The organism is Paenibacillus sp. J31R122 (assembly GCF_056269185.1).
In genome coordinates this window covers 1-57,671 of the sequence record NZ_JBWDNM010000004.1, presented here as the reverse complement: position 1 = coordinate 57,671, position 57,671 = coordinate 1, and the positions used below count along the sequence as shown (strand labels likewise).

Genomic DNA, 57,671 nt, shown 5'->3' with positions numbered 1-57,671 from the left:
ATTCAATTGCGACTGCAAATTTGTCTTATACACTTTGCCGACCATGCTTTGCTGCATATCCGACTCAGGATTATTCGGATCGACTGATGCCTGAACTTCCGACCAAGCCGAGGTTGTTTTCATACCTCCAATAAATGATACGCTGCCTGGCGCGCCTAGTGTCCGGTAGATCACGTCAAATCCATTTGTTCCCGAATCGCTCTTATCGAAAGTAATCGGCTCGTATACATAATAATTGCCCGGAGCAATAAATACGTAAATATCTCCAGTCATTTCTTCGTTAATTAAGCGAACGGCATCCCTAGCCGCTTGTAACGTAGCGAATGGATGGTCGTAAGACCCGTCATTTGAATCACTGCCTGATGCCGACACAAAGAACTCTGCCTGTATTCTATTGGTGGAAACGCTTTCTGAAGCATTCGCACTATTTCCCATGGTTGAGAATAGGCATATTAACATGCACAGTACCACGAAAGCATTTAATTGCTTTTTACGCATTAACTGTCCCTCCCAATTTTCATTAATCATCTGCTGTTATTTTCATGCTCTAAACATATGAATTGATTCATCCTTTCGAAAAAAAATAAGGGGAAGCCCTTGCACCTTCCCCCCATTCGTAGTTAGCCTAGTATCAATCTAGCAATAGCTGCAAGATCCTCGATGTCTATTTTTTTGTCACCGTTCATATCCGCTTTTTCATACATAGCCCAGTCCGGATCATCAACAGAATTCTTTCCATAACCAGCTGCGACGAGCGCGAGATCACCGATGCTGAATTTACCGTCTCCATTCAAGTCGCCAGCTGCCGCTACATTCACGGAAGCTGTAAAGACTTGCAACGCTGCCTGTAATTTGGAGATCGCTTGATCCACTTGTTCCTGAGTAGCTTCGCTTTGACCCGCTACTGCCTTGGCGCTATCAATTGCCGCTTGCAATAGTGCTTTCGTACCTACTGGATACTGACCGATTCCAGTTCCTTCTACCGCTGCATCATGTGATGCTTGTGTGCTAGTAATCAGCGTTTGCAATGCCGCTTTATCCACGACAATAATTTGAATTGTGAACGCGGAACCATTGCTCACAGCTGTTTCGATTCCGCCAGCACCCGCAACAGCTACGTCGGTTAAGAAGATGGAGCTCGTTACGTTTTGGCCAGCCTCTTTGGCTTTGAAGTTCAGTTTCAATACAGGAGCCGTCTGCTTTATAGCACTTCCAGTTCCCGAACTTGCCAACAGAACACGGATCTCGCCTTCCTCTTCTTTCTGTCCGACGATCGAAAATCCACTTTGCAAGGCATCGACGGACAGGAGTTCTACTTGAGCCGGGTCATAATGAATTGTTTGATCCAGCGCATACACATGTTCTGCAACATTGCTGAGCGTGTAGGTCACATCAAAGGATTCACCTGCAATGACGCTTGTGGCTCCGGTAGCCGTTAGGGTGTAGTCAGTTGTTACAGGTGCTGCTTCCACGATAACTTTTTGCAAAACATTACCCGGATAACCTTCAACATTAGCAACCGCAATGATTGTACCTGCATTTGCATACAGGGATGGATCGAACTCAGCAAATGTTAACGCCAAATCCTTAGATTCATTTGTAAATTGAGCACTAATCGTTTCTGCCAGTACAGGCGCAGTCCCTGCAACGGTAGTAACATCCGTGAGCTCACTGATCGACTCAAGTCCCGCAACGTTTACCGTTGTGCTTACTTTTCCGTTCAATCCGACCAGCCTTCCTGTCACTGTAATCGTGCCAGTAGCATTCTTTAAAGATGCTGTACTCACGCGATCCCATTGGATATCCACCGTTTGATTCGTACCGTCTCCGAACGTTACTTCGGTTGTCGTCGGCAATACAGGAGCTGTTCCAAGCTCGGTAGTTACCGGCGCAATCGCCGCGATCGAAGAAATTGTGTACGTTTTATCAATATAAATGGTATAGTCCTTACTGCCCGCTGATGTGATTTCTGAAATGACCAGCTTGTTTCTTCCATTGTTTAGTTCTGGAAGCGCTACTGCAGTTGTGTAGTCAGAGAAGTTTGCTGTAATATCTACGTCGTTGAACGTTATCACCTGCTCTACACCCGCCAATACTGGTTCCGGTTTAATGAAAGTAACCGGTTGAGCATTATCACTGACAATTGCACCGTAGGTAGTATAATTCGGATTATAAGTTCCCAACAACGATACATTCCCCAGATTGAAGTCTGAACCATAATTTACAAACGTCGGATTAGAAATAATCTTTATATCATCTAGTAAAACAGTAGAGTTAATTCCTCCAAATGCAACACCTCCAGTAGAGTACGACCCGTCATTAACCGATAATATTTGGGTTCCATCTACAACAAATCCGACTTTACCGCCATACGTCTGAATTTGGAAATCATGCCACTCCGTTGCAACAAATCCAGCTGGCACCGCAACCCTTCCTAGCGAGACGTCACTTGTTGGAGTGTGCTTACTAACTTCAAAATATGGTGTTCCAGCAGGAAAACCGGTTACTCCGCCTTTATTTCTGCGGTAGATCACCTGATAGGCTGGCGGGTTTGGTTCTTTTCCATTTGTGTTGATATAAATTGTGAAATTATCATAGGCTTGATTTAATATGTTAGTGGAACCCCAGCCAACGAATTTCCACTTCATATTGACAATATAGTTGTTCCAATCGGCACTCGTTTGATAATAACTTTGCCCATCTCCGATCACGGTTTGCATAACTTTATTACTTGGATCTGCGGGATCGGCAACAACGCTCAAAACGGGAGCAATTCCGCCCTTAAGACTAAAACTAGGCACAACGCCGTCTTCAAAATTGAGATCTAGTCGTGTTTTGTTCTCGTTGGAGGTATCGTAATCAGGTACAGTCTGTATTGGAATTGGACCTAGCGCAGGTGCCGGCGCTCCCCCATAAACATAAACCTGATCAAACCAGCTTGCGCCTGTACCATTAGGAGAACCTAATTGCAAATATTCTAGTGGGGAAGCAGTTGCGTCCTGATACACCTGCACATCATCGATGTACATCGTTACACCTGTTCCCGTGTAATCCCATTTCAATTCGTGCCAGCCATTAGAACGCTTTACCGCTGTGGCTTGCTCTACTCCATCAACATTTAATACATAGTTATTAAAGTTTGCGCTGCCTGAATTTGCGTTTACTCCAATACCTCTACTCTTTTCTCCGTCATCCGCTCTTGCCATAGTATAAAAGTTTTTCATGTTAAAAGGTCTGCCCGAATCGTAACCGGTTGGATTAATAGCAAACGGGTCATACATTTTAATTGATACTACTTTATTTAAAGCTTGCGGAAACTCTCGATATAGTACAGGCTTTCCGGATCCGGAACTATCGATCATCAGAGAACGACTATCCTGCATTGGTGTGCCTGCCATATAGAGCGAAGTCGTTTTTGGAAGCTTATTTTGGTAGCTCCATTTTGCCATATCAATTTCCTTGTCCTCAAAGCTGTCTTCAAAGTAAATATCTGTTGGCTTATTGACAGCAGGCAATGACGTTTTATATTCTGCTGGATAATCAACAGTGACACCGATTTTATCGAATTCCATCTTAGAAGGATCGAATGTAGGATCTTGATCGTATGCTGGCCCATAATTTAAGTTTGTGTTGTCTGAAATAAGCGCTTTATCACCATAAGCAGCTTGGAAATATGAACCGCCCTCAAAATTAAGGTTCTGTGAATTAGTAGACATCACATTTTTAAAGCTTAGTCCGTTTGCGCCCATGTCTGTATTGATGTTGTTAGGTGTAAGGTTTGTCATCGTAGGATTCGAAGCGGTTTGATCTATAATAACTTGTTCAAAATAATTGCGTTTAAAGTTAGGTTCAGGATCTTTCCCCATATAAATCCAACCGACAAAGAGTGTGCCATCATCTCCGCCGTCTTGTTGGCAATCATGTACATACACATATTCAAAACGATTGTTATGAATATATAAATCATTGTAACGGTTTAAATATTTGTCGCCAAAACCACCCACATTGTTCGGATTTCTCGCATAACCTGCTTGCAGAAGCAATCCTCTACGAGGGCTGTTGTAAATCTCGACATGTTTTACAGTGTTTCTGCCTGCATTGTTCATTGAAATACCTGCTGAACAAAGCACCAATTCACCCACATCATGAATAATCGTGTTTTCGATCAGATTATCTCTCGAGTAGCCTTCTCCATTGATGCCTCCATTAATAGGGTCACCAGGATATCCACCCTCAATTTGAATACCATCGTGACCGACATGCTCAATTAAACTATCACGAATAGTAATATTGTGGTTTGCTAAATATAATGAAATGCCATTCATGCCTCCGTTTTTTATGTGAGAGCGTTCAATATTTATATACGAGGCATAGTTCATTTTAATTATGCCGACCTGAAATTGCGGACGGTCTACACTTTCGGAATAAGATGGATTGGTTGAATTCATAGCTTCCGGCGGATATTTTCCCATACCCGTACCTGTATCGCCCCAGTTCCAATAAGGTGAATACCAATCAGGAAAATTGGTATCCGCGAACTTGATTCCGTTAAACTGAATGTTATGTACTGTATTATCCTTATCATTTCCTTTGAAAAGAACGATTGTCTCTACTTTAGGTATAATGACATCCAATTGTGTAATATCGCCTGTTGGATAATAATAAAGATAGCCTGTTTTTTTGTTATAGTAAAATTCGCCAGGCTGGTCAAGAAATCCTAAGTTTCCTTGAACAAAGAAAGAACTACGGTCCCCAACCGTAAAGCGGGGTCTGTTAAATTCAGGTTTTGCTGGGTCAGTTTTAAAAGTAAACTTGCCTGTGGTATAACCACTAAGCATAAGTGTATTGCTTTCCCAGTGTCGATCTCCGCCGTAATCATCTGTATAAACCTGCGCGTCAAAGTCACCGCGCGCCATTGCGTTAATCATTCCGTTTCTTGTGTTAGCATCCAGAATAGAGTCATTAAAAGTCATGGATGTAACGTTTGAGCCACCTGCCCCGCCACCAGTTGTTTTGTAATAGTCACTAAATGAGCTAGGAAATTTGGGACGTTTATTTAAGTTTGGCGAACGCGCCATAGTCTGTCTTGAATCATTCACATAAAGCGTATTAAAGTTTTTGCTTGGATAATCTCCTGTGCCAACAAACGTTTTATAAACCATACTCGAAATACTGTCTGGTAAATCTCCATCCGGGTTTGTAGTTGGATCAGCTGTACCGTTAACTAAGGTCCATGAGTTAGGGTCCACCTTTTCTCCGCCAATAAAATTAACAGTACCCAGTCCATCCATTTCACGATAAATAATGTTATGATCATTTGTTCCAGAATCCGCAACACCAAATTCTACTGTGTTCGTAATGTAGTAATCACCGGCTGCAAAAAAAACATAAATATCACCTGTCATATTACTGTTAATTTTTGCAACAGCATTACGAGCGCCATCTAAAGTAGCAAGCGGCTGTTCATAGGTTCCTGGGTTTTCGTCATTCCCTGTGGGTGATACAAAGATTTGTGCCTGAATATTGCCATGCTGTACGGTTTCGGCCCTCACATTGGCTACCGATATTCCAAACATTGTTAAAGTCATAGACGCCGCGAGAACGATACTCAGTAATCTCTTGAGCATGAAAACACCTTTCCTCTCATTTTTATTATTAATAGGATTTATTGTCCGATTACCCGTTCACACCACCTCCTTCATATCGAACAACTGTTTGATTTATGGCCGGCGCAGTTACTGGAAATTTTAATTTCTCATTGTTTTCAATAATAGCTTCAATAAAGTATTCGAAATCTTCATCTGATTCCGGCAATATGGAAACTTGATAAACACCGCGGTTGACATGAGTGCATGTTGCTTTTTGAAAATCCTCTTGTCCAAGATGTCTCCAATAAACTGTTGCGTCTGCTGGACTTGTTACATTACAAATAATGATCACTTTCAGTTGGAGCATCTCACCAACTCCAATGCTCGTGCGAACTGTTGGAACGACCAATCGTGATTTACCCGAAAAAACATTAGGCGGCAGTGCATCTTCTGGAAGCGGCTTGCCGAGTAAATCCTCAAGCTCCTTACCAAGTTTATGAAGCTGAGTCTGCATGGTCTGTTGCTGAATATTGGCAAAGGTTCCCATTTCACCGGGTGTAGATATGGTTGCTAGCAAATAACCGTTTAATTCCGAATACTGAGCTTCTAGTTGTTTGTAAATCGGTAATAGCTGAGCGTTAGCAATCATTTGTTTATGATCAATGGAGGTATCCGCATGAAGTCCTCCTAGCACCCTTTCATATAGTCCTAACGTACAGCCAATCTGGGCAGCAGCGCGTACAAACCGGAATTGATTGAGCCAATAATCGTATCGGTCCAGATGCCCAGCACCTTGAATACGACTGCGTAAAGCTTCTAATTTTTCTATAAAATCATACTGAGCAGATACGTCATCCCATGGTGCTCGATTCACTTCGATCGTACTGCCCGGACCTGATACCCAATTGATTGGACGTGGTAGATTACCATCTATTTCAGTAAAAATAGAAGCTGCATCTGCCGCCATTTCTGGACCAAATTGAGCTGTTGTCCAATCTTCATAAAAATCTGCAATGGGCAAGTCGCGATCTCTGACTTTAAGCTCTGGCAGATCCGCTTCATATGAACCAACTGCTGGTCCTCCGCAATTGATAAATCGCGAGTAAGCAAAGCCCTCAAACTGATTAATATCGTCGGTCTTCCCTACAACCTCTATCGCACTTAAACAAGCTTCGCCGTTATGACTTCTAAACGTTAAATCAAGCACTCCATCCGATACTTTTACTTCTTCGATCGAACGTTCCCAAGGCCTATTAATGCCAGCCCCAGCAAAGATGTCGAGTTGAAAAAGTCTTGCCCCTACACCGCTATTCGTGTATACATCAAAAACTCGTTTGCCTGGTTCTTTCATTTCCCACTCTTTGAATTTCAGCGTCAATTTATAGGTGCCGTTGGGTATTTGCAAACGGTATCCTTTCATTCCTATTCGAACGGTATCATAGATTTCATCTGAACAATTTAACATTGTTTCTAATTGTTTGGATTGCCCCCCTGTACATCCTTCAGAACTATAGTCCGTTTCCACTTGTTTTCCGAAGTCGGGATTCCAGCTTGCTTGCTCCCAGCCTGCAGCTGCAAGAGCAGCAAAGGTTGGATCAATCACTTTGGTTCTCCAATGGATGCCCATTAATCCTTCGCAGCCATAAGATAGCGCATCTGCGGCATCACGACGCATCCGACCTGCCCACAATTGCGGCAAATTCATAGCAGGATCGTCTTCCACCCAAGGAATTGCCCACGTTGGACGTTCTTTAATCACTTGAAAGCTTGGCTCCACGAAATCAAGTCCGAGATTTCGATTAATGCAGCTGAAAGGCACAGATTTAGGAAGATGGCGATCAAACAATGTCCGATCCGCTTGGGGGCCAAGTACCCAGCCGCTTGTTGCAACCTGAATAGCAGGATTTACTTTTTCTGCGGCTTGGATCGCCAGTTGGATATCTGTTAATGTCGCTTGCGTTTGTTCTGTTGAATTGCCACCCCATGTCCAATGCTCTGGTGTCCATAACCAAAAATAATCAAGCGGGTGAACACGTTTGATTCGTGTAAAAATCCCCTCGTAAAGCTGCTGAACTGTCGCTTGTTCCTGAGCGTTCAATCCTTTCTCTAGTAAATGAGATTTAACTTCTTCTGGTATAGTAAGAGGTCCTTCCATTCCTAAACATGTGGTAATGTTATATTCCTTCGCATAATCGAAAATGTTTTTTAATACGCGTCCGAAACGATTGAAAAGTTCATTACTTGCTTCCATATCTTTTGGCCAAGGAGCCATACCTTGCATGTAATCCGCACCATAGTCGTCTCTCTCGAACAACTGATCGCCACCATTGGTAAAGCTGCTCGTTGTTTGCGCCGCATAACCCCATGCTCCGTTAATAGTCGTATAATGCCTAGATTGATAACTGTACGTTACGTCGCCATTTCCCTTCACATCTTCTGCAAGTCCGATCCAGGTTGTTGGCTCCGCACTAGCATATAGATTTGTTCGCGGTCTCTCCGGATACGTATGCAGTCCAATAAAATTCATACGCAGCTTCGTCAGTTGGGAAAGTACGCTTTTATAATCATCTTCACTCCACCAATCCGGTCCTTCCGGGAAATCATGGAAAGGAAGAATACCCCGTAAACGAAATAAAGGAGAGCTCGTTTCATCAAGGTTTGGCAAATAAAAAGGAATTTTTTGGTCAGGCACGATATCACCATGAAGGGAAAACCGGATTCCATAATGCTCAGCTAAACGATACGCGGCAAAAAGCAATCCTCCATCTCGTCCACCAGTTACGGTAACCCATTCCCCATTAGCGATTGATAGCGTTTTCAATTCATAGCTCTGTTCACGCACTGTTTGCTCTTTTTGCTCTCGTTGCTCATTTACCACAATAGAATCCCTAATCAGTCTACTATCCGGATATCCGATAATAATTCCATTCGCACCATCTGGAACGAAATCCTCCGAAAGGATAGGTAAAAGGGTGGAAGTTCGCAAATAAATGTACCTGCGTATTTCCTTTGCCGCAAATTTTTCATGCTTGGAAGCGTTGCGCGAGTAAATAATTAGATTTTGTTTAATCATGAATCGTCACTCCAATGTTGTGCGTTGTTGATCTGTATATTATGAAATAAGTTTACTTCGCGATAGTCTCACCAACAATGGCTGAAATTTGTTTATTGTGTCTGTAATTGATCGTTATGTATTTATTGTAGCTGATTCATTTTCCAGTGCTGATTACGAATATCTGTAGGTGTATGATTGGTCCATTTCTTAATCGTGCGTGCAAAATGATAGGAAGTTTTGAAGCCGCATTGATAGGCCACTTCTGTGATAGTCAACCCGGTATGGACTAATAAATCCACGCCTTGTTTGACACGATACTGCCATAAATAATGTATTGGAGTCATTTTCATATGCTTGTTAAACAATCTAATTAAATGCTCCTCTGTAACATTCGCTGCTTTTGAAAGATCGGATAGACTAATGTTGTCGCTATATTGTCTTTGAACGAAATTTTTAGCTAAGTAAACCGCAGGGTGTTCATCTTGACCTTTCTCATGTTTGCATGCTTCAGCTGCATACAAATAAAAGGCAGTTAAACCAAGCGCACGAAGCAGCATTACATTTTCCCATGCGGACTTATGTTTAAGAGGTATCATCTGATTAACCAGCCGGTTCATTTCTTCAGATACTGGAATAGAAAAAGGCAGTTGCTTAAAAGCATTTTCAATCTCCGTCGAGCCTTGCTCCACTTCTATAGTTATCCATCGATGCCAAGTTTCTTTCTCTCTAGCAAATTCGAATCTCTCCCGATGACCAGGCTTCAGAAGTACAACATGGCCAGGTTGAACAATATGTAATACTTCATCTATCCATAAATGAAGAGATCCCGAATCTAATATGAAAAGCTGCCAATCCCGCTGAACACGTGGTCCGAATTGACTGCCTGGTGAATATACAATGGTGCCCGGTGATGCTTTCAAAATACGAAAAGCAGGAAAAGCGGATTCCATTTCATTTTTCATATGTCTTATTCCCCCTTCCAACCATGGTTACCACAATTGATTCAGCAGAATTAAAAAAAAGGGGAGGCACTGGACCTCCCCCCATCCGTTGTTAACCTAGTATCAATCTAGCAATCTCTGCTAGATCAACAATGTCAATTTTAAAGTCACCGTTCATATCCGCTTTTTCATACATAGCCCAGTCCGGATCATCAACAGAATTCTTTCCATAACCAGCTGCGACGAGTGCGAGATCACCGATGCTGAATTTACCGTCTCCATTCAAGTCACCAGGAGCCGCTATATTCACGGATGCTGTAAAGGCTTGTAACGCTGCCTGCAATTGAGCAATCGCTTGATCCACTTGCTCCTGAGTAGCTCCGCCTTGAACCGCTACTGCCTTGGCAAGATCAATTGCCGCTTGCAATATCGCTTTCGTACCTACTGGATACTGACCGATTCCAGTTCCTTCTACCGCTGCATCATGTGATGCTTGCGCACTTGTAATCAGCGTTTGCAATGCCGCTTTATCCACGACAATAATTTGAATCGTGTACGCGGTACCATTGCTCACCGTCGTTTCGATTCCGCCAGCACCCGCAACAGCTACGTCGGTTAAGAAGATGGAGCTCGTTACGTTTTGGCTAGCCGCTTTGGCCTTGAAGTTCAGTTTCAATACTGGAGCCGTGTGCTTTATTGCACTTCCAGACCCAGCACTTGCCATCAGAATTCGAAGCTCACCTTCTCCAGCTTTCTGTCCAACAATCGAAAACCCACTTTGCAGCGCATCGACTGAAAGGAATTCGACTTGACTTGGGTCATAATGGATCGTTTGATCCAGCGCATACACGTGTTCTGCAACATTGCTGAGCGTATAGGTCACATCAAAGGACTCGCCTGCAATGACGCTGTCGTCTCCCGAAGCAATTAAGCTGTAGCTAGCAGTTTCGACATTTGCTGTAACAGTTATTATTGCTTTAGCTCTCGCTGTTGTTCCTTCAACTGTGCCTGCAACAGAGAACACGCCCTTGTTCGCCACCATGTCCGGTGTAATAGAATCCCAGGCAACGTCAATCATACCGGTAGTCCCATCGTTGTATACAGCCTCCACCTGTGCAGGCAATGCTGGGATTTCACCTTGCTTCGTGTCCACAGTGACCGATTTGTAGTCTACGATTGTTTTCACAAATGGCTTCTGCGCTTCGAACGCCTCAAACTCCATCAGTCCGGGATTGTTAGCGATCTTCGTGATCGTTAGCTTCACCCAACTGGTTGTGATTGGCGTTTCAAAATCCACTATATTATCTCCACTAGCTTTCAGTCCTGACAACTCTCTTGATCCGCCTTCCCATTCGAGTTTGGCATTCGTAAACACGTCAAGTGGCGAATTTTCCCGTTCCACGAGATTGATGCTGCCGAGCGTAACTTCCTGATCGAACGTCAGCTTGATCCATGGGTTGCCCAGACTACCTAGGCTAGCCCATGGCGTCGTCCGATTCCCGTCTATCGCATTTCGCTCCGTATAGGAAGTAGTGTTATAAGCTGAGCTCGCCGTCACGGTCGAAGTCGATGCGATATTACTTCCCGCTACTTTAATTGACACTGGATGGCTTGCAACGGTCACCCCATCTAAAATAGCATTTACCGTAACTGTTGCTTGAAAACCGTTGCGAACATCGTCTGTCACGATGATCGTATTACTGCCTTCCACAACAGCAAGTCTGCTGTCGCTAAATTGATATGCCACAGTAGCCCTCGACAAATCTGCTTGTTCACCATTACTCAGCAAGCCTTCTAATGTAGCAACGATGGGTTCATTAGGCTTTATTGTCGTTTTATTTAGGCTAACGTTAACTTTGTCCAAATAGGCCGCTTCATAGAGTTTTCCTTGCGCATCAACAAATAAATATGAAACTTGATTGATAGAACGTCCGCCTATTGTGACCTTGATGTTCAATTTGGCCATCCCCTGTGAGACAGCAGTCAGTAGGTTGGAATTACCTACCGCAATGACATCCGGATTAGCGCTTGTTACCGTGATCTCGGCGTCATTCATATCCATCAGTTCACCCAAACCCGTATAGGCCTGAATGTCAAATTTACCAGCAGCTGCATCAATCGGCTTATACACATAGTTGAAGTTGTCGAACAAATGGGACTTGTCAGTTCCATTTATAGCCACTTCGAGCAAATCAATCGTTGAACCATTCGATCCACCGTTGAAGACGAGTCTCACATACTGCGCTTCGGCGATTAACGGATAGGAGTTGTAGAATCCGAAGTAAGCGCCGCCCGTCGGGCCGTTAACTGTGCCGGCATCCTTCCATTCCATGCCGTCAATGCTCGTTTGAAATTTGATTGTTTTAGGCGTGTTGATATAACTTTGCTCTAATGAATTAAAATTGATAGTTACATTGGCAATGTCAGACTTTGCCGGCAGCTTGTATTGAATCCACGCCTGTTCACCCGCTGGCACCGACCACTTGGATTGATCAACATGAATGCCATCAATGGCTTTACCATCAACCAGATGAACGACTGCAGCTTGCTCGTGACTAGCCGTCACTTCAGCAGTCTTTGCAAGGTTTTGGTGCGGTAACAGGTCCAAAAACACTCTATTCGTCGTGAATTTTTTGCCGTCCAGCGTTACATCGGCCCAAACGACTCCTCGTGTAGGTTGTTCTACATAAGGCGTTAAGATTTCATCTGAATTAAACGTAAACGTATTTACTTCTTGGATCGCAACAGGCGTATATTTATCGCCCGCTTTCAGATCGATAATTCCGCCATGCCATTGAATCTGTGCTGCGTTAAGCCCGATAGGTCCACCTTTCGACGATCTGCCTTCGATTTGATAACGAAGCCCTTCTAATGTGCCGTGCTCGCCATAGGCTTCTTTTCCGTTAATGTTTAAAGTCGCACCTATCATCGTTTCGCCACTATAAATTTTGCCGTCTTTTACCGTTACTTTTAACGCACCTTGTTTGGTTACCCCATCGTAAGTACCACTTACCGTGATGGTCGTTGTTCCGTTCGATACCGGTGTCACAATACCGCTGCTGTTAACCGTCGCAATTCCAGTATCCGCGCTGATGTACTCGATACCGATAAGCTTAGTTTTAAGCGCAGGGAAGGTCATATATCCTTCGGCATTGATTTGTAGCGATGCCGGTGTCAACTGCTGACCTGTCGTGACAATATCAGTAAGCGTATATTTCCGAACAGTACTGTCCGTTTCGATCTTAATAATCGTATCGATCGAATCCTCTTGAACGTTAGCAAGATTGATTGTCAAGCTGTCTCCGTTCTGCTCAAATGATTCAACTGCTTTGTCTTCATTTAACCATGTTACCTTTGTCACATGATCTTTAACTGGACTAATAGTTAACACCTTGTTAGCAATCGCACCAAATCCTTTTTTGCTATCAGGGCCTTTCATAATATGCAGGTAGATATTGTTGTCCCGATAGGTTGCATACCCCCATTGCGGGCCTGTCGTGCTGTTCGGGAAAGCAAACTTCTCGTAGTTTCCTTTTCCGTCATCTACGTAGCCATAGCCCGACAAGAAATAGGGCATTGTGCCGGTGGTAGACTCGTGTCTTTCCGGCTTGCCTACGGGCGCGAACCAGCTTGCAAGCCCTTCTCGAACATCGATAAACTCTTGAAGGGATTTAGGGTATCTTGTTACAACATCCTCCGGAGAATCCCAGTTCGTTCCACGGCTCATTATTGGCATTTGGTCATTGTTGTCCACATAGCCTCTGCCGACATTCATGATCATTTCTTTAGCGACCTGACGATAATCATCACGTTTCGCATAGTATGGCGTATAGTTGTTCTTGGTGTGAACGGACTTCCATGGCTCCATAGTAGTGCGTTTCACAAGATGATTGCCTCCTGTGTTTGCATAAATATGGCTTGCTTCGGCAGTTCTTAAATCCGGATCACCGTACTCTGCACCCCATGCATTCGAGTTGATAATGATTTCATTGCTATAATTGCGCACCATGCTGTACATTACGTCATAATTGGAATTAGGCATGGCTTGGGGACCATCAAAGTAAAGGTATATCGGATCATAGCGCAAAATAAGATCCTCAACATTTTGCACAAACACATCTGTAGACCTATGCTGTAGACCTCCACCCTCGGTTGCATAATACAAGCCAAATTTGATACCATGACGTTTTACTGCTTCTTCAAACTGTTTCAATCCATCTACGACTTGACCATTTTCATCCTTTGGAAGATATTTTTGTCGGTCATGATTCGGATCTGAAAATTTGGACGGCCAGTAATAATTTTGTTGTAGCGCTTCAACCGACACTAATGAATGCCCTTGTCTTTTTGCTCTCTCTGCCCATAAATCAGCGGAGAAATTGGGATCGACAAAGTAATTGTAGATTGGACCGGTATGCGATAATGCACCTACCCGCCCTTCTTCGAACCATTTATTCGGACGCTCTTGGACTGTGATCGTAAAATCCTTTACAGCTGTATTTCCATTTTTGTCGCTTACTTGAACGGTGAATGAGTAATCTCCCGGTGCACTATCGATACTGATAATGCCTTTGTCGCTGTTCAGATTGACATTTCCGTTCACTAATCCATCGGCAATGGTGCCGTCTGTATTTAATTCCAGTCCGTCAGGTAATTCACCATCAATAATTTCCCATGTATATCCTGGTGCGCCTCCACTCGCCATAAATTGAAAAGCCGATGCGGCAACTCCGAATTTGTTAGCCGTTATAGATTTATTCCATACATATGGCCATTCCTTATAACCTATCGGCATATTGTTGGTTGGCATTGGAGTTTGAATCGCATCGTCGGTCGACAGACCCTGGGTCACGATTTCCAGTCCACTCGAATCCCCCGTTACGGAATACACAAGACCACCCAGCTTATTGGCGTTAGAATCAGCGACTCTCCCGTAAAATCCAAGATAGGCGACATTCTGATCTTGCCCTATCGGAACGTTGTTTGCATTCACATCTTCCGTATACGTATGCTTGATTTGAATCATCAGTTTATTCCAGCCCTGCTTCAGCTGGATGGCCTGTTTGGTTAAATCCTTATGGACTTCCACCGGCGTGGTCGGTTGGGTAACACACTTATCGTTGACATACAAACGATAAGAACCGCTGGCGCCGACATTGAAATATGCTTGCTGCGCTACCGGGCTGTATACATAGGTGTGAGCGTATACATATTTGTTCCGTGTATCCATACCCTTCTTCACCGTATAATAGCCGTACAGATCCTGATAATCATCGTAGTTCCGGTTGTAAATGCGGTCGTCGAAGTATTCCCATTTGCTGCTTGTGATTTCTTCGCTAATAGACTCGCCGATCTTAGGCGCAATTACTGCGCCTGCTTCACCAGATGCAGGTGAAGGCCGATTATATACTTCAACCTCGGAAATACCTGTAATATTCGGATATGGCGTACGACCTTTATCGATTTCTATCTTCATGCCCACAACATTTTCCAGCACAGCTCTGGAATAAACAGTTGGCTGTGAAGATTGGTTTGAGGTACTGTCGATCTTTCCGGATTCTACCGTGCTGTCATCAGCCAAGGTAAATGTAATATGGTACCAGTTGTTCACATGCCGTGAGTCACCCCACTGCGCGATTTTCACTTCACTGAGCGCAATTGGTTCGCTCCATTTGAATTGAACCCACGGACTAGTATCTCTTTCTGTTACCCATTGCTTGCCTGTCGTACCATCAACTAAATTAGAAACGGGATTCGGCGACAAAGTTGCCGAAGAAGCCGTAATCGCCGAAGCCTTTGGTGCCAAATTTACGATTTCTCCAGTTGCGCATCCATAAATCTTCTCCACTGAAGCCGAATCGTAAGGACCAGATACTAGCCACGAGTTAATAAACGGGGCATTCCCCGCAGTTTGCTGTGCAGATACTTTCGTGTTAGGAAGTCCCATTATTAATGGTGTAGCAATCATTACTACAGCAAGTGTTGTGGAAATGAATTTTTTAAATCGATGAACCATTTCTTTTTTCCTCCTTTATTTTTAAATAGCTTCTCGGCATTCGCCAAGTCGGGTTGATTTGCCCAATCGCCTCCTTTTGCGATACATTTTGTAGCATTGGTTTCATGGAAAACGCTTACATAGACAGTGAGGACACATACCTTTGCAACCTAATAATAACAAGCGATTAAAAATCCGAATACACGAAAAAGTACAATTAACTTAAATATTTCTTAATTGCTTTCTTCGAAAAGAACGAATTTCTCTGTTTTTTGATATTCTACTCGAACGTATCGTGAAATTCGGCTCTATTGTAAATCCTTAAGTAGTTTACGAACAATAAAAATAAGGGGAGGCACTAAACCTCCCCCATTCGTTGTTAGCCCATTATCAATTTAGCAACCTCTGCCAGGTCAACAATGTCAATTTTAAAGTCACCGTTCATATCTGCTTTTTCATACATAGCCCAGTCCGGATCATCAACAGAATTCTTGCCATAACCAGCTGCGACGAGCGCGAGATCACCGATGCTGAATTTACCGTCTCCATTCAAGTCACCAGAAGCCGCTACATTCACGGAAGCTGTAAAGACTTGCAACGCTGCCTGTAATTGAGCGAACGCTTGATCCACTTGCTCCTGAGTAGCTCCGCCTTGAACCGCTACTGCCTTAGCACGATCAATTGCCGCCTGCAATATCGCCTTCGAACCAGCAGGATACTGACCAATTCCAGCTCCTTCTACTGCTGCATCATGCGATGCTTGCGCACTTGTAATAAGCTCTTGCAAAGCCGCTTTATCCACTGCGATAATTTGAATCGTGTACGCGGTACCATTGCTCACCGTCGTTTCAATTCCGTTTGCACCCGCAACAGCTACATCGGTTAAGAATATGGAGCTCGTTACATTTTGGCCAGCCTCTTTGGCTTTGAAGTTCAGTTTCAATACAGGAGCCGTCTGCTTTATTGCACTTCCAGACCCTGCACTTGCCATCAGAATGCGAACCTCACCTTCTCCTTCTTTCTTTCCGACGATCGAAAATCCACTTTGCAAGGCATCGACTGAAAGCAATTCGACTTGGGCCCTGTCATAATGGATCGTTTGATCCAGTGCATAAACGCTTTCTGCAACATTGCTGAGCGTATAGGTTACATCAAAGGACTCGCCTGCAATGACGCTGGCGGCTCCCGTAGCAATTAGGCTATAGCTGGCTTCGGCAGCTTTCATCGCAGCCATTGCTTCACTTAACGCAGTTGCCGCTGCATCTACTTGTACTTGCGTAGCAGCTACGTCCGCTTCTATTACTTTTGCAGCTGCAAGAGCCTCTTGAAGTGCCGCCCATGTGTCTGCCGTGTACTCTTCTTCATTCGAGTACAATAATTCTGCATTGGCAACGAGATCACTTAATGCTCCTTTTTCAACCGGGACTGGTTCTTCTATGGCTATTCCGTTGATTGCCACTTCAAGCAGATCAAGATTAACGGAATTACCGCCATTCGGGAACAATAGTCTTACGTACTTCGATATTCCTTCTACTGCATAAACAGTAGAGAAACCAAAGTAAGCGCCGCCGGTCGGTGGAGTAACTGTACTGACGGTCTGCCAGTTTGCACCATCTTCACTGATTTGAATGTCCATCTTTTTCGGAGTGTTGTAGTAGCTTTGGTTCAACGTATTAAAATTGATTGCCACGTTTTTGATATCGGCTTCATGCTGCAATTTAAAGGCAATCCATGATTGAGTATTACCAGGTACTGACCATTTGGAGTTGTCTGTTGACGCACCTTCAATTAATTTGCCGTCAATAACTTTATCTGGTGTAAAGCTTCCTTGACTGGTGCTCGCTGTAATTTCTGCTCCCTTAACCACATTCCCAAATGGCTGAAGATCCATAAAAACTCGGTTGGATGTAACGATTTTCCCGTCCAATTCAACCTCTGCCCAAATCACGGCTCTCGTTAGTTCTGACACAGGTTTTGGAACGACTTTGCCATTAGCAAAGGTAACGATATCGGTTTCTGTAATCGAAATCGGCTCATATACTGTTCCGCCTTTCAGATTAACAATACCTGATTTCATCGTAATCGTTGCCGCATGAAGCCCAATTGCTCCGCCTTGCAAAGAACGTCCTTCCAGCGTGTAATCCATTTGATCATAGCTAGCGAATTCCCCATAAGCTTCTCGGTCTTCAATCCATAGAGACGCGCCGATCATCGTGTCCTTGACATACACCTTGCCATCCTTAACAGTAACATTCAGAACGCCTGATTGTGCAAAGCCATCATAGATTCCATTTACCGTAATAGCAGCCTCTCCATCAGCGATTGCCTGAACAACGCCACCCACATCAACCGATGCAATATTCGGTTGATTGCTATTGAACGTAAGCTTACCTTGCTCGAAACGTACTTTCAATGCGGGATAATGCATATATCCTTCCACATTAACTTGTAGCGTGTCAGGTGTTACTTGTTGACCAGTTGTAATTAAATTTGTAAGCTTGTATTTCCGCTCTTGCTTGTCGGTAACTAGCTTCACAATCGTGTCCACGGGGTCACGTGAAACGCCAGTTAAATCAATCGTTACACTTTCACCAGTCTGCGTAAAACTTAAAGATTCGTCTTCATTGAGCCAAGAAATATGTGTAACGGTATCTTTCACAGGACTGATCGTGAGTGAATTTCCGCTGTAACCTTTTTTTCCATCTGGCCCCTCCATCAGATGTAGATAAATATTGTTGTCTCTGGACATGGCATATCCCCAATCAGGACCTTTGCCGCTTTCAAACTTTGCAATATTTCCTTTTCCGTCGTCCGTATATCCGAAGCCATCCAAGAAGTACGGCATCGTTCCAGTTGTAGATTCATGTCTTTCTGGCTTGCCTTCTGGGGCAAACCAAGCGGCAAGCCCTTCGCGAACATCAATAAATTCCTGCAGCGATTTCGGATATCTAGTTGCAATATTTTCTGGACTGTCCCAGTTTGGGCCGCGACTCATTATAGGCATTTGGTCGTTATTATCGACAAATCCACGACCAGCGTTCATAATCATTTCTTTCGTAACCTGTCTATAGTCATCACGTTTTTCATAATACGGCGTATAGTTATTAAGCGTATGAACTGATTTCCAAGGCTCTGCAATCGTCCGCTTTGTTAGGTTGGAACCGCCGCCACCTGCAAAGATATGACTTGATTCGGTTGTTCTAAGATCCGGATCTCCATATTCTTGCGTCCATGCATTTGCATTAATAATAATGTCATCACTATAATTGCGCACATTGCTGTACATCACATCATAGTTAGCATTAGGCATTGCCTGCGGACCATCAAAATATAGATAGGCAGGATCATAACGTTGAATGAGATTCTCCACATTTTGTACAAACACGTCTGTGGAATTATGCTGCAAACCCCCGCCCTCCGTTGCGTAATACAAGCCAAATTTTATCCCGTAGCGTTTTATCGATTCTTCAAAAGCCTTGAGACCGTCTTTCACCTTCCCGTTCTCATCCTTAGGCATATACAGATTACGACTATGCTTAGGATCTGCGAATTTGGATGGCCAATAATAATTTTGCTGTAATGCTTCCACAGAAACGAGAGAATGTCCCTGTGCCTTTGCTCGCTGTGCCCACAGATCTATCGAATAATTCGGGTCTACAAACCAATTGTATATAGGGCCTGTATGACTGAGCGCAGAGACTCTTCCTTCTTCAAACCACCGATTCGGACGATCCTTGACTTCAATCTCGAATACTTTTGTTGCTGTAGCATTGGTGCTGTCGGTCACTTTAACCGTAAAGGAATAAGTGTCAACTGCTGCATTAACAAATCCTTCAACCGTGCCGTCAGTTTTTAACGTTAAACCATCTGGAAGGGCACCATCCGCTACAGTCCATATATAGCCCGGCTTGCCGCCGCTAGCCATAAACTGGAAAGCAGAAGCGGACAAGCCATGCTTTGCCGTATAGTTCGATTTATTCCAAACATAGGGCCATTCTGTATACCCTTTCGGAAGGATATTCGTCGGCAATTCCTTATCTTGAGCCGCATCATTGGCGCTTAATCCTTGCGTAGCAATCGACAATGCCTCATCTTCACCTGTAACGGAATAAGTAAGATTGTCAATTTTATTGCCATTGATATCCGTCACGCGACCGTAGAATCCTAGATAAGATACATTTGCATCCTGCGCAATCGGAACGCCGTTAGCATTCAGATCCTCGGTGAAGCTATGCTTTATCTGTAATAGAATTTTATTCCAGCCTGCTTTTAATTTAATGTTCGCTATTGTCATATCCTTATGTACTTCGGCAGCTAATGATGGTTTAGTTACCGCAATATCGTTGACGAACAAGCGGTTTACGCCGCTGGAACCAAACCTAAACTGAGCATTTTGTGCATTTGGGCTATACACATAAGTATTCGCATATACAAACTTATTCTGTGTTTCGATACCTTTTTTCACCGTGTAGTAGCCATATAAATCTTGGTAATCATCATAGTTTCTATTCCAAATCCGGTCATCGAAATATTCCCAATTCTGATTGCCTTCACCGCTAGTCAAGGCTTCGCCGATTTTCGGTGTAATATGAGCTGTCGGTTCTGGATCTACGGTTTCAACAATCCCATCGCCGTCAAATACATTAACTTCAGTCAAACCTAGACCGACATTTTTCAAATTTTTCTGCCCGTCATGTACAATCAACAGTTCCACCTTTGAAACATTGTTCACGGCCTGTTCAAGCGTTACTACACCAGGGTTTACTCCCTTTGGATCGATATTGGTGATTGTACCCGTCCCCAACACTTCATTATTTGCACCTTTTAACGTGTAATTCACCTTCTGAACATCCGATGTATTGGCCGGCCAAGCTGTATTGTGTCGGTCAAACACCTCGATTTGTTTCACTTTGACAGGTTGCTTCCATGTCAAATATAACGTCGGTGTAGGATCCCAATTCGGCCAAGAAGATGGTGCGCCGCCTGTATCATGCATTTGCGAAATCCACTCCGTATTCTTATCGCCGTCAATAGCAAACTTCGGCAACTTCGAAGCGGAATCTGTTCCACCTGGGAAAGCATCAGGGCCAGTTTTCCAAGTAGAGCTTGAAGTTGCTGCAGCCGTTCTAGCCCAGTTTCCGTCAATCGGTCTGTCTGCGCTTGAAGGATCCGATAGTGAAGCTTCATATACTTCCAGCTCACTAACCCCTGTAATACTAGGATACGGCGATCTGCCTTTATCGATTTCAACCTTCATTTCCACCACATTTTGAAGCGTAGTACTCGGCGTGAAAATAGTTGGTTTACTTGCATCGCCAGACGTACTGTCCACTCTAATCGTGTCCGATGTTGTTCCATCGTCAAATTTAAAAGTGAGGTGATAATATTGATTGACATGTCTGCTATCTCCCCACTGCGCAATCGTTACAGCACCAATTTTTATCGGTGTTTCCCACTTGAAATTCAACCAAGGTGCATTGTCATTTTCAGTTACCCACTGATTTCTCGAGCTACCGTCAGCAACGAAAGCAGGAGGATTGGATGCAAAAGTCGCCGATGACGCCGTTATTTTCGCCGATGGCGCCACATTTCTATTTTCCGGAATGACCGTGCCATAGATTTCATCCGCAACTGCTGTATCATAAGGACCCGCTAACAGCCAGCTATTAATAAACGGGGCACTTCCTGATGCCTGCTGTGCATCTGCCCGTGGAGCATTGGGCCCAAAAGTGAAAATACCAGCTATCATGGATAACGCTACGCCAACAGAAATTACTTTTTTCACACGTTTTTTAAGCTTCAATTGCAATCCCTCTTTTCTTTTACATGATTTAACTGAATCTCCTGACTGATAGTTCGTTGGTTTGCTCGAATACCTCCTTTGTCTAATGCGATTCGTATCAGGAAAACGTTTTCAAAACCGATGAAGACAACTTCCTTTGCAAGCAGATAATAACAAGCATTTAATAATCTGAATACACGAAAAAGTACGCATTCCTCTAATATTTCTCAATCGATGTTCTTTAAAAGAACTAATTTTACTGTTTTTTGATATTCGATTCGAACATATCGTGAAATTCGGGATAACTCCTGATTACACGTCTATCAAGCAAAAAGAAGCCCAATTCCTCAATGGAATTAGGCTCTTCGGCAGAAAATCTACTATTAAACTGTCATATCATTTTCATGATCTATTTCTTGCCCCAGTTGCAGTCTATATTCACTCAGGGACATTCCAAAATGCTTTTTAAAGCGCGTATAAAAATAATTATTTCTCTCTAGTCCCACCTTTTCAATAATGGACATTAAAGGCAGTTGCGTATTACGCATATATTCATCCAGCTTTTGCATTCGCGTATCGAAAATATACTGCGCAATAGACTGTCCATGTACTGTTTTGAATATTTGGCCGATATAGTTCGATGATAGCCTTAGTTTCTCGGCGATAAAGCTAAGGCATAATTCACTGTTGGAATATTCTTGATCGACAATTCCGATAACGCGTTGTATCAAATGGTCATTACTATTAGATGTATTTTTGAGAGCTCCTACCTTATAACATAGCTTCTGTAAAAACGCATCCATCACGCTGTCTATATCTGTACTCACCTCTGCATTTTGGATCCCGCGTAAAAACTGCTGCAGAGTTAAATCCTGGCTATCCTTTACAGCAGGCATCTTACTTAACACATTCGAGTAAATGCTGTAAATCAAATGAATAATGCAATTCAAGATCTCGTCGTACGTGTATTGATATAGCTTTGGACTTAACGTTTGATAGATTGCAGCAGCAAATTCATAATTGCCCTCGAGCACTTTCTCGATTAACTGCTCCTCTTTCTTGACGGAGATGTGGAAATTATCCGTGTTGATTTCATCCATCATGTAAGGAGTAATAATAGAGCCATGTCCGTAGCGCATTTTCAAGAGAATGGAGCCCTTCATATTATTATACATGCTAGGCAAATGCTCGAGTCCCTGAAACATCGTACTGTACGCCATTGATAAAGAAATACGGAGATACTTAAGCGTATTACTCTGCACCTCGCGTAAATAACGCTCTATTTTCTCCTGCAGCACTTTATATTGGGTTACTGTGGAACAATCCATAAGCACTACGAATTTATCGGGCTCACTGCTGAAGATTTCACACACACCATACTCCTCTGCCAGTTCTGTTGCAATATTTACAATAGCATAGCGTAGTGCCCATCGTTCCTTCTGGCTATTCACAGATACAAATTTGCTGTAATTATCGATTTTAATGAGACACATACACAGCTGACTGGTCGCGATATAATCCAAATTGATGTCATGCAGCTTCTCCAGCACTTTGTCTTTGGAGTGTGTGGTGCTATCACTTAATAATGCATTGAGAAAATCTTCTTTGACAGCATAGCCTGCATCATGGATTATTTTGTCAAGCTGTTGATTTTTCTCCTTCATAGATTCAAATACAGATAAGATATAGTCGAATTCTTCCATCTCTGAAATAACTGTATCATTTTTTTCAGGAGCTTCGCCGTTTATAATTTTCGTAATCGTTTGAATCGGATAGTTCAGTCTACGAGCCAAATACAAACAAATGACTGCACAAATTATGAATATAACAACTACGATACCTACAGACATAAATGATGCTTTAATTACCTCTTTGAACGTTTCTTTAACAGGAGTAAGGCCCATGATGTACCAGTTGTTTGCATTACTTTTACTACTTGATACAAGATAGCTGATTCCACCAATTTTTCTTATCTGATTATTGCTTCTTTCGAATTCATGTGCTTGCTGGCTTAATACGCGTACTTCACCCATATTATGTTCAAACTCTGGTGTAAGCGTCTTACTTAGAATAGACCCGTTCGTATCAACTACTAAAAAGGACGATTTCGTTTCAGGGTCATTACCATTGATCGCTTGAATTGATTCCGTAAGCGTTTTCGTTCGAATGTTAACGACAATGGCATTTTTCAGGCCTGACGCGGTCTCTCCCTGTTCAAATAATATATATGAGCATGTATCAGCCGATTGCGTCGCTTCATCTACAGCTGTCAAAATAGGCCGACCATTATAATCAGCTACAAATTTTTTGTCAGTTAGCAGTGATACAATCGCCTGATCCGAAAATGTAGAGGCTGTTTTACGTTCGCCAGTCCTAGATGAATAAAAAACATCCATCCCCGCATTGTATAGGTACACGCTCTCGATATCTTTCAGTGTTAGAAAGTGCCTATCAATGACCTTGCTTGCCATAATCGCTACGAGATCATCATTTTTCTTCATATTAATGAATTTGAGAATATCTTTATCACCGTACAGTGTATTCCCCAATTTCTTTGCAGTCTCATCTAGGTAGGTAATACTGTAATTGTAATGTCCAATCAGCTCATGATTAAAACGGTTAATCATTGAAATACTAGTGCGCAAATAATTAATGGTCAAAAATACAGTAAGCAACACAGTGATAAGAATCGTAATAATCAGAAAAGAGAAAAAAGATTTGCGCAGAAAGCTCGTACTGCTTCTTTTTATTACACTTGTTTGCTTCATTGTGACCCCCTAGTACAACTACGATTTTCTATGTATTTATTATTATCATACTAGCATAATTACCCCTATATCGTCACAACCATTAATGACTCTTTGTAGATTTTATTATTTTTTAGAGATGCCTTGTGTCGAAAAACTAAGAAAATGATAGTTTTGTTTGTTGAGGAAAAAAAAACCTGGACCTAGAATAAAGGAAGACAGAAATGCAATGCAAGGAAGGGGGTGAACTCAATGAAACTAATGGCAAAACCAATTCATAACCGAGCACTGCGCGGCGCAAAAAAACAATTTCCCTTCTATCTAATGATGTCACCCGGCCTACTGTTTATTGCCATCATGTGTTATATCCCAATGGGCGGTGCCATTATCGCCTTCAAAGATTACAACCCACGCGATGGTATATTCGGAAGCCCATGGATGGATCCGCTGTTCAAAAATTTCGAATTTTTCTTTAAATCTGAAACAGCGAAAATTGTTACGTTCAACACCCTTTTCTACAATATTATAGAAATGGTTGCCGTTACTCTCGGTGCACTAATATTGGCCATTCTATTGAGCGAAGTGAAAAATAAAGGGCTCTCAGCCACCTATAAAGGTGCTATATTGCTGCCAGTTTTCCTTTCATGGATTGTAGTCCAGTATATTGTGTTCGGTATGCTTAGTGTAGACCGAGGCATTGTCAACAATATTATCGAATCAAATGGTGGAGAAGCTATTTACTGGTACAGTGAGCCTTCTTATTGGCGCTATATTCTTCCCTTTGCCTATCTGTGGAAAAATATCGGTTACTATTCGGTATTGTATGTAGCAGCGATCGCGGGGATTAATACGGATTATTATGAAGCTGCTCAATTGGATGGCGCTTCTAAGTGGCAGCAAGTCAAATATGTTACACTGCCTTTGCTGAAACCGATAATTATCGTCCTTACGCTGTTATGGGTAGGTAAGTTGTTCAATGGCGGATTAGGCGACTGGAATGGATTCTATACCCTTTCCAATGATTCAGGAGCACTATATGGTGCAACGGATGTTATCGACACCCTTGTATTCCGCTCTTTGAAAAAGCTGAACGACTACGGCATGTCAGCTGCAATTGGTCTATATCAGGCAGTGGTTGGTCTCGTTCTTGTCCTGATTTCTAATTATATTATTAAGAAAACAGACCCCGACAGCGCCTTATTTTAATCGTTCAACATAGAGAAAGGAAGGGAGTTCCATGGTAGTAAGAAAGCTTCATCTTTCAAAAGTTATGATTCATCTCCTTTTCATTATATCTGCTCTAGCCTGTATCGTTCCGCTACTATTAGTTGTATCGATATCGTTTACATCTGAAAAGTCGCTTATGGTAGACGGATATCATTTAATTCCCAAAGTGTTCGATATTTCATCTTATCGCTATGTGTTTAGCGGGGCAGGCTCGATTGCCAATGCATACGGCGTTACGATCTTCGTAACCGTTGTCGGTACGCTGCTGCATTTACTTGTTACTTCGATGCTGTCGTATTCGTTGACGAAGCCAGAAGTTACCTATCGTAATGCACTCACTTTATTCGTGTACCTTCCCGTGCTGTTCAATGGCGGACTTGTTCCATCCTACATCTTGATTACACGATACTTGCATCTTAAAAATACGATCTGGGTACTCATTGTCGTCTTCCTTGTGTCAGCGATTAACGTGCTCATTATGAAAAACTTTTTCAAATCGATTCCTAGTTCCTTGTTCGAGTCTGCACGCATAGACGGTTCAGGTGAATTTCGTACTTTTTTCAGTATTGCACTTCCGCTTTCTAAACCGTCACTGGCGACTATTGGTCTGTTCACAGCGATTTCCTACTGGAATGATTGGATGACCACTGCCTTGTATATTGAAAAGCCGAAGCTGTACACCTTGCAATATTTACTGCAATCTTTAATGAACAATATTGGCTATTTACAAGCCAATGCAGCAGCCTCTAAATCTATGGAAGCCGCTATCGGCATGCTTCCTAGTGAAGGTGCACGGATGGCTACTTGTGTACTTGCCATCGGTCCAATTATATTATTGTATCCATTTTTACAAAAGTATTTTGAAAAAGGCTTAACAATAGGTGCTGTAAAAGAGTAATTTTACAGAAATCTAGTTGAGAATAAAATTAAAATTTTAGGGGGATTTCAATGAAAAAATTTTCTATGATGTTGATCAGCTTAACTCTGCTTCTCACGATGATCGTGTCTGGCTGCTCGAAAGCTACTCCGAACGCTACCAACGATCCTGCGGCTTCACCAACTGAGACAAAGGCTCCAGAAAAAGAGAAAGAAAAAGAAAAACTCGTAGAACTTAACTTCTACATGATGAACAGCCCTGTCAATGAGTCTGAGCGTATTATGAAAAAAGCTAACGAAATTATTGGAGAAAAAATCAATGCCAAATTAAATTTCGTTATGGTTGACGGCAGCACATATGCTGAAAAAATGAATTTGATGATCAATTCTGGCGACGATTGGGATCTTGCTTTCACTGCATACTGGGGTGGAATTAATTACTTTGAAAACGCCGCCAAAGGTGCTTATGCAGACTTAACTGATCTTCTTCCCAAGCTTGCACCACAAACGTATGCCAACGTCCCTCAAGGTCTATGGGATGGTGCGAAAGTAGACGGTAAAATTTACTCGGTTGTCAATTATCAGCAATGGGGCGTTGCCAAGCGCAATGGCTTTATCTTCCGCGAAGATCTTATTAAAGAAACTGGATTTGACTGGCAAGCTGTGAAAGGCAAGCCCACAATAGAAGCACTTAAATTGATCGGTCCATTCATTGGCGCATCGCTAGAAAAGCATAAGGATATGATTGGTTGGGAAACTAGCTCCGCTCATAGCTTCTTCGCCAATGAACCACTTTACTGGGATATGGAGCCTGTCGGCGATTTGACAACTCCAGGCTGGGTTAATCTTAATGATCCTAACAAAGTTATTAACCAGTTTGAAACACCAGAGTTCGCTGAATACGCAAATATTATGCGCGACTGGTACAATAAAGGCTATGTGCGTAAAGATGGTGCAACAGTAAAAGATACGACTCCCGATCGTAAAGCTGGTAAGCTTGTTGCAGCAATGAACTATGGCTGGCCTGACAGCGTCGATCTTCCTGGTCAAGAGCTGGGTATGTCCATGTCAACATTCGAAAAAACCCCTTCTGTATCCGTATCGACTACTCGTACATTGATTTCAGCATCTGCTGGTTCCAATGCAAACGTTGCTGTCAATTCAGGTTCAAAAAATATTGAAAAAGCTGTAGAGTTAATTGAGCTGCTAAACACTGACGATGATCTGTACAAACTGATTACATTAGGTGAAAAAGACGTTGACTACAAATACGACGAAGTAACTGGTAACTTCACTCAACTTGAAGGCAAATATAATTTTAACTGGAATGAATGGCAAATCGGTCAATCCTTCAGCCCAACGTTCAACCGTGCTGATTATGCCGAAAATGCAGCTGGTGAACTTGGTAGACAAGCTAAGACAATCGTTTACGAAAACGATAAAACAGCAGATGTTTCACCATTGTCAGGATTTGTATTTGACCCAACTCCTGTAAAAACGCAAATCGCCAACGTCTCTTCCGTTACTACTGAGATGATTCCGGCTATCAGTTCTGGATCTGTTGACCCGACTACAACTGTGCCTAAATTCCTCGAGCGTTTGAAAACGGCTGGCGTAGATGACATCATCAAAGAAAAACAAGCTCAATATGACGCTTGGAGAAACAAATAATCTCGCACTCCATAGTGAAATCCGGTGTATCGATGTAATCGTACACCGGATTTTAACATTTCCCCCCAATAGGCGCATCTCATATGCCTCCCGCTAGCCATATAAGCAGCACTAGCTCATTCGTTATTTTCCATATTGCAACATCCCCAAGATCATAATTACCGCTTCCGCTCTCGTTGCATTTTCATTTGGTGCGAAAAGGTTCATACCACGCCCCTTAATAAGGCCTGCTTCATACGCCGCGGTTACTGATGGTTTTGCCCACACAGCAATTTTGTCCGCATCGGCAAAGGATGCTTGAAAGGTTTGATTTACCTTTGGATTAGCATTTGTGATTGATAGTGAAAAGGCAGGTGCCTTCTCTGCGAACGCAGCCTTCGGAGGCAAGACGGAAACATATAGTAACAAAGCTAAGCTGCATATAAGGAGTTTACGGATCATAGATTGATTCATCCTTTCATTAATAAAGATAAGGGGGAATGTTACACTCCCCCTTATTACAACTTATTACAGCTTCTGAGTTATTTTATTGCAAGATCGCTTTAGCTACGATCGCCAGATCCTCAATATCAATCTTACCATCTTTGTTGACATCCGCTTTCGCATTCCAACCAGCTTTACCTGGTTGTGTGCCGTACGCTGCTGCTACAATAGCCAAGTCACCAATACGGACTCCTCCACCATTGATATCTGCGTTTATTTTCATGCTTTCAAACGCTTCAATGGCTGATGCTAATGTTGCTTTGGCGGTATCCACTTGTTGTTGCGTAGCGTTCAGATCGTTTGCTGTCGTATTGGCTGCAGCAATAGCCGCTTGTAATACAGCTTTGGATCCAGCCGCATACAATCCATCCCTGTTTCCTTCCACTGCAGCATCATATTTGGCTTGAGCGCTCGCGATTAATGCATTCAACACTGTCTTATCCACTGGGATACTTATTTCAAACCCGGTTGAAGTTTCACCAACCGAGAGCTCATCCCCATCTTTGTTAGCAATGACAACATCGCTCACAGAGATTGTCGTATTCACTGCTTGGTCTGCAGCTTTAGCTGTAAACTTGAATGACAATACATCGCCTTGGGCAAGTACGTCTTGCGCTGCAGCTACGCTAGCGGCAAGAATTCGAACTTGTCCCGCTACATCCTCTCTATGGTCAATAATTTTAAATCCGTCTTTGAGTGATGTAACCGATACAAACTCCAAAAGTTCCGGATCATAATGAAGCGTCACATCTTGCGCATACATGTGCTGGTATACACTTTGTGTAACATTGCTCAAGCCCATCGTTACATCAAATGTCTGACCAGGGTTCACTTGCTGCAAACCTGTCAATGTAGATTGAGGCGTTTCTTGCTTTGCATTCAGCAATTGAGTTATTTGGGCCTGGGTCAACGTGCCGCTGTATACGCGAACGTCGTCCAACAGTCCATTGTATGCTTCCGTGCCAGTTTCAGTGGCTCCTAGCACTAATTTGTCCGATGTTTTTGAAAGCGCGCCAAGATTCGTTGCATCGCTTGCCACTAAGTTACCGTCGAGATAGATCTTCATCCCTGTTGCTTGGCCGTAGGAAGCGACATAAAGATGCCATTCGTTATCGTTATAAGTCCATGGGAACGTCAACGCCTTATAACTTGATGAACCCTCAGGCCAATAGGCTGCGCGAGCTTGGCCTCCGCTGACCAATTGAAGTGCCGTGAAACGATTAGAATGACGGAAAATGCTTGTAGTGGTTGTTGCCCCTTGAGAGGTCTTGAACCAGAACGCAACGGTTTCGTCACCCGTTTGAATCAAAGAGTCGATCTCGACTTTTGAGCCGCCACTGAAAGCAAGCGCTCCGCCGAGCTTGCCCGCATCAGTCCAAGTCGGGTTCTTAACTAGCGTTCCGTTGCTGCTGTTGCCTGTAGAATCGCCGGCAGTTGTACCGGAGCCTTCATCGAACTTCCAATGGGCTGCTAATTCGGCATTCTTTACACTTACGCTAATGCTGATTGTCAATGGAACGTTGTTCGGGTTTTGAACTCTCTCAGGCAGTATTACTTCGCCCGTTACCGTGAAGTTCTGCGCCGTCGTAATAGTAGGATCATAGCTTGCACTATCTAAATCCCAAGTCACGCTGGCATCCATATTTCCTGCATCCGTGACCAGTGTTGCTTTTCCGGGCAGTCCAAGAGCTTCCGCTGTCTTTGCCGCTCCAATGGCCGCTGATATCGAAGCAGGCGCTGTGATTCTAAACAAATTTATCGGCGGAATGATATCCCGATATTCGGCTTGAATTCCTGCATTATTCATAATGTCTATTGCCGCCTGAGGCCAATTACCACCACTTACAAGAACTGTATTCGTTGGCACAGCTTTGCTCGAGGACCCCGGAGCAGGATGACTTGCATAAGCGGATACATTCGTGTACGTATTGTTAACCGTATTCCGAGCATCTTTGATTAGAAGCCAGGACGGCGCTACATTGATTACATTATTTTCAACTTGATAGTAATTTGCTCCCTCATCCAAATATAACGCTCCATATACTTTCACTTGATTATTAATATAGTTATCAGAGATGATTGAACTAATAGAATTTACGTTCTGATCTCCTAATATATAGATCGCCCCACCATCTGGCACTTCCTTCGTTACGTCATGGACATAGTTATATTGGATTCGGTTGTTTTTTGTACCGGTCTTATAAGCCGTCCAACCCCAACCAAGATGAATACCGGAGTATGGAACATGCCCTATTTCGTTATTGAGAATATCCATATCCTGCGGCGTTGCAGCGCCGATCGCCGATGCAGACTTATATTCAACTCCAATTTTAGTAATGTAATTATTCTTTATATCATTGTTTATGAGCAAGTAACGCTCATCCGGATGTAGTGTATTATTCTCGCTTCCCAATATACTGATATCCGTGTAATCCCCAACCTGAACACCATTACCCGAGATGTCCGTGAAGACAGAACCTTTGATCAAATTATGCTGCGATCCTGCATACATGTTAATACCGGTACCGCCAAGATGAGTGAAATTTGTTCTTTCGAATGTGACGAAATTAGCAAATTTCAACTCTACAGCTGCGTCAATAATGTATTCCCCCGATTTGATAGTCCCCCACTGTGCTTGCCTAATGACGTTATTTTGCGCATCCGCATGTCCGGTATCGCCGTTAGGCTTTAAGAAGGTGCTATGCATAAAGGTAATATCTTCGAATCGCAAATTCAGGATAGGATTTTCCACTGAGCTGCCTTGTAACGTAACAAGCTGCTCCAGCTTTGCCGCCACCACATTGGCAGTCGACATATTTTCCCCCTTATTTGGCTTGTAGTAAAAGGTATAAGCTGTTCCGTCGATGGCACCTGTCCGGTCCAGATACCATTCTCCCTCAGCATCTAACAGTTCATAAGCGTTTTCATAATATTTCGGAGTTGTAGCGGATGATGAGCCTTTGTTGGTAGCGTAAAACCATCCTGGCTGTTTCATTTTAATAGAAGCAATATTTCCGTCAGCTGTGATAGATTCTACCCCACTTCTTGGGTTCGTCCATTTATCAAAATATACCATTTCAAGATCACTGATATTTTTCCACGATGCCAAGAAGGTATCTGTTGTGGTATGTCCGTTTACATTTTTGGTTGCATTAGAGAGACCTCCCTTACTTCTAGCTCTGACGGCACGTTCTCCATTGACATATAATTGTCTCGTCTCGATAGCTTCTCCTACGGCAGCCTTGTATATATTCTGGTCAGAATTATGCAGTGTCCACCCTGAAATTTCCTTCCCACCGCTTAGAATCGGTTTTTCATCTTCATATGCCTTGTACACAATTTGATAACCATTCGACCCTGAATCCACCTCGTTAAAGGCGACAGTATCGGCAAGATAATAAGTTCCACCCCGCAGGTAAACGATAATATCTCCTGTCATTGCAGCGTTCATGGAGCGAACGGCATCGCGAGCCTTCACGATCGTCTTGAAGGGTTGTTCCAAAGTGCCAGGGTTAGAATCATTGCCATCTGGTGCTACATAGAAACTTTGCTGTACAACAGGATCTACAACTTTGACTGTACTTTGTGCTTGATAGTGACCTTCTTCCGTTGTAGCTGTTATTGTTGCGGTTCCTAGACTTACACCTGTGAGTAATCCAGTTGATGCATCAACATCTGCTATATTAGAATCACTGGATGACCATGTGATATTACGATTAGAAGCATTTGCTGGTATCAATTGCGCTGATAACTGTTTTCTTGCTCCTACAGATACGTTTGTCGATACTTCACTTATCGTTATTCCCTCAACTAGCACGTCCTGTACAGTCACCGCAGCGGTTGCTGCAAAAGACCCTTCTGCGGACAGCACTTTTATAATTGTGTTGCCCACGCTTTTAGCAAGAACTTTACCATTTCCATCTACAGAAGCTACCCCAGGATTACTTGATGACCATATGACTTTGGGATTATTTGCATGACTCGGCTGGATAGCATGTGTAAGCTGTACAGTATCATTCACTTTAAGAGCTACATTGGTTTGGTCAAGAGTTATGCCTGTAACAGGTACGTAAGAAGTTGCTACTCTCTCTGCTTTAATATTGTCATAATAAAAAACGCCTTGCGTTCCCCACTTCGCTACACCGATCTGTAAATCCCCTACACTAGTTGCTGTTGTATCTCTAAAACTACGCTGGGACTCTACTAAATCCCCATCAATATAAACATCGTATTTTTTTGATGCTGTATTGATTTCCAATTTCAAATTGTACCATTTGTTTGCCGAATATGAAGAAAGCGCCTTTACCGAACCCTCATTGATTACAATCCTACCATCATGATATATATTAATTTCTGCGACAGTTTTTCCGTCAGTGGACCTCACATTGAAATATGCAATGGCATTCGTTTGCAACGCGTATATGTCTGATGTCAACGTTACTATATCCCCGAGGGATGTTTTTATATTTCTATTTGCCCCAAATGAATCAGCTGTCGTGCGATAGGCTTTTACGACATTGCCTTCTCCTCCAGTAGCAGTACTATTATCCACCACAGTTAAAGTACCATTCGCGTTAAGAGACCAGCCTTCAGGTGTGCTTCCTACCTCTAAGTCATCGAAATGGTCATTCAGTACAACCTCAGGTTGCTCTGATGCTGCTTTTACTTGCTCGGGAGAAATTGCATTCAAAGAAATGAGCAAACATAAACTCGTGATAACACTTGTTAATTTGATTGCTTTCATAAGCATTTTATTCATCTCGAACCTCCGATTATTAAGTTGTTTTTCAAGAGCAATAATAGTGCCATAGATTGGCCATAGGTTTATAGCTTTGAGTAAGCACCTTATTTGCAATCGCTTTCAAAATGACGTAGGGGAACCCTGCTGTTGCAGATCTGATAGGAATTCATATCGTTCAGAAACTTGTGCCACATTTCCTAATTTTTGTTTCTAGACTTCCACTAGAGTTCGTGACAGAGTTCATGTAGAATTGTTCATGAGCAACACCTCCCCTTTTGATTTTAACTATAATTACCAATGCCCTATTCGTAAATCCACTTTTTTCCACGATACACAAAACTATAAACGCCCCGTCCAATTGTCTCCCTCAAACTTATACACCTTTATTGCAACATACACAATTTGATTTTGTTTATAAAAAACGTGACATTTAAGATCCTTTTTCAGAAAAACTAAACGACCGTTCCCCGGTAGAATACCGTGAAACGGTCGTTGCTTAATATCTTCCTTTTTGTACTGCTTCATCTCTTGCATGCATAAATTCCGAGAGATGCTTTCTATTTCAGCGAATCATTAGCGTTAAACGGCAGCCGACTGGCATCATACCCGCTAATACAAAGTTTCTCATTAACGGGAACCCGCCCGTTCAATTCTATTTTTTTAATGCCTTCGCTTATTGGACTGTACTCGCAGGAAAGGGATGTTCCTTCTGTCTCAAAGGTTGTTCTTCGAAGCACCGTATGCCGAGAATGTACGCTTGCGAACGTCTGGTCCTCAATATTCGCCTTAGTGGCTGCATGACAAAACCTCTCAAAGCTACCGATTTCTCGTTCGCTTGACACCTGGGCAACGAATCCATTGCCCGTCAGCACAAATGTCTTAGCGTCGAAACCCCTTGCTTTGCCTTCGTAATTATAGAAGGACAGCATCAAATATCCGTTCGCTCGCTCCACCTTAACCGCAGCTTGCCGCCCATGATTTGTCAGCAGGAGCGGATAGAAGGCCGTATATACGGATCCATCTTTTACAAATACGTGACATGGCTCAGTGCTATCACCAGTCAACTCTTCCAATCTTCGTTCCCCCAACCAAATTTCGTCAGGATCACCGTACTGGCACGGGATAATAATAGACAACTTAAGGCTCGTTACCCCCAACCGACCAAACCTTTTCGGTTTATAAAGCACCATAGCCGTCTGCTTATGTTGAATAGCCTGCTTCCGACCCTCGTCCCAAAGGGAATAGTCCCCTGAGCTACACGCCATCCTCTCATATGTATTCGATTGGCCTGGCTTCTTCTCATTAATCAAGTATCTGGAATAATATGTTCGGGTATTGCCCGGTGCTGCTTTGCCTCTCGAGTCTCGACGAAGGAGCAGATGGAAGGAATCGGTCTGCACCCCGTTATGGAATTCATGCGTGGAGGTTCCCAGCGCATAATCCTCCGTCATGTACGTCGTAACTCTCCCCGTTCCCGCTGGATATTCCACCATGTCCTCAACCAATACAGGGTCCTGCGGCGATTCCCAAGCGTGGGCATCCGAAGAAGAGGAAAACTCCGTGGTGCCCGAAACTTCATACGGGTAGGTCTTGTTTAGCCCATGCTGAACAAGTTCTTCAGGACAATGGTATACCGTATTGAGCAGGCTTGCCACAGTCGCTTGCATAAACGCCTTGTTGTTTAGATGAATGATTTGTCCTGGCTCAGCGTCCACCGAGGAAAATAGCGTATTGAGCGGGTTAACGGGGAGCAGGTCCCCCAGTACCGCATAGATCGCAAAATGCTGGGCTTGTCCCATCGAATCGTAGGTGTACGCACGGGAATAAGGACCAGCTACCTGAGAGGTGGGTAGGTGCAGGTGGGTGAACTGATCCGCCCAGATACGCTCCTCACATAGAAGGGCGATCTCCCTTAGCTCCGGATCCCCTACATAGTTAGCCAACTCAGCTAATGCCTCCAACTGAATCCCCGTATAGGTCGGACTATTGTACTCGCTTGTAAACCCCCGCCGGATAAGCAAATCCTTCAATTGATGCAGGCGCTTTGCCCCAATCTCTACCAGATGAGGGCGTGACAGAAGCTGTCCACCGATCAGCGTAATGAAGGTACTCATGCAGGGGAAATTATCGTTAACGCCAACGAAATCCATCTCATCGGAGGCGCTGTACTCAATGACGTCCTCCAGATAACTCCAAAGCTTTTCCCTAGCTCCATCCGTTAGCCTATCACCGTATTTAATCAGGATTTGAATTGCGATTTTCGGTGCGAAGTGGCAGTGAGAATACTCACTCACTACAATTATAGTATTCCCCTTCAAGCAGGCTTCCTCCGACCCCTCCGCTAGGAAGGAATAAGCAAACCATAAGCGCTCTCGCAATCCGGTAATACTGTCCGTGCCGATATAATTTCCGAGCACATCGAAATCCATTAAACGATAACGAACAAACAACTGAAGAATATGCTTCGTTCTCTCCTTCTGCTCTTGCAGTCCATAAAAACGCTTATCCATGGCGAACCACGACCCTCTTCCCCTAATGCTCCAATCTCTCAATCAACATAAGAAGCGCCATTGATTGTCCATAAGGCATCGGACAGACCGGAATATCCCGGTATTCTTGAAGCGTTCGACCCATTCCAGTACCGTAAGATACACCCTGCACGACACCTTCGGAATCGATTTTTGCTGCGACCGCATTAAACGCTTTGATCCCCATCTCGCGATAAGTGTCAGGCAAATAACCTTTACGTACCGCCTTCAGAATTCCGTAAGCAAATGCCGCAGTTGCTGATGTCTCTGTATAGGAGCTCGGATCATCCAGCAGCGTGTGCCACAAGCCATCAGCTGCTTGTAGTTCAGCAAGCTTAGCAGCTTGCTGCTCCAATGCGGATAACAGCAGCTGTTCAACCGGCCTTGGGAGCTCAATCATTTCCAAATAATCGACTAGACCTGCTGTGTACCAGGAATTGCCGCGTGCCCACAGTGCCTCAGCGAAGTGGTGACGACCATTAAACGTCCAACCGTGAAACAGCAATCCAGTACGTCGATCAGTCAAATATTTGAGATGAAGCAGAAATTGGTATACACTCTCGTCGATATATTGTTCTTCCTCTAGCAATAGCCCCATCCTGCAAACAAATAAAACGGTCATATAGAGGGTGTCATCCCAAATCTCACCTTCGTTCAAATGACCCGAAACGACATGCTGAATACCCCCTTCCTCAGTACGCGGCATTTGCTGAACGGCATACTCAGCCCACTCTCGGCAAAGAGCCATATAATCTTCACGCCTTGTCTCTTCGGCAAGGAAACTCAGCGTAAGCATCGGACACATCGTATTGACGTTCTTAGCAGGAAGCCCTTCGGCAATTCTTCGGTCAAACCAATCGATTAGGTACTGCTTAATATCGGTACGATTGGTCTTTCGGTAGTATAAATAGAGGGAGAATAGGCCAACCCCTTGTGGCCACTCCCAGTTTTCAATGGAAATAATACCGATTGGACAAGTTTCTTCTACAACACCGTCTTTCAAATCTTTGAGCTGCCCAATGACTCTTTCGATGATTGCATGAGCTTCTTGCTTGTCAACATGAATCGTTTCACTCATTACTCGCCACCGCTTTCTATTTTATGTGGGTCAATTTGAAGCTCAGCTAGCTTTGCATCTCCGTCATACAACGTTGCAGATCTAATTTCCGTATAACTTTCTCGGGGAACCTCTCCATCTTTATATGAAACCTCTACGATTTGGAATCGGGCTACGAGAGAAGCTGCATCAACTATATTGTTAATCTCATCGGCATAGTAGATTGCCCATCCCGTTTCCAACCTCGGCTGCTGCAAAAGCTTCGTCTCTCCACAATAGAGTACCTGTCTTAATTTGAGCGTATCCCCATCGAGCACAGAATTCAGAGTAGGTACGTGACGGGCTTCATCGCCATATGCTATGCCGAGCAGCGGTGTGATGAGTACTGCTGACTGTGGATATTGTAGAATCGTCCATTCCCTTCCGTCTGCTCCTGCTACCTTTTGAAGTTCACCCGACCAGCGATTCACAACCCATTCGTCAGCAAGCTCGCTCACTTCATTGTGAATTCTGCTCATGCTGCGTACAACCAGCACTACATTGCTTTGCTGAACGGATCGTAATTGGGTGTCCGGGTACGAAGTTTCTCGAAACAATGCTGGACCTAAATAAGCGTTCTCGTAGGTTGCAGGATGAGTTCTGACACGTTCACCGTCATGCGCATGCCAGCATAGAAAAGAAACCTGCTGCCCATTCACCGCAAGAGATACAGGATACGATTGCCAAGCGAGGCCCCAAGTCGGATATTGATAGGATCCGGCAATGACCGGGAACCGATTCACGCTGCCGATCCTTCCGGTCACTCCTACCCACGTGTGAGCATAGTTGGAATCCATAATCCGTTCGGTCCGACTACGCGGCGTAGATAGCTCTAATGTAGGTTCCGTCTTCTGCAGCTCCTCCTCAAATAGTAGATCCGCGATACCGCCACTTAGATCTGATAAATCAGCTTCTATTGTCGAATCGCTGTTAATTCCTGCAATCTTCCACATCAGGCTTCTTGGGTGCAGATCGCCTTGAAAATTGTAGCTTCGGATCGACGGCACCAATTCATATCCGCCATGAAAACGGACGTAATCAAGCAATCCGTCCATCACTTTTAGTATTCTTTCATACACCTTGTTGTGCTCATCATTCAGAGAAATACTAGCAATACGAAGTGCATTCATAGTGACATGGATATAAACAAGGCTGATATTCTCCCCCCAGCCCCAGCCCCGACGAGACGTGTAGTCCAGCCATTGTTCAAAAAAGTCAATTCCCGCTTTATAATGGTGCTGCAAGCCACAAAGCTTGGAGATAGCGAGCAGCAGAGCGCCGTCACTTACAATTTTGTTCGAGTAATAGAAAATCGGCTTCTTCAGCTCGCGTTCGAACCAGATTGCACCTCGAACCATCATAAGGTCGAGCAATTCACGATGAGTCTCCGGTATCTGTTCTTCCCTATAAAGCCGAAGGACGACAAGAGGCATAAGGATAAAGAAGGCAGCATTCGAATCATTGACTTTGGTTTCTTCTCGGTACCAGCGAAAAGCTCCATAATGCGGACTCGTCTCGTCCGAAATTTGCAGATCCGCAAGCTCCCTTAAAATCTGCAGCCCCTGCAATTCTTCCAGTTCCCCGAGTGTAGTAGCAATTGCATAATAGGCTGCCGTATCCCTTCCATCATGTGCTTCCATAACTTTAGAAGCCTCAATTGTATGACCTGGCTTGCCCGTATTGATCAACCCATCCTCCAACTTCAGCTTGCACCAGAATTGCTGCCATTGTTTCTGCCAATTACGTTCCGTCTGTATGCTCATGTTAAGGCCGCCCCGCTCCATTAAAATAAATATCTAATCTACTTCATAAACTGCCCCTTGCGAAATTCCCCAGGAGTCTGCCCAACCAGCTTTTTAAATACACGAATAAAAGAAAAAGAGTGCACATACCCGACATCGAGAGCTATGTCCTGAACCGGTTTGCTTGATTGAAGAAGAAGATGCTTAGCTTGCTCCATTCTCAATTTTGCCAAGTAATCAACAAGTTTCTCTCCAACCTCTTCCTTAAACAGCCGACTTAGTTGAGCCGACGCCATACCGAATTGATCGCTAAGCTGTATAAGTGACAGAGAAGAGTCGGCATAATTTTGTTGCAAATAGGACATAACCTCATCTACCGTAGTAAATACATTCCGTTCATCCCTTGTGGTCTCTATCTTCTCACTTGCACAAATCAAGATTTCTTCAAGACGGTCGAACAATTCAACTGACGTTTCAAAATGATCAAGCAACGTAATGATTTCCGATTGCGCTTCCTGCTGCCATATCACTCTATACTCAGTTGACAATTGTTGCATCTCTCTGCCGAACTGATAGAGCAAGTAATGTACCATATCAACCAATTCATCCCGCTCAAACAGTTCATCCTCCAGACTTTTTGCAATCGCCTTCATTTGTACCTGCCAGGAAGCGTCCCTTAATCGATATTGCTCCGCCAACTGCTTGAACATTTGCTGTTTCTCATAAATTCCATGATCTGTGCGATGCTGTAAATCAGCAAACACAATGATCCGGTTCATACCGAGCGTTGTTTTGTAACTCAGAGCCTGAGATGCTTCATCTCGACTTAAAGACAGATCCGATATATCATGAATCATTCCGCCAAGAGCAATCGTGACAGTGAAATCCAGATTCGCCTCTCCCCATTCCCTTAGCTTCTCAAGCCAATGAAGGAGGGGCTCTTCCCTGCAATCATCCAGCGCTATAAGTACACCTAGTTCTGTATTTGACAGCCATTCTGCCCATATCGGTATACCTTGTTCCTGAGCCATTTCTTTCAGAACGTCCTGCAGGACGAACTTTAGCAAGTATTGATCTTTCGCCGAATATATCTCTTGAAATTTTTTATACTTATCTATTTCTATCAGTGCTACAGTTAGCCATCCATGAGTAGAGGGCCATCCCATAGATGCGGCCTCCTGCTGCCATTCCTTATCTGACAGTATACGTAATCCTTCCATTATTTCGGTAAATAGCACTTTCCTTCGATAGATGGAGCTTTCCTTCGCTTGTTTCTCCAATGTAGAAGAATGCTCCACTAGCCGATCAAAAGCCATTCCGATATAACGAAACTCATCCTCTTTACCATTCCAATCTAATTTCTGTGGCAGCTGCTGCACTCTGCTTAGCATCGCTGCAAGTGGCTGGTAGTGATTACGGCTCGCCCGAACGAGCCACGCTACGCCTATTAAAACTCCAATCAGCCCTAATAGAATCCAAATATTAGACGATCCCTTGATGATACTGTACAACCCTTCTTCCTCAATTCCTGCATGGATTCGCCAGCCGCTTAGCTCGGACACCACGACCGATGATCCCCTCAGCTCTTTCCATGGGGTCGACCCTGCAGATTCTGATTGAGGAAGATATCCACGAATCCATTGATCGCTGGAATCCGTTAAATAAAGACGGCTAATTTCCGATTGGGTCATCTCCGTGAACAATTTCGCTAATGAATCTGTCGACACGTTAATGACAACAAGCCCTTCACTGCCAGACAGCAAGGGGACTCGCTTCACTAAAGATACAACACTCCTGCCTGGATCGTTATCGAATTCATAGAAACTTCGAGGATCCGTCCATTGATAGGTACTGGTGCCACCTGACATATAATTGCGTATAAATTCTTTGTCCCCATATAAATCTGCCGGAAGAAATATGTTTGAAGATAACACTTTATGATCGTAAGTACGATAAAGATAAATAGATTGAACCAAGGGCACTGTCCCAGCCAATTCATTCAGCTTCTCTGTAATCTTATAAGATAGATAAGAATCATTCTGATGTATCGGATCAAAGAAATTATTGAATTGTTCATTCGTTAGTACCTCCTTGATCATCGACTGATCGATCGTACGAAGGCTATATTCCAAGTTTTGCAGCACTTGCTGTGCAAACAACTCGTTGGCTTTCACTGCTTGCTTACGCGTCAACTCATAGATCGTCCCGAATAAGACTACAAACAACACCGATACAACGAATAACAGTATCGGTATATAAGTTAACAGTAATCTGCGATACCCGTTCCTTTTCATGAAAATCCTCCGATTTAGCCAATCTAGTCTACTATTTCCAATTATTATAATCGATATTTGGCTATAGATCATTCATAAATTTGAGCTAAATCGATAAATCCCGAGCGACCGATAACGTCGCCCGGGGAAGTACTTCAATTATGATAAAACTCCTGTACTATTATTTAATTACGAAATCGTACATATCTTTCGTTAAAAATGCTTTATCCTTGTTTTCCTCATACCATGTCGCATACCATTCGTCGACCTGTGCACCATTCGCTTTGTCCCAAGCAGACTTAGCATCCTTCATTGCTTGATCAATCGTATAGGACTTTCCTGAAATTATTGATTTTTGGAAAATGTCCAAAATTGTCTTAAATGCATTGTTCGTCACATTCTGAAGATCAGTTGGCAATGCCGGCATATGCTCGGGATGCGTCAAATAAGGAGCAGGACGATCTTTGCTTAGGTAGGAATCGAATGCTTGCATACGCAGCTCGTAGAAATCCTTCTGATTCTGACTCGGGTTTTCTACCATATCAATGTTGTTACACTTCGTGAAATTGGCTAAATCAGCTTGAGAGAGCATTGTTAAATCGCCTGCATAAGAAACTTCCTGCTTTTTCTTTTCCAAATCTGTAGGAATCGGGCAACCATTGTTCATCTGATAATGTACGCCTTCTATTCCATTCGCTAAAGTAATCGCAGTCTCTTGGGTAACCATGAAATCTACGTATTTCATGACAGCCTCTTGATCCTTTGCTCTCGCATTAACGACCGCAGTCATTTGAACAGGGTTGCCGATAGCAGGACTAAATTGACCAAACGGACTACTTGGAAGAGGAATTGCCAGAAGCTCAGCATCCGGGTTGTTCTGCTTCAATGCTTCGAAGGTAGCGATATCCACGTAACCTCCGTTAGCTCCATACATCCCTAGCTTACCGTTGATCCAATCCTGCCTCACCTTCTCACCTTTGCTGTCGGTCAAGAAATCTTTGTCAACGATACCCTCGTCATAAAGCTTCTTCTTAAAATCGAAGGCAGCCATCGTGCGATCCCAATCGTGGACTAGTTTGTCATCTGATGTTAGATACCAAGGGTATTTCTCATAGATCGTGAATACGCTTCCGAACATGTAATCTATAATCATCCCGCTAACAAAGCTAAGTCCCATTCCATAAGTATCCTTTTTGCTGTTACCATCCGGATCTTGTTCTGCGAACGCCTTTGCCACTTGATACATTTCCTCTGTTGTCTTCGGCACTTCAAGCTCCAGTTTCTTTAACCAGTCGTTACGGATGAAAAGAACGTGGTTCGGCTGCAAGCCATTAACCCGGCCGAATTCATACATCTTGCCGTCCGACTTTGTGGAAAGCTTCTTAAGACTTGGATATTCCTCAATCAGCTGCTTATATTCCGTACTGTAATTCGCAATCATATCGTCAATAGGAAGCAACTGCTTCTGATTGAATAACTGGTTTCGATAAGCCGTGTCATATTCGAAAATAAGATCCGGCGCCGAATTTGATGCGAATAAAACGTTGAATTTAGCTTGAGACTCGAAACGCGGGACCGCTGTAAACTTAACATCGGACGGTCCATTCTCATTAAGCCATTTCGTCCAGCGATTATTCTCAACCGTTCCTTCCTCAGGTGGAACCGATCCGCGATCATAAACAGACGCTGTGAAGCTTCCACGTTTCACTTCTGCCTTTGGATCCGCAGGTTTGGAGCTCTCTGTAGGTTTGGAACTGTCCGTAGGTTTAGAAGGCTCCACATTATTCGATCCGCAGCCTGATAGCACAGTGGACATAACAAGTGCGGAAGTAATCAAACCCAAACCAAGTTTTCTCTTATTCTTCATCATTTTCATTTGTAGTAGCCCCCTTTTAATTTTAGCTCACGCTTACTAATTAGTCTTCCTATCTGTTGCCTACAAAACTGATGAAACTAGCCCTTTATGGCACCAATCATCGCTCCCTTAACAAAATACTTCTGGAGAAACGGGTAAACCACCATCAACGGAATTATCATGACCATTACACCAGCTGATTTGACGCCTTCGGACGCAATTTGAGCCATTTCTTCCGGCTGCAGGTTCGTCATAGAAGCTAATAATGATTGGCTGCGAATCATATTCTGCACTAGAACAGTTAGATTGTATTTATCCGTATCGTTGATATAGATAAGTACGCTCATAAAAGTATTCCAGAAGCCAACTCCGTAAAACAACCCAATCGTAGCCAGCATCGGTAGGGAGAGCGGAAGAAGAATTTTCCGTATAAACAACACCTCCCCGCAGCCATCAATTCTTGCAGCCTCTTCCATTTCTTCCGGCAAATTCTCAAAATAGCTTTTCATAATCAGCATATTGTAAGCACTCACGAGTGCAGGCAACCAAATCGACCCATAGCTATTAATCAGGCCAAGCGAATTTACGACTAAGTAAGTAGGAATCAATCCCCCGGTGAAAAGCATAGTGAACACGATCGCCAATGTTAATTGCTTTCTCGCATAGAACAGCTTCTTGGACAGCGGATATGCCGCCAAAACCGTAAAAAGCAGACAGAGTATAGTCCCGACGACGGTCAGCGTTACGCTATTCATGAACGCCTTAAGGATCGAGCTACCTTGAAAGAGTACCGCATATGATTTGAGCGTTGCTTCCACAGGCCACAAAGTGACGCTTCCTGACGATATTGCATGATTGCTGCTTAACGATAAGGAAGCAATGTTCATTATCGGCAAAAGACAGCTGAGACCCGCCAATGTCAATAGGATGTAATTAACGATGTAGAACACTCTTTCTCCTCTTGTTGCCTTCATCCTAATTCTCCCTTTCTCACCATAAACCTTGATTAAATTTACGAGCGATAGAGTTTGCTATGAGCACCATAACGAAACCAACTAATGATTCGAACAACCCCATCGCCGTCGTCATGCTAAATTGAGCGCCTTGCAGACCGACTCTGTAGATATAAGTGCTGATCACCTCAGAAACGGAAGCTACGGATGAGTTCTGTAAAATAAATACTTGATCGAACCCTACCTCCATCACGTTCCCCATGCTTATAATGAGCATCAAAACAATTATTGGTCTAATGCCGGGTAAGGTTATATGCCAGATTTGGCGGGCTTTTCCTGCGCCATCCATGCAAGAGGCCTCATATAGGCTCGGATCAATGGACGTCAGCGCAGCTAAGTAAATGATTGCCCCGAAGCCAGCACTTTTCCAAATACCTGAAGTAAGAAATACTGCGATCCATGAGCCTTCCTTAAGCATAAAAGGATACGTATCGCCAGTAAGCTTTTCCACAAAATTATTTACAATTCCAGTTTCTTGGGAAAGCAGGGTGATGACTAAGCCGCCTACAATAACCCAAGATAAAAAATGTGGGATGTAAACCAAAGTTTGAACGATTTTTTTGAACGCTAGCTTTCTTACTTCATTCAAAAGAATTGCAAGCACAATCGGAAACGGGAAGCCGACTATGATGGTCAGCAGACTGAGCACAAAAGTATTTCGGATCGTGTTTAACGCAGCAGGATCACGAAATAGCATCTTGAAGTTATCCAAGCCGACCCACTGACTGCCCAAAACACCTTCGTAGAACGTATAGTTTTTGAAGGCAATGATTAAGCCTCCCATTGGCGCATATTTAAAGATAAGGAAATATAGTGCGACTGGCAAAAACATGAGCATCCAAGGAATGTTCATTTTCAATCTTCGCATTCGCTTCATGGATGCCGAGGCAACCAACCGATTTACTTGTTGTTTATCAACTGATTCATAATTGTGCTGATATTCGTTCATACTATGTCACCTCGTTTCATTTTTGATTTAGTCCCTCGTTGTCCTGATCACAATTTAACGTAATGTTCTCATGAAGGGCAATACACATGAATTACGAATCAACAATAAAACTAAATTTGCTGGGATTTCTGGTCTTTTATTGAATACACATTTTATAAACAATCCACAATTACCTAATAATATTGGAATAGTCTATCGAAAAGTAAGAAATCGTTCTTGCATAAGCAAGAACGATTTCCCAACTACCTATGGACATCATTAAACTCACCAACGATTCAATTAAGCTCACCCTCGACAACTAGTAATTCATTTGAATTTTCTTCTAGAATTCTAGTTGAACAACAGTTTTTGGACTCCCTTTGCCGTAACAGCTAGGCTGCCCTCCGCTACAGGATGGATGCTATCCGGAACCCATCGATGAAACTGCTCCGGATCTTGATTCAAGATCGCATTCCATTCTACAAAATGATCAATCAAAAGAAGATTTCGTTCCTTGGCGACCAAGCGATATACATCGTAATATGCGTTAAAATCAGGTCTTATCTCAAGTGAAGCACCCACCGGAGGATTCATGGTCATAAGAACGATCTCGCATTGATTGTTGATTTCTAGTATACGATCAATTATGCACTCCAAGCGACTCCTGCATTGATAGAGAGTTGTTTCATAAGGCAAATAAGCGTCGTTGATGGCAAATTCGATAAATACCATGTCGGGCTTGTAATTGAGAACTTTTTCCGATAAGTTTTCTACTCCCCACTGTGACCACATGGCGGCTTTACCGCTGTTGATAACCGTTGCTAGCCCAGGATACCTCTCCTCAAGTCGAGTGCGCATATCCTCCACCCAGGCTGCTCCATCCGTCAGGCTCGTTCCGTATGTTACAATACACTGGCTTCTACCATCTTCTAGATTGAGTATCGTCTTAAGAGAATGCATATACTACACCACTCCACCCTTGTAGATTTTCTTCATCATATTTCCAAAAGTACAGTAAGTCAATGATCGAAAGCTTACTTTATTAACTACTTTGTTTACCACATAGAAGGGTATATAGTCTACCAATTTCCGTAACAAAAGAGATAACGTTCCTAGACTAGATTAAAATGGTTACATACGTTCCGAATGTAGTGGTTTGAGATATATTCCTTCTATTACTTGTCTCGCTGATCGTGCGGTACGTTGATTGTAGCTTGGGCAGTCGTTTGATTGCCTGCCTGGTCCGTTGCAACATACGTAATCGTATAGGTCCGGCCTGTTCCTTGACCTAAACGTTCGGCCCTGAGGGAGAAGGCGGTATCAAGTGTTCCGAATTGAGCATCTTGAATATCACCGTCTTCGTTATTCGTATTATTGTCCGGCTCATTGCTCGTAATCGATTGGAGTTCGACGGAAAGAGGCTTTATATCAATTTCAGGAAGAACTGCAAGCGCAAAATATCCCTTTTAGCCAAATGAAAACATTTTATTTGCAGCTTCTTGTTTCCGCCAATCGAATATTCGGTAATGAACGTGACATGATGGATAGCAGGAAGTTATACGTTGAATTTATGCGCTTGAACAACATGAATGAGATTTCGGTTTGGATGTTTCACATATTTGCTGATTCCTTGCCGCATTTAATCGAGAAGTTAATAAGAGGCAGAAAGAGGATATTGAAGGCAAAATGTTTCAGATCATTGAGAACAGATATGCGCATGACCTGTCTTTGCAAATGATTGCAGACGAATGTGGTGTTAGTACATCGTATCTCAGTGAGTTGTTTAAAAATCGAGTAGGAATCACATTTATCCAGTATGTTACGAATTATCGAGTTGAGAAAGCGAAGCATTTGCTTCAAAACACAGACCTGAATATAGCTCATATATCTGAAGCAGTAGGATATTCAAACGCCCCCCAACTGATCCGAGTTTTTAAAAAGGCGACCGGTACCACGCCGGGAGATTTCCGCGCAAACCAAAAAGCCCCATCTGAATACGGAGGCCACTGAAAATCTTGCAATATTAAATATATAAACGTGCAGCTAGTCAAATAAAAGCTAATTCCATTCGAATTGAATGAGAATTAGCTTTTATTTGATTGCTATACTGCGACCGTTTTACGATTCATCGTACTCATCGATAGCGCTTATGCGAATTATCGCGCTGTCGTAGTCTCCGATCAGCGTTACCGGCACACCGATATATACGCGGCTTGTGCCGCACTCACCCTTTAACCGCGCCGGCCGTCATGCCGGAAACGATATATTTCTGCCCGATGACGTAAACAGTCACGATCGGCAGCAAGTTCAATACCATCGCGGCGCTGACCAAATTCCATGAGCTGATATACGTGCTGAAATAGTTATACATCGTCATGATCATGCCCCACTTCGCCGATGAATTCAGGAAATACAGCGGGATGACGAAATCGTTCCAGCAGTTCAAGAAATTGATGATAATCGCCGTTACCGTGACTGGCTTCAGCAGCGGAAAGATGATTTGAAAAAAAAGCCTCATTCCGCCGCATCCGTCGATGACGGCGGACTCATCCAACTCTTTCGGGATGCCGCCGATGAACCCGAAATACAAGAACACGGTAAAGGGGATGAACAACGCCGAGTATAGCAAATATGCGCCGGTGTACGTGTTAATGATGTGAAGCATCTGCATCACTTTCATCGTCGAGACGTAGTTCATCGGAGCGACTAAACCGAGCAGAAATACAGAGTAGATGAACATATTCAATCTGGTTCGGTTGCGGGAAATGACGAACGCCGCCATTGCCGAAACGAGTAGTGTGATGCCAGCGGTTACAGAGGAAATGAACAAGCTGTTCTGGAATGCCCGGAATACTTTGCCGCCCCTCAGCACTTCCCAATAATTTTCCCAATGAATGACTGATGGCAGGCTCAAGCTCATGGTAGCGGACTCCGTGACCGATTTGACCGAATTGAGCAACACCATCAAGAACGGAACAATAATGATTAAGCTGAGGAGCCAGGCCAAAATTTCCTTCGACAATCTCAGGGTCTTCCCTCGTTTATGCATTAGGTATCGACATCCTTTCTTGTGAAGATCATGATGATAGCAATCGAGAGGATGGCCATCGCCAAAAACATCAAGACGCCGAGCGCAGTGCTGTAGCCATAGTTGCCCTTCGAGAACTCATTGAAAATCGTAATGTTGACTACTTCTGAAGATCTTCCGGGCCCGCCGTTCGTCAGCGCAAAAATGACGTCGAACACCTTAATGCCTGAAATGATGCTGAGGAGCGTATTGATCAGAATAGAAGGCATAATGAACGGCACGACGACATTAACTAGCTTCTTCCAATAGCTGCCGCCGTCCACGTCACACGCTTCGAGAATTTCTTTCGGAACTGCTTGAAGGCCCGCTAGGAAAATAACCATGCAGAAACCGGCCGCTTTCCATATTTCCACACTCGTGCTCGCCCACATAACCCAGTTCGGATCTTCAAGCCACGCATTCGCCATAAAGCCTAAGCCTAGAAATTCCAACAGCTTGTTTAAGATGCCGTTCGTCGGGTGGAACACCTGCTGGAACATCAGCCCTACAATAATGTTAGAGATGATGATCGGCAGAAAATAAATCGTCCGTAGCATACTTTTCGTTCGGATACCTTCATTCAACATCAAAGCCAGCACGAAGCCGAGCAACACTTTGAATACGGTGGAAAAGAATGCGAACAACATCGTATTTTTAATAAACATAAAGCTGCTCGTATCTGTGAAAATTTCCTTGAAGTTCACCAGCCCTATGAATTTGATTTCCTCACTCATGGAATTCCAATTCGTCAACGCATAATAAAAACCCATAAAACTCGGCAGCAGAAACAGAATGAAAAAAAGAATGAGCGCCGGCAAAACAAACATTCTTGAGTAGATTTTCGAGATGTACATAGCATTAACCTCGCAGATTCAGTTTGCATTCATTCAGCCTAGGTAAGCGTAAAGGGAAATCCGGCGGAAGCGGATCTTCGTACTCGAATCCACTGTTCCGGCCGGACATCCCATTACTTCATCAGAGTTCGCGAGCTATTATTGACCAACCGCAGTGAACAGCTTGCCTCTGTCTTTATCGATTGATTCCAGCACCTGTTTCGGCGTTTTGTCGCCGAGCATCATTTCCTGGATGTACTTGCCTACCGCCGTGTTATCCCAAAAGCTTACTCCGTACTCGAGATCAATGCCTGCTCCGCCAGGCGAGTTCTCGACGATCGATTTGCCGGCTTCCGATGGTTTGCCCGCCACGTCCGTAAACGAGGGGTTACCTTGAAGATCGGGACGTCCTTCGTAAAACTTATTCAGATTTTCCGGCCGGGCTAGGAAATCGAAAAATTGCTTCACGCTGTCTAAATTCTTGGAGTCTTTATAGGCCACGCGCATGTTACCGCCCGCTGAATGCGAGAACACATCGTTGCCCGCGAGTGGTATCGGGAACATTTTCCACTGATCCGCCTTCGACTCAGGGTACTTGGCGATCACTTCGCTCTGGTAGGACTGGTACATCAAAATCATGGCCGCTTGATTGTTGCCCATCGCCTCATAACCGGAATCCCAACCGTTCGACAGCGGGTTTTTGCCGAAATAACCTTTGTCGTACAGTGTCTTGTACTGTTCCAAGAATGTTACGAACTCCGGAATATCGGCGAACTTCACTTCATTGTTGTTCAGCTTGTCATACAATCCTGGATGGGCTTTCTCCGCTGCAGGACCGTACTGGGAAAGCCAGATCGCCCAATACCAAGCCTCTTTGCCTAGCATGTAGATTGGGGTCGTTACCCCGTTCGCGATAAGTGTATCGCTGACACTTACTAGTTCATCAAACGTTTTCGGCACCGACAATTTGTACTTATCGAAAATGTCCGTGTTGTACAGCAAACCCCAGCCATCTACGTTCCATGTCATGAAGCCGCTGATTTTACCGTTAGTCGTCGTGCCGATTTTCGCGTAGGTCGCGTACCGGGATACCCAAGGCTCGTTCGACAAGACCGCGAAATATTTATCCGGAAAATACTGTTGTGCCCCTGCCCCCGCGCCGACCATGAAAATGTCAGGAACTTCACCCGATGCCATCTTCGTTTTCAACACGTTGGCATACTGGTCGTCCGGCATAAGCTGTAGATCGATTTTGATACCGGTTTCTTTGGTGAACGCTTCAATCAAATCCGAATCAACCTGAGAGCCTTTGTTTAGCCATCCTTGCGATCCGGCAAACGTGAGCGTAACGTCTTTCTTTGGCTCCTTTGTAACGGATGCCGTTGGGGAAGTTGAAGCGCTTGCGGTCGGCTCGTTCGACTTTTGCTCTTTGCCGCCGCACCCCGCAAGCGTCGGTACTGCAAATACGGCCAATAGCGTAAGGATTGCCAGTCTAGAACGGAATGTTTTCTTCAATTTCTGATCCTCCCTTAATAGGCTTCATTAAGTATCGCAAACTCATTGTAACGCGGAGCGCTCTGTCCTTGAATACACGTTAATGACCAATTTCGGTGGACAATATTGACTTGTTGCAAAATCTATTTTCATACCGACAACGAAATGAAAACGCTTTATCACCATTCCAAACTATGGTATACTTCCAGTAACTTCCTATTTCAAGGAGGGCTAGAGACGTGAAATTCAAGAGTATCCAGTCCAAACTTTTTTTCAGTTATGCTGGGTTAATATTGGCAATTATCGTATTCTTTGTTTTATCTTTCTATTTTACAACTTCCGGCGTTCTGGAGAAACAGGCTTCGGAATCGGCAAGGCAGTTGGCGCTCAATTTGTCGGACAAGTTCGATACGACCTTGGGAAATATGAATTCAATCGCCGAACGAGTCATAACCGCAGAACCCGTCAAGCAGCTATTCTACTCCGATCAAGATGATACGGGAGCAACCGAGCTTCGCAATAAATGGGACATTACCAGCATGCTGTTCTCCATCACCGGCACTCCGTTTCAATTTTACCAAATGAATCTGTTCGACTTGAATGGGAGGTTCGTCAAATTCGGTAAGGATTACGATGTGTCTCGTCTGAATCCTGACATCATTACGGCGAAAGGATGGATAAGACCTATCCTGGACCTTGAAGGAAAGAAGTACATCACACTCCCCCGTCGCAACGACTGGGGCAATACAGACCAGATCGTCATCTCCGTTTGTCGGGCATTCTCGGAAATATTCGGCTCGAAGGTCGATAGCATTGTCGAAATCCAACAAGATTATGATGTATTCGTGAACCTGATCGAGCGTACAGTCCGTCTTCCTGGACAATCCAAGTCCAGCAAAACACGTGTTTATGTCTACGATTCCGCTGGCCATCTTATTTACCCCTATATGCCTGATACAGATAGCACCACCTCGAAATCGATCTATTTCTGGAATTCCATTCAATCGAATAATGCGATGCACGACACAATCCGCGTGAACGGCTTACCAGACAAAAGCAAGGAAATGGTTGCGTTCGCCCGCTCTGAATTTACAGGCTGGACCGTCGCACTTGCTGAGCCCGAATCTACGCTGCTGCATCCGATTAGAACGTTCAGAGATCAACTGTTGCTATATGGTATTGCCATTCTGTTCATCACGATGATGCTCACTTATTTCGTTTCCAAAGGGCTCACGATTCCTATTAAACGAATTCGCAAATCGATCCGTGTTTTGAGTTTGGAAACGTTAGAACCGAGACTCCTTGCTGCCCAAAATCTGAACGAACTGGAGGAGCTGAATCACGCTTTCGTGGAAATGTGCGTCCGTCTTAAAGAATCGCTTGAAGAAGTCGTATCGGCGCGTTCGCATGAAATCGAGGCTCGGTTATTGGCATTGCAGTCGCAGATGAATCCTCATTTTCTGTACAACACCCTTGCGATTATCAGCATCAAAGCCGAGAAAAACGGCCAAACCGAAATCATGGATATGTGCCAGAACTTGGCGGGCATGCTGCGGTACATTACGGTTGAAAGCGCAAGGCCGGTCGATTTGGCACAAGAAATTGACTATGCTTCTCAATATTTAGGCCTGATGAAAATTCGCTACGCCCACCAATTTACGTATGATATCGATATCCCTGCAAATATGATGGGCATTCAAGTTCCCAGGCTCATCATCCAGCCAATCGTGGAAAATTGCTTCAAGCACGCGTTTAATCAAAGACCGCCTTGGCATATCCGCATAATCGGAACGTGCACCGCGCATCAATGGGAAATTTCCATTAGCGATAACGGCTCGGGGTTCGATTCTCAGACGCTGGAGCAACTCGAAGACACGATCAAGAAAGATGTGCGGCGGATCGACAAACAATCCGGAATGCCTTCTGGCATCGGATTGCTCAACATCCACCACCGTCTTTACTTGTTAAATAATGAAAAGGCGATATTTCACTTGAAGACGGACAATCCTGGCACAACGGTCACAATCGGCGGAAGAGTCACTATGGAGGTGCAATCCAATGAATAGTCGCGCTACTTACTCGGTATTGATTGCCGAGGACGAACAAATCATACTTGAGGATATCGTCGAGAAGATTAGCAAGACCGATCCGGCGTTTCAGGTCGGCGCTTTCGCAATGAATGGCGAAGACGCACTGGTGTTGCTCGAATCGATAAGCCCAGATGTGTTGTTTACTGATATTCGGATGCCAGTCATGGATGGACTTGAATTGATCCGTCAAGCGAAGCGCCTTCGCCCGGACACGGAGATCGTCATCATTAGCGGCTACGACGATTTTATTAGCGCTCAGGAAGCCATTAAGATTGGCGTTGCCGATTACATGCTTAAGCCGGTCAGCATGAAGGCTTTGACAGAAACGATAGCCCGTCTACGGGATAAACTGGAACGAAAGAGGAGGGACCGCGAGTATGAAATATTTCAGATCTGCTTGAATGGAATGAAGCTGCCTGATCGTCTGCCGCCAATGCTGAAAGGCGGCTCCTTTGACATGCACCTGATCTGTCTTGGCAATCTGTACGATCGCTCTGCAAACGTGCTGGATATCGATTATTTTGGTCGATTATGGCGTTTGGCGGACTGGCCTTCGATTATCCGTCATGTCTTGCCTGAGGAGCGCCACTGGTGGGTCGTGGATGACAATTTAGCAAACAGAAAGTGGCTCTTGATCGCGAGCAACGTGAAAGTCGGATCTCGAGCGATACAAACCGCGCATTCCGTGAGGGCTATGCTCACTCAGTATATGTTGAACTCCATTGCGGTCACTATTTGCGCGGAACCGCTTCCCGTCGAAATGGCCGACATTCGGAACAAAGCCCGTATCTTAAAATCCTCGCTCGACAAGCTGCTGGTTCCCTATCAGTCATTTGTGTTTCAGCCAGCCGAACGCGGGGCTAAAGATGTTTCCGGCCCTTTATATTTATACGACTCTGTGCTGAAAAGTGCCTTCGAGGCGGCCGCCAGGACCGGTGAAATCAAATTGCTGAGCACCGAATTGAAGGCTTTGTTCGAAGGTTGGAAGGATGAGGGACTCACGCAACGTCAACTGGAAAAAACAATAACGGATATAATCAGGAACTTGCATCGGCGGATGGGGCCCGAGGAAGAATATTTGAATGAATCGGTGGAATCGGAACTGTATGAGCTGGTCGCAATGTCAAGCGATTGGGATACGCTCTATCAGCACACCTTGCAACTGATTGCTTCTTTTATTCAACCTCATCGTAAGACGGACGATTCTCCTGAGCAGCTTGTAATGAAAATCGAACACTATTTGCGCGCCAATATGCTGACGCCCGTAACGATGACCATTCTAGCGGAAAAATTCAATCATCATCCTTCTTATCTGATCCGTATGTTCAAGAAATACAAGGGGGAGCCTCCCATGCAGTATTTCACCTCGCTTCGGATCCAAGAAGCGATGCGTCTGATCCGAAGTCAGTCGGAGATGGATATCAAGACAGTCTCCGAAATCGTCGGCTATGAAGATTCGCATTATTTTTCAAGGGTGTTCAAGAACTTTACCGGTAAAAGTCCTTCGGGATTTAGAGAATCGCTAAAGTCGTAAACAATAGCCCAAAACAGAAAAATCAGGTGCACAAGTGCACCTGATTCCCCAAGTATTACCTCAACCAAAAGACTAATGAACCTTACGAACTGGATATGTCATATTGTTCTAAATCCGACTTGCGATAAATGCCAATTCATATACTCCGATTCGTCCATCTCCATCCAAATCGTAAGCCTCTACCCATCCTGCATCGCCGGCCTGCTTGCCATAATGCTTAGCAATAAGCCCTAGATCGCCAATATCAATGCCAGGAGTTCCGTTAATATCTCCCGTGCTCACCGTGATGACGTAAGCCTTGAACTTGTTCATTGCCGCGATCAAAGCTGAGTTGGCCATCGACACTTCTGTGACTGTAGCGTTTTGTTTGCCCGCTACTAATTGGGCAGCCGAGATTGCTGCTAACAAATTCGCTTTAGCCGCTTCCGGATATTGTCCGTTGTTCATACCCGTAATTGCCGCAGCGTACAAGCTTTGCGCTTCCAAGATCGTGGCGTTCAGCGCGTTCATACCCACATCTTCAACGACGCTCATCTTCACAACTGCTTGATCAGTATTGGCGATAAGGATATTGCCATTTCCATCTGACAGCTTCACCTGTGTGACGGAAATTTCTCCATCTCCTTTGACTGTCTTCGCCTTGAACTTAAGCGACAACAATGCCACGTCACCAGATACTGCATGATCTTCACCGAGGGACACCAAAATAATCTTCACTTGGCCCGGAGTCGCTTTATCCTCGCTAACCACATCCAAGTTAGTCATTCCAGCGGCTACTTCCGCACCATCGTACGTAAACTTGTCACTGTCATAAGAGATCTTAATTTCTTGAGCAAATATGTCTTGGCTGTTGACAAGGCCGAACGTGACGGCAAACGCATCGTTCGTTCTTGTAACTCCTCCGCCTGTCAGTGTCGCCGAAAGACCGTCAGCGATGCTGACCGAGACGGTGTACGTCTGCACCATGTTGTCTTCCGCCGTAACCGTATACGTCACTGGAGCACTAAAATCATTCGCGGTTACGCCGCTGATTTGCTCCACGCCACCTACCTTGACCGTAGAATTTGGCGATGCGGTGAATGTCGCAACCAGAGAATTAACGTTCGTGCCACTCGGCACCGTCAGCGCGATATTCGTTCCGCTGATCGTTCCGATAACGGCCGGCGACAAGCCGTTAAAGCTGAATGCTGTTATATCCTTGCCCTGCTCTTGCGATTCGCTTCGTACGAGCATAGCATTGGCCCAATCTGCATGATCGCTGTTGGTTCCGTCACCTGCATCGGTGACAACTAGCACCAATTCTTTTACTCCTGCTACACTGACGTCAATCGATTGGGTTGCGCTGTCATTATTCATCGTGCCGCTGTCAAATATTTTGTTACCGTCTGCCCATACCTGGAAAACGATGGTGGAGTTCATTCCAACCTCATCATCAACCCCGATATCCGATTGAAATCTTGCATATTGTTCGTTAAGGTTATACGTGATGCTGCTTGGGGCGTGCGTTCCGATCCCTTTGTCATAAGTCTGATTATTCAGTCTAATCGTATTTCCGCCATTGCTCTTATCTCTTAGCACCTGCCCATAGCCTGTATTTGCAGATACCCATCTTAAGTCAGACAAATACTCTTGCTGCGCGGTCGGCGTCGTTAAATCTACTGTGTTGCTTGCCTCGGACGAATTACCGGCTGCGTCCTTAGCTTTGACAGTGAACGAATATGCCTCCCCGCCCGCATAGAGCCCTGTTACTTTATATTGGGTAGAGGTAGTGCTTCCAATGACTGTTGAACCATTATAAATATCATAGCCTGTCACTCCAATGTCATCTGTGGATGCTGTCCAATTGAGCTGCACGCTTGATGTCGTTAGATGGCTTGCCGACAAATTGGTTGGCGCTGACGGAAGCACAAAATCAATCGTTTCGGGACCGACACTATAGACTTCCCCGTCATTCACTTGTACTTCAACATAGGAAATGGCCTGACCGTTCAAGGTCTTCGTCAGTGCAGCCCTTTCAATTCCGTTCACATTCAGTTTGTTAAAAGTTCCATAGAATTGAGCTTCCCATGTGATGGTGCCGCCAGAATGATTCGTCAGAGTAGAGTTAATTACTCCATTATGTTTGATTCTTAAATCGTTGGATCCAACCTTAATGTGGTTTACATCCACCCAAGGTACATCGTCGGTAAGTCGAGATATGGTGGACACTTTATGTTTAGGAGCATCTGGCCGCACGCCCATCATGCCGTTAATAATGCTGCTTATTGAGGTGAAAGAAACTTCAGGATACATATTTTTATCTTTCAAAATTTTATTAAGCCAGTGCCAAGCTTCTTCAGACCTGTTGTAGTTGTAATACATCTCAGGCAGGTAGGTCGTAGCTTCAACATTCAAGTCATCATCGCTCGCACTAATGAGATCTAGATAATTATGGATCCTTGGGCCGTCATCACCTAGCCCTTTCAGCGGAATGAACATACTGGCTTCATGCCCCCAGTTGCTCTTAGAGACTCCATTAGCATCGAAACCTCGTATATAATAGCCAGTGGATGAATCGAACCATTTCGTCTCGAAATTTTCTTTCATACGTTGCGCCCGATTTTCCCAAAGCGTACTGCCAGCATCATTTCCTCTAGTTTTTAAAATTTCAGCATAAGCTAAAATGGCTAGACGTTGCAGTGCGTAGGAATCACCTGCAGAAACAAAATGATCATCAATAAACTCGTAATACGTAGGCGTGTATTCTCCTGGTTTCATTCTAACAGCGAGTTGTTCATTTGCTGGGTTTTCATCATCCCAAACCACACTATGATCGTCGAGAAACGCCCCGACGGTCGAATCATAATACGCAGACATAACTGGATCGTTTATCCATTTAGAATCACCCGTCCAGAGATACTGCTGGTAAGACTTATGCATGACATCGAAAGGTGATGGCAGCTCCCTGAAGCCCGTGCCGTCCATATAATACATGACGCCATATGCACTATAAGCCCATAACGGCCAACCATTCTGACCCGGCAAGGTGGATGATCCCGCAAACGTTTTCATCATATTGAAAGTCTCGTCATCCAGCCCGAGTAAATGTGACCCGTCGGATTGGTGTGAAATATCGCGGTTGTAAAAACTTTCACGATTCTCATATGCTCCCCAATAACCAGCCACGTGCTCGGTATGGGTCGGATCGGTTAGTCGCCACCATTCTCCTTCATGCCCCAGCATCGGATTACCAGGATAAAAGGTAAGGCCGAGTGCCCGGTTTTTAGCCCAGTTAAAGCCATTATTCAGATTCGCATTTGGAGAATCGAGGGTTAGCGTGCTTGTTGAAGGTCCTACGTATGTTTGAATAGTTATACGATCAACACGCGGAATCTCGTTAGTTGAAACAGCTGTTAGTTTCAAGATGTCCCCGGAATTAAGAGTCACCTTGCTGGATGTATGAGTATCGATATTCGTGGGATCTGTATAATCACTGCCATGTCTTTGCGATGTGCCCCACTGATCAACTGTGACGCCATTGACAGCGATTGAATAACTTACTCCATTTTGAACCTTCCCGACATAACGAGTTATAATATCGTAGGTTCCGGAATCCCCTTCAAATACAGTACTCGCTGTACTTGTTTCTCCAATTCCCCCCTTTAAAAAAGTCATCGTTTCTAGGGGCTTATGATTGACATAATTCTGATAAGCAAAGGAATCTGTTGTAAAATTGGTTGGTGTCATGTTTTCAGCTTCGTAAATATAAGGCCCTGTCGCTCCTGCCGCTTCAGATTCCGAAGTATAAAGATTTAAGCTTCCTACGATTAACGCCATCATTACAATGAACTTAAAAATACGACTCACTTTCTCAGCTCCTTTATAGGTTATCCGTTACATCTTTTATTCTAGGGCACGCACTTTTCTAATCAAATGGACATTATTGACTTTCGAATGTGGATAATACTGACTATTGCAGTCGCATCCATACAGGAGAAAAAAAAGACCTTCCTAATCAGATTGAGGCCACTGAAAAAGTCTATATCTTATAAACAGGATACCCTTCCTCGATTTTTACGAGGAAGGGTATCCTGTTTTCCTATATAATTAAATTATTAATTTCAGGTGGTGTC

At 44.0% G+C, this 57,671-nt stretch carries 27 protein-coding genes (1 of these 27 running past the window's edge); 6 read left to right on the top strand and 21 right to left on the bottom strand.

The window, feature by feature from the left end; genetic code table 11:
* The 7 genes from AC0YN7_RS08500 to AC0YN7_RS08470 all read right to left on the bottom strand — a co-directional run.
* A protein-coding gene (locus AC0YN7_RS08500) for an Ig-like domain-containing protein (RefSeq protein WP_475809544.1) crosses the window boundary here: on the bottom strand, positions 1–498 show its start. 4,602 nt of this gene lie to the left of the window's left edge; the window shows 498 of its 5,100 coding nt (coding positions 1–498); it begins with the start codon at positions 496–498; its stop codon lies beyond the left edge, outside the window.
* A gap of 122 nt (positions 499–620) precedes the next feature.
* Positions 621–5,627, bottom strand: a complete 5,007-nt coding sequence (locus tag AC0YN7_RS08495; RefSeq protein ID WP_475809543.1) for a cohesin domain-containing protein — start codon at positions 5,625–5,627, stop codon at positions 621–623.
* A gap of 49 nt (positions 5,628–5,676) precedes the next feature.
* Complete coding sequence (locus AC0YN7_RS08490; RefSeq protein WP_475809542.1) at positions 5,677–8,661, bottom strand: malectin domain-containing carbohydrate-binding protein; 2,985 nt, start codon at positions 8,659–8,661, stop codon at positions 5,677–5,679.
* A 122-nt stretch (positions 8,662–8,783) separates the two neighbouring features.
* The gene (locus AC0YN7_RS08485; protein WP_475809541.1) at positions 8,784–9,605 is read right to left on the bottom strand and encodes a helix-turn-helix domain-containing protein; all 822 of its coding nucleotides are present in this window, start codon (positions 9,603–9,605) and stop codon (positions 8,784–8,786) included.
* A gap of 91 nt (positions 9,606–9,696) precedes the next feature.
* On the bottom strand, positions 9,697–15,600 hold the full coding sequence (locus AC0YN7_RS08480; RefSeq protein ID WP_475809540.1) for a discoidin domain-containing protein: 5,904 nt from the start codon (positions 15,598–15,600) through the stop codon (positions 9,697–9,699).
* 358 nt (positions 15,601–15,958) lie between these two features.
* Positions 15,959–21,382, bottom strand: a complete 5,424-nt coding sequence (locus AC0YN7_RS08475; RefSeq protein WP_475809539.1) for a discoidin domain-containing protein — start codon at positions 21,380–21,382, stop codon at positions 15,959–15,961.
* 362 nt (positions 21,383–21,744) lie between these two features.
* A complete protein-coding gene (locus AC0YN7_RS08470) occupies positions 21,745–24,129 on the bottom strand; it encodes a helix-turn-helix domain-containing protein (protein WP_475809538.1) in 2,385 nt (794 codons plus the stop codon).
* Positions 24,130–24,360: 231 nt separating this feature from the next.
* Here AC0YN7_RS08470 and AC0YN7_RS08465 point away from each other — a divergent pair, with 231 nt between their 5' ends.
* Genes AC0YN7_RS08465 through AC0YN7_RS08455 form a run of 3 tightly spaced genes read left to right on the top strand, consistent with a single transcriptional unit; the run spans position 24,361 to position 27,882 of the window.
* Entirely contained in the window at positions 24,361–25,314 is a 954-nt protein-coding gene (locus AC0YN7_RS08465) for an ABC transporter permease (protein WP_475809537.1), read from the top strand.
* 31 nt (positions 25,315–25,345) lie between these two features.
* On the top strand, positions 25,346–26,233 hold the full coding sequence (locus AC0YN7_RS08460; RefSeq protein ID WP_475809536.1) for a carbohydrate ABC transporter permease: 888 nt from the start codon (positions 25,346–25,348) through the stop codon (positions 26,231–26,233).
* Positions 26,234–26,283: 50 nt separating this feature from the next.
* The gene (locus tag AC0YN7_RS08455) at positions 26,284–27,882 is read left to right on the top strand and encodes an ABC transporter substrate-binding protein (RefSeq protein ID WP_475809535.1); all 1,599 of its coding nucleotides are present in this window, start codon (positions 26,284–26,286) and stop codon (positions 27,880–27,882) included.
* Positions 27,883–28,005: 123 nt separating this feature from the next.
* Here the strand turns inward: AC0YN7_RS08455 and AC0YN7_RS08450 are convergent, their stop codons facing one another.
* The 10 genes from AC0YN7_RS08450 to AC0YN7_RS08405 all read right to left on the bottom strand — a co-directional run bounded on the left by AC0YN7_RS08450 (position 28,006) and on the right by AC0YN7_RS08405 (position 45,501).
* The gene (locus tag AC0YN7_RS08450; protein ID WP_475809534.1) at positions 28,006–28,323 is read right to left on the bottom strand and encodes an S-layer homology domain-containing protein; all 318 of its coding nucleotides are present in this window, start codon (positions 28,321–28,323) and stop codon (positions 28,006–28,008) included.
* An 85-nt stretch (positions 28,324–28,408) separates the two neighbouring features.
* Positions 28,409–33,124, bottom strand: a complete 4,716-nt coding sequence (locus AC0YN7_RS08445; protein ID WP_475809533.1) for an Ig-like domain-containing protein — start codon at positions 33,122–33,124, stop codon at positions 28,409–28,411.
* A 539-nt stretch (positions 33,125–33,663) separates the two neighbouring features.
* Complete coding sequence (locus AC0YN7_RS08440; RefSeq protein WP_475809532.1) at positions 33,664–35,616, bottom strand: hypothetical protein; 1,953 nt, start codon at positions 35,614–35,616, stop codon at positions 33,664–33,666.
* A 22-nt stretch (positions 35,617–35,638) separates the two neighbouring features.
* On the bottom strand, positions 35,639–36,712 hold the full coding sequence (bglB, locus tag AC0YN7_RS08435) for a beta-galactosidase BglB (RefSeq protein ID WP_475809531.1): 1,074 nt from the start codon (positions 36,710–36,712) through the stop codon (positions 35,639–35,641).
* Positions 36,712–38,493, bottom strand: a complete 1,782-nt coding sequence (locus AC0YN7_RS08430; RefSeq protein WP_475809530.1) for a hypothetical protein — start codon at positions 38,491–38,493, stop codon at positions 36,712–36,714. The genes bglB and AC0YN7_RS08430 overlap by 1 nt, the downstream gene beginning before the upstream one ends.
* A gap of 38 nt (positions 38,494–38,531) precedes the next feature.
* Positions 38,532–40,766: a helix-turn-helix domain-containing protein gene (locus AC0YN7_RS08425; RefSeq protein WP_475809529.1), complete on the bottom strand. Its 2,235-nt coding sequence runs from the start codon at positions 40,764–40,766 to the stop codon at positions 38,532–38,534.
* Positions 40,767–40,926: 160 nt separating this feature from the next.
* Positions 40,927–42,621: an extracellular solute-binding protein gene (locus AC0YN7_RS08420; protein ID WP_475809528.1), complete on the bottom strand. Its 1,695-nt coding sequence runs from the start codon at positions 42,619–42,621 to the stop codon at positions 40,927–40,929.
* A 77-nt stretch (positions 42,622–42,698) separates the two neighbouring features.
* Complete coding sequence (locus tag AC0YN7_RS08415; RefSeq protein ID WP_475809527.1) at positions 42,699–43,574, bottom strand: carbohydrate ABC transporter permease; 876 nt, start codon at positions 43,572–43,574, stop codon at positions 42,699–42,701.
* A 16-nt stretch (positions 43,575–43,590) separates the two neighbouring features.
* Positions 43,591–44,490, bottom strand: a complete 900-nt coding sequence (locus AC0YN7_RS08410; RefSeq protein ID WP_475809775.1) for an ABC transporter permease — start codon at positions 44,488–44,490, stop codon at positions 43,591–43,593.
* A gap of 402 nt (positions 44,491–44,892) precedes the next feature.
* Positions 44,893–45,501 carry an SGNH/GDSL hydrolase family protein gene (locus AC0YN7_RS08405; protein WP_475809526.1) on the bottom strand — a complete coding sequence of 203 codons (609 nt, stop codon included), beginning with the start codon at positions 45,499–45,501 and terminating at the stop codon, positions 44,893–44,895.
* A 726-nt stretch (positions 45,502–46,227) separates the two neighbouring features.
* Here AC0YN7_RS08405 and AC0YN7_RS08400 point away from each other — a divergent pair.
* A complete protein-coding gene (locus tag AC0YN7_RS08400) occupies positions 46,228–46,551 on the top strand; it encodes a helix-turn-helix domain-containing protein (protein WP_475809525.1) in 324 nt (107 codons plus the stop codon).
* A gap of 214 nt (positions 46,552–46,765) precedes the next feature.
* On the opposite strand, the gene AC0YN7_RS08395 is transcribed toward AC0YN7_RS08400, so the two are convergent.
* The 3 genes from AC0YN7_RS08395 to AC0YN7_RS08385 all read right to left on the bottom strand — a co-directional run bounded on the left by AC0YN7_RS08395 (position 46,766) and on the right by AC0YN7_RS08385 (position 49,956).
* The gene (locus AC0YN7_RS08395; protein WP_475809524.1) at positions 46,766–47,563 is read right to left on the bottom strand and encodes a carbohydrate ABC transporter permease; all 798 of its coding nucleotides are present in this window, start codon (positions 47,561–47,563) and stop codon (positions 46,766–46,768) included.
* 26 nt (positions 47,564–47,589) lie between these two features.
* Positions 47,590–48,462, bottom strand: coding sequence for a carbohydrate ABC transporter permease (locus AC0YN7_RS08390; protein WP_475809523.1), 873 nt, complete (start codon positions 48,460–48,462; stop codon positions 47,590–47,592).
* Between the two features lie 138 nt (positions 48,463–48,600).
* Positions 48,601–49,956 carry an ABC transporter substrate-binding protein gene (locus tag AC0YN7_RS08385; RefSeq protein ID WP_475809522.1) on the bottom strand — a complete coding sequence of 452 codons (1,356 nt, stop codon included), beginning with the start codon at positions 49,954–49,956 and terminating at the stop codon, positions 48,601–48,603.
* A 218-nt stretch (positions 49,957–50,174) separates the two neighbouring features.
* Between AC0YN7_RS08385 and AC0YN7_RS08380 the strand changes: the two genes are divergently transcribed.
* Together AC0YN7_RS08380 and AC0YN7_RS08375 are read left to right on the top strand one after the other, a co-directional pair.
* A complete protein-coding gene (locus AC0YN7_RS08380; RefSeq protein WP_475809521.1) occupies positions 50,175–52,001 on the top strand; it encodes a cache domain-containing sensor histidine kinase in 1,827 nt (608 codons plus the stop codon).
* Positions 51,994–53,559 (top strand): response regulator, encoded by a 1,566-nt coding sequence (locus tag AC0YN7_RS08375; protein ID WP_475809520.1) that lies wholly within the window; start codon positions 51,994–51,996, stop codon positions 53,557–53,559. Before AC0YN7_RS08380 ends, AC0YN7_RS08375 begins: the two co-directional genes overlap by 8 nt.
* A 108-nt stretch (positions 53,560–53,667) precedes the next feature.
* Here AC0YN7_RS08375 and AC0YN7_RS08370 read toward each other — a convergent pair whose 3' ends face one another.
* Positions 53,668–57,405 carry an NPCBM/NEW2 domain-containing protein gene (locus AC0YN7_RS08370; protein ID WP_475809519.1) on the bottom strand — a complete coding sequence of 1,246 codons (3,738 nt, stop codon included), beginning with the start codon at positions 57,403–57,405 and terminating at the stop codon, positions 53,668–53,670.
* Positions 57,406–57,671: the final 266 nt, after the last annotated feature.

Bases quoted from the DNA above. Each gene is read 5' to 3' on its own strand.
- AC0YN7_RS08495 (WP_475809543.1), bottom strand. From the start codon at position 5,627: ATGCTCAAGAGATTACTGAGTATCGTTCTCGCGGCGTCTATGACTTTA.
- AC0YN7_RS08490 (WP_475809542.1), bottom strand. From the start codon at position 8,661: ATGATTAAACAAAATCTAATTATTTACTCGCGCAACGCTTCCAAGCAT.
- AC0YN7_RS08485 (WP_475809541.1), bottom strand. From the start codon at position 9,605: ATGAAAAATGAAATGGAATCCGCTTTTCCTGCTTTTCGTATTTTGAAA.
- AC0YN7_RS08480 (WP_475809540.1), bottom strand. From the start codon at position 15,600: ATGGTTCATCGATTTAAAAAATTCATTTCCACAACACTTGCTGTAGTA.
- AC0YN7_RS08470 (WP_475809538.1), bottom strand. From the start codon at position 24,129: ATGAAGCAAACAAGTGTAATAAAAAGAAGCAGTACGAGCTTTCTGCGC.
- AC0YN7_RS08465 (WP_475809537.1), top strand. From the start codon at position 24,361: ATGAAACTAATGGCAAAACCAATTCATAACCGAGCACTGCGCGGCGCA.
- AC0YN7_RS08460 (WP_475809536.1), top strand. From the start codon at position 25,346: ATGGTAGTAAGAAAGCTTCATCTTTCAAAAGTTATGATTCATCTCCTT.
- AC0YN7_RS08455 (WP_475809535.1), top strand. From the start codon at position 26,284: ATGAAAAAATTTTCTATGATGTTGATCAGCTTAACTCTGCTTCTCACG.
- AC0YN7_RS08450 (WP_475809534.1), bottom strand. From the start codon at position 28,323: ATGATCCGTAAACTCCTTATATGCAGCTTAGCTTTGTTACTATATGTT.
- AC0YN7_RS08445 (WP_475809533.1), bottom strand. From the start codon at position 33,124: ATGAATAAAATGCTTATGAAAGCAATCAAATTAACAAGTGTTATCACG.
- AC0YN7_RS08440 (WP_475809532.1), bottom strand. From the start codon at position 35,616: ATGGATAAGCGTTTTTATGGACTGCAAGAGCAGAAGGAGAGAACGAAG.
- bglB (WP_475809531.1), bottom strand. From the start codon at position 36,712: ATGAGTGAAACGATTCATGTTGACAAGCAAGAAGCTCATGCAATCATC.
- AC0YN7_RS08430 (WP_475809530.1), bottom strand. From the start codon at position 38,493: ATGAGCATACAGACGGAACGTAATTGGCAGAAACAATGGCAGCAATTC.
- AC0YN7_RS08425 (WP_475809529.1), bottom strand. From the start codon at position 40,766: ATGAAAAGGAACGGGTATCGCAGATTACTGTTAACTTATATACCGATA.
- AC0YN7_RS08420 (WP_475809528.1), bottom strand. From the start codon at position 42,621: ATGAAAATGATGAAGAATAAGAGAAAACTTGGTTTGGGTTTGATTACT.
- AC0YN7_RS08415 (WP_475809527.1), bottom strand. From the start codon at position 43,574: ATGAAGGCAACAAGAGGAGAAAGAGTGTTCTACATCGTTAATTACATC.
- AC0YN7_RS08410 (WP_475809775.1), bottom strand. From the start codon at position 44,490: ATGAAGCGAATGCGAAGATTGAAAATGAACATTCCTTGGATGCTCATG.
- AC0YN7_RS08405 (WP_475809526.1), bottom strand. From the start codon at position 45,501: ATGCATTCTCTTAAGACGATACTCAATCTAGAAGATGGTAGAAGCCAG.
- AC0YN7_RS08400 (WP_475809525.1), top strand. From the start codon at position 46,228: ATGTTTCAGATCATTGAGAACAGATATGCGCATGACCTGTCTTTGCAA.
- AC0YN7_RS08390 (WP_475809523.1), bottom strand. From the start codon at position 48,462: ATGTACATCTCGAAAATCTACTCAAGAATGTTTGTTTTGCCGGCGCTC.
- AC0YN7_RS08375 (WP_475809520.1), top strand. From the start codon at position 51,994: ATGAATAGTCGCGCTACTTACTCGGTATTGATTGCCGAGGACGAACAA.